This window comes from Desulfovibrio sp. (assembly GCF_009712225.1).
In the GTDB taxonomy this organism is placed as follows: Bacteria; Desulfobacterota; Desulfovibrionia; order Desulfovibrionales; family Desulfovibrionaceae; genus Desulfovibrio.
The window spans coordinates 55,667-100,908 of sequence record NZ_WASP01000012.1 but is presented as its reverse complement, the minus strand read 5'-3'; the positions used below and the strand labels follow the sequence as shown (position 1 = coordinate 100,908).

The following is a 45,242-nucleotide window of genomic DNA, read 5'->3' as shown; positions in this document are numbered from 1 at the left end:
CCATTGGACTCCGGAAATGGGCGCATGGGTTCTAATCAGTGAAAGTTGGTATTAGACGAATCCTTTCCATCGATGGCGGCGGGATCAAGGGCGCCATGCCGATCGCCTTCCTGGCTCGGGACGAGGAAGTGACGGGCCAGCGGATCGTCGATCACTTCGACCTGATCGCCGGGACTTCGACCGGGGGAATCATCGCGATCGGCCTGGGGCTTGGCGTGCCTGCTGCCCGCGTCCTGGATCTCTACCGAAATGAGGGACCGGGTATTTTTGGCGCCCGCACAATCGACGAATCTACAAGCAAGATGGGCCGCATCGCGGGCAGCCTACGGAATTTGATGGGGCGGCACGCCCGCCAAGCCAAGCAGCTTTTCGCGCCGAAACATCAGCCCGACATGCTTCGCTCGGCGTTGCAGGAGGTGCTGGGCGACCGACAACTTGGCGAAAGCCAAACGCGGTTGCTCATACCGGCCTATCTCGCCGATCGGCGGACCGTTTACGTCTTCAAGACAGCGCACCATCCCCGACTTGAGATCGACCATCGTGCGAAGGCCGTCGACGTGGCACTCGCGACGGCCGCCGCGCCAACCTATTTCCCAGCTCATTCTCTGCCATCCGGCGCTCGGATCATCGACGGCGGAATATGGGCGAACAATCCAATGGGAATGGCCATGGTCGAGGCTGTCGGTGTCCTCGAATGGGATCCTCATGCCGTCCGACTGCTCAGTTTGGGCTGCGGCGACGAAGTGGTTGTGGCAGACCCCGAAACCGGGATCGTTCAACTTGGCCGCGGTGCCATCGATCTGCTGATGCAGGGGCAGTCCTTCGGCTCGGTCGGCACCGCAAAGCTTCTCGCCGGGGAGCACAACGTTTACCGCATCAACCCGACGGTACCAAAGGGTCTCTTCTCTTTGGACGACACGACGAAAATCGACCGCTTGACTGGGCTGGGAGCCGAATGCGCCCGAGAAGCCTTGCCACTTCTACGTCGGGAGTTTCTCACGGGTCACCGTGAAGCATTTACCCCCTGTCACGGCGCAAAGATCGCCAGTTGACCACCACCATCATCACATCAAGGACGAATAAATGAAGCTGACCACATTCCTTTGCACCATATGCGGCATCACCGTGGCGGCGCTTGGGCCGGCGAAGGCGGACGGGTTCCGCATCCCCATCGCCGACAATTGCCACGATATCAATGTGATGGCGCCTCTACCGCCTCCCGTCGTGCCGAAATACCCCGTGAACTATGTCGTCTCGCTACGCTATCTCGATCACGACAAGCATGTGGTTGCGGCACCATTTCCCTTTATGGGGAGTGGCTTTATCGCCCGCGGAAACTCCATCACTCGCTCGGACTTTGCCGTGCAAAGCGGTAATACTCTGCAGGCCGTGCCGGTCTGCACCGGCTACGCCGCGACCGTCCTTGTCGATCCGGCCAGCGAGGCTGAGGCCCAGGTTCGCGTGGCAGTTGAGCATGCATACCTTGGAAAGGAGATCATGGAACGGCGGCTGAGTCCGCCGCCGATTACCGCCGTTCCTGTCCCCCAAAGCACCGTGATCGATAAGACGGCGCAGATGAAATCCGGAGACTCGACTACCTACACGGTCGCCGGCGATCCGGAGTTTTCATTTCTGGAGGTTACCTTCACGACATTCAATCCCTGAGAGGTCGGAACAACTCCAGCCAGTCCCAACGTTTTTGCGGCGACCGAGGCAGTCGGGAGCAGGAAAGCCAAGAAAAATACGCATCTACGCCACTTGCAGGAGTTTTTCATGGCGCATAAGCTCCGTGCCGATGTCCATTACTCGATAACAAACACGTAAAGAGAGGGAATCATGGCTAATGTTTATATTGAGGCGCGCCCTAAAGGCCGTCCCGAGGGAACCCGCATTGATGACTTTGTCGTCGAAGACCACGCCGATCATGTCTTGGGGACCTTCAGAACACAGAAAGATGCGATCGACTGGGCAAAGGGAAAAGGCCACGCCCCGCTTACCGCTCGCGTCCGGCACTTGAATGACAAGAAAAAGCCCGATCATTGGCGTGCCGTGTAACCACCCGACGACAAGGCCCTTTTGTCTAATCGTCCCCGTCGCGCCGTGCCACTACCATCATACGGCGCGGCGGGATTCGACATTCAAAACATAGGGTGTTCGAAGGGCCGACACCGAGTTGGTGGTCGCTGACCTGAACCTGATTCATGGGGCAAGAATGGAATTAGGGAGTCAGACCGAGAAAACCGACGACAAAGGCGATGAGTCCGCCAACGAACGGAAACCATGCGATCAAAACCGCGATAACACCGTACCAGCCTCGACGCCTCAACCCATACTCCACGAACCCACCGCTGATCAGCAGCAGCAAACACGAAATGAGCAAATAAAGTGGTTTTGGGATCGTCTCGCCATACTTCTCATATTTATTTACACCGCGTTCTCTGGTTTCCAGGTTTGGGGCTCCCGCGACCAGGAGAAACGCACGCTCCGCGCCTACGTGTTTGTCGACGAGATTTACGTTGACGGTCTGGACACTCCGACGCCCGAGGTGTCGGTCCGAATCAAGAACTTCGGGCAGACTCCCGCCTACGACTTCCAGTCCTGGGGCGACATGAGAGTTTTCGATCAACCGGATCCCTCTTTTCCCCAACCACCAACCGAATTCTCCGGCCGACGGGGTCCCCTTCCTCCCACCAAAGACACGGTGACCTTCGTCCACATGGACCGCCCCCTGACCGACCCGGAGCGGACGCAAATTACGAACGGCAGCGCCGCCCTCTATGTCTATGGCGAGATCAGATACAGGGATGCTTTCGGCGAGTTCCGACACACTTCGTTTCGAGGACTCATCGGTGGCGCCGCCGGCCTGCATGGCCACCGCATTGCTCACGATAAGGACGGCAATGATGCCGACTAGCCTTCCCCAACCATGACCAGTGATCTCCGAAGGTTTCATCGAAACAGCAGCCACGGGGTTGACGGCGTAGCTTTCTGCTTCTCCAGGATCCTCCTGCGCATTTCTCTTTTGCCAACGATGAAGATCGAACGCAGGCAACCAAGAGCCGCCGACAATTCGAAGTGTCCGCGCTGTGGATAAGTGGCCTGCCGCCGCCAGACTCTTGCCGGTCGCTGCGGCAGGCCACTTACCCACAGCACCCCCAGCGTTTCCTGGTTCTGAGGCCGGCTCTCCACCAAATGAGAAGATTTCAGGGGAAAATTGGAAAATTCGCTGGATCATTGGAAGATCCCAGTAGGAACCGTGAGAAAGGTTCGAGGATGTCGTAAATGCGGCCGTCAAATCCGTAGGTGAAAGGGACCATCGCCAATTCGATGATCTCGTCAGAAATTGGGTCGAGACCGGTCGTTTCGATATCAAGGCAAATACCGAGCCACTTCTTCTCTCCATTTGGCGGGGTGATCTGCCGGCGGGGCACCAGCTTTCGTTGCACGCGGTATTCGCCGCTGCTGACCAGGGTGGCTGCCATCGCTTCAAGATCGGCGTTCATTAGGGGGATCTCCTGCCGAAAAATTGAACGTGTGCCACCCTGGCCAGCTCGCGGATCACGGACGATCCGTGGACGGCGCGATCTCGTACTGGATCAGGCTTTCAAGGTCGAGCTTTTCGCCCAGGGCGAACACTCGTCCATTCCATGCGAATTGCCGCCAATACTGATTGCCGACGGCGTAATTACCGCCTTTGGTCAGGACGCGCAGCAACGTCCGTTCGAGCGGATGAGCGAAGGCGCTGGTGTCCTGGAACTCGGGCACACTCTCACCGTCTTTGGTGGTGTGTCCTCCCGCCGGCGGGGCATTGTTCAAAGCAAGGAAATAGCCGCCTTCCCATGCGTTGGTAAAGTGGACGATCTTGTCCAAAACCTCATTGCCCTTCCGCTCCATGTTTGTCGGTTTGTGGATGAAGAACGTGACGTAGAGTTCAGCCGGGTCATAGTACGGCCAGGTCTGGCTTCCAGTCTTTGTCAGGCGGTAGGTTGGATAGAAGCTGTCGCACTGGTCGAAGCAAGAGACGGTCCGTCCCGTCTGCGCGGCATAGTCATCGATCCGGCGACGGACATCTTCACGAACGAATTCGCGCGCTTCTTCGGCCGAGGCCAGGGTCTTGCCGTCAATTGCTCGCGGGAGGTAGACCCGACCAACCACGTTGGCTGGCGATTTTGCGCCCGCGAAGCCGAAGAAGATCTGAGAAGCTGTACTGGCATAAAGGGCGGTGGGCGCGCCAACTCGAGAAACTGGGCTTTGGCCCATAGCTCCTGCGACGCCGGCGCCGACGATGTTCCCGCCGGTCGGAGACAAGCCCCCCGTCGGAGTGTTGCTCAAGCCGCTATAGACCGCTTGGGCACTCTGCATGGGTCCCGGCAGCATATACCGCGCCATATATGTGACGTCGGCCTTGTCCGTAACCGGCATCTCAATCCGTGGGGCGGTTTCGATGGCAACGGGCCGGGCCGGCGGCGGTGCCGATTGGCAGGCTCCCAAGGTGGCGGCGAGAAGAACGATGGGCAGGTAGCGCATTGACTTACTCCCGGAATTTTCTGTCAAAACAATACCCCGTCGTCCGGCGTACGCAATTTTAACGGGGCCGACTTTGAAAAAAGAAAGCCAGGCGATGTGCCTGGCTGAAGAGGGGCTATTCCAGTCGGGGCTGGATAGGGTCGCGCCGAGGGCGATATAGCCCTCGGCCTCAGAGAAAATGACACTCGGGGTCACGCTGCGCCGGCGGTATCGGTCGAAATAGCGACTCCAACCGGAATCATTTGCTCAAAGGTCATCGTACCGATGACCGGCACCTTGAGGCGTTCGCGAATGGAGTCGACCACTATGACTGCATGATGGTTCATGAAACCAAATTTATTCTGACCGAACATAAACTCGAAAAAAACGGTGCCTGCCAGGGAGAGCGTAAAGAGTTGGATGAGCGCTGAATTCGCAAAGGGCGCCAGTCCCTTGTCCTGGACGGTCGCAACGAATTCCGTAAGAGCTGCAGCGAATTCACGAGGCCAGAACACGAACCCGAGGAAGACCAGCCAAAACACGGCGCCGGGGACCAAGTAGACCAGCCAGTTGAAAATCTGACGTGCTATCGCAAAGAGATTACAGACCTGACGGAAGTAGAACCGTCGATCTCGAAACGCTGCGAGCTGAAGCTGGGCATATTCGGCGTCCGAAATCGTGCCGACTTCGACGTCATTGACCAGAATCCGCCACCTCGGGCAATTGGATTCTTCAGCCCTCCGCTTCCAGTCTTTGAGGCTCTTGCGGATCCTGGCCTCCAGGCCGGCAGACAGAAAGCCGGCGAAAAGGACGGAAGTCCAGCCGTTGTACGAGATCAAGAAGAAAAGTCCGTAGAAAATGGAAGTCATCATGAAGACCCGCAGTAGTGGCAGATAGCGTGACAGTTTCTCAAGGGACATTGAGGTCTCCTTCGTTCGATGATGGTGGCGGATGTCAGTGCAGCAGGATCAAGACACGCCGGTTTTGTGGCTCGCGGACGCCATCGGCTGTGGGAACGAGTTGGTGAGTCTTGCCTTCGCCGGCGATTGCAATTTCGGCCGGAGGAATGCCCAATCTGATAAGGGTATTCCGCACCGCTTTGGCGCGTTCCACGGACAAGGCCAAATTATATTGGTCCGTGCCGGCCGAATCGGTGTAGCCCGTCACGGAGATCGTGGTGACGTCGGACGCCAGCGCGCTGACCATGGCCTGTCTTAATGTCTGCTCCGCTGCAGCCGAGATCGTGGCCTTTGCGAAGTCGAAAAATACTTGGAACTTTTGTTCGGCTGCAGGTGGCGCCTGCAGTGATGTCGTCCCAACTGGTGGAGATGAAGGAATTACGCCTTCCGGCGATGGGGTGCTGGACACCTTGACCGCCAAAGGCGGCTCTGTGGAAACGACCTGCTGAATATCTGGCTGGATATAGGCAGCCCCGGCCCGTGGAAGCTGAACCAGGCGTGCCATCGGACGATAGTCGGCGGGCACAAGCATGCCAGTCGGAACATCTGCCAGAATCGGCTGGGGAGTACCCGTTGCGACTTGGTTCATCGGATCGTCGTCGGCACAGCCAACGATGCCTGTAGCCATCATACCAATTAATGCGCCGAAGCAAACCTGCCGAAGTCTGAAGTGCATTTTTAGAAGCGCCCGATTGTTCAGTGTTCTCCCGCAATAAGAGACTTTTTGCCGATCAATATATAGGGGGAATACAACGCGAAAACGTGCAGAATCCGGCGTAGTTGGCAAGGCATCCCCTGGCTATATTTTCCTCCTGGAATGGCGGCTGTCTGCGGGATCTCTCCTCAGCGGGTTCAGTCGAAAAAGCGAGATCAGAGCAGGGATCACATCGGCAATGTGGAGTTGGTGGCCGAGGAAACGAGAAGAAAAGGCTCGTGCGCGAATCGCTGCAGACGATGAAAAACTCGGTGAAATTCCGCGAAGCCCGCCCTTTGCCAAGGGCCTGCCGGCCGCCTCGGTCGATCGGCTGCTGCGCGACCAGACCGATATCCTGCGACTGCTGCGCAGCGATATCGCATTGGGCAACGGAGAATATGAGCGACTGATCATGCCAGTGATCAGGAAATACACGGAATTCGTGCACCTTCTGCCGGCTAGCGAAAATAATCATCACCGTGAAGCGGGTGGCCTACTTCGCCACGGATTCGAGGTTGCGCATTATGCAGCGCGCCGGGCCAATGGTGAAGTGTGGGACGTCGGTATGTACCCCGAACGCCGGCAAGCACGGGGAGTCGCCTGGGTGATTCTCGCCGGCGTCGCTGGGCTACTGCACGATATTGGAAAGGTGAGTTCAGACATCGCAGTGACCACCGAAAGCGGTCACTGCGAATGGAACCCAAACAAACAATCACTACTCGCCTGGGCGCGCGATATCCAGACTGAGCGATATTTTCTGCGCTGGAAGCCATTCCGCAAAGGTCGTCACAAAAGCATGTGGTCTGACCCCACGCACAAGATCATCGAAGGCGATTTTGATACTTGGCTCGGCGAGCAGCCAGAAGACCTGCGTGCCGCTTTTTTCGACGCAGTGTCAGGGGCAGTGGAAGGGAAACTGCTCGATGTCGTTGTCGCCGCCGACATGGCAAGCACAAGTGCCGACATGAAACGTCGGGGTGCGATGATCGATCCTGGCATTGGTGTACCCGTGGAGCGCTACCTGATCCAGGCGGTTCGAGCCCTGATCACCGAAGGCGCACAGCGATGGAACGTTCGAGGATCAGCGCTGTGGCACCTTCGTGTCGACAAGGCGGACGCAGCTTATCTCGTTTGGCCGGCGATGGCCTTTCAGATGATCGCGAAGACTAGGGAAGACAATGTCCCGGGTATTCCCCAAAACCCGGACGTGCTACTCAGCATATTATTGGAGCGCGGGATCATCGTTCCGTCGCCGGATAGCGAGGTGCTGATTCAGTTATTGGTCGACGACATGAAAAAGCCGTTGACCTTCGTGAAACTGGCTGACGTCAGCATTTTAAATAGCCATCCGCCAAGTGTGATTGAGGCTAAGTCACCAGGGAGTGGACAGACAAATCAGCAGCAGCCAGCGCCCGCAAGTCCATCGACGCCGAAGGGTGCTCCGGCAAAACCTGCGCCGAAGGTTGCGCCGCAGAAACCCGCACCGAAGGTGCTGCTGCCAAATAATGTTGTCCCCCTCCGGCCCGGCCAGCCCATCAAAACGCCCGTGCCAGTGAAGGAGGGCAGTTCGCCGAAGGCTGCGGCGGCTCCACCTTCTCAGACGGAGCCTTCGGTTTCCCAATCAAGCGAAGTAGAGAACGCGGCACCCCCCGCCGCCTGTGGCACAGTGGCGGCTGCTGAACCCACCGAAGACAGCGCCGCGGCGGAGAAGGTCTACTTGTGCCCTGGCTGCAACAAAGTGCTCGAAGACGTTGAGAGCGGCCGGTGCGGTAAGTGCGGCAGGGCCTTTGACCCGGCGCTGGTGAAAGAAGAAGAGCAGCCCCAGTCGGCGGTTGGCAGCGATGCCGCAGAACAGGCAGTGACGCCGGAGGCGATGCCTGCAGAGGGCGGTGATGGCGGTGGGTCGGAAGCTCTGGCATCCGATGTGCCGGGATCGGAGGAACAGGTCTGCCAGGAAGACATCGACGATCTGATAATGGCTGACCCCGTGATGACGATGCCGCTTTGGCGTGCGATCAAGGATCCGCAGATCGACGCAAATGAATTTGTGAAGGTGACCGAATCGGGGTGCTTCCTCCGGTATCCGCACTTCCTGAAGGCGGCCTGGCCCGAAGGCAAGGATTACGAAAAAGGCCGTCAAATCATGATTGAAGCCAACTTGATCTCGGCTAGGGAACCGGATGATCAAGGCTGGATTCCGCTGCGGCGAGGCCCGGCCGAGGTACTCGTTCCTCTGATTACCTTCGTCGGGCTCGGCCCTACGGATCGAAGCAAACCAAATAGAGTGGAAGAGGACATCTTGAAGCTGTTTGCCGAAAGAGGCGCCCGTGTCCTGACACTCTCGGCCGCCGAATTCAATCAGTATGCCAAAAACATGGGACTGACCCCCGGTGCCTATACCGAGGCCATGATGAACAGTGAATTTTTCGTTCGCCGTACCCTTCCAAAAGACGGCCATCAATTGGAGTTGATCCGGAATCATGAAGGCTGAATACGAAAACCCTTTCCGTCCGCCCTACGAATTTCTGGCATCGGGTGGCATGGTTGCGTCCGGCTTGGCGATCTTGGCGCTGCTGGAAGAGAATCCGTTGCCGATGGAGATCCGGATTGGTGCCGCAGCGGCACTTTTTCTGACCGCGCTGGTGCGCGGCCGGCAAGGCTGGAAGGTATTCCAAAAGAAGCGGCGTCTTACTCGCGGCAAGCGCTTCCTGAAAGAGGAAACGGAAATCGAATTGGACGACGTCCGCGAGATCGCGAGAAAAAATCCCAAAAAACTGTGGATCGGGAAAGGATTCGAATGGTCCAGCACCCATCGCCAACTGATGAAAGAGGTGCAGGACAATATGGACGAAACCAAGCTCGTTGGCCCGCTTCCCAAGGGCGAACAGAGCAAGTACCGGGAAACCAAGGGCGCGGTCTGGGTTCACGGCCTTGAGGAAGAGAAAAACGAAAAGGACATCTTCATCCCCCTTCCAGATCTCTTCGGCCACCTTCTCATTGTGGGGACCACCCGAGCCGGTAAAAGTGTCTTTTTGAGCTTGGCTATCGCGCAGGCGATCGAGCGCGGCGAATGCGTCATCGTGATCGATCCCAAGGGCGATCCAGATCTCCGGGCAGCCGTGGAGCGCGCCTGCATCGCCGCCGGCCGCGCCGATCAGTTTGTGTGGTTCCATCCTGCCTTCCCGGAAAAGTCAGCTCGCCTGGACCCATTGTGCACCTTTAACCGCGTGACCGAATTGGCATCACGTATTGCCTCCCTAATCCCCAGCAGCCGCAGCGGCGGCGACTCGTTCGTCGCGTTCTCTCAGCGCGCTCTGAATGCCGTGGTGAACGGCCTCTTGCAGGTCGGGACCAAGCCATCACTGATCGAAATCCGGCGAGCCCTCGAAAGCCCGGCAATGCTGGAGGAGCTGACTTGGAAGGCGCTCGATGCCTACTGCGTCTCGGCACTGGAAAGCTACCCGTCCTTGCGCGATGGCGCATACCAGGCCAATGCCAAGTCAAAGGGAGGGAAGAGGTCCAAGTGTGACATCGTCATTGGCCTCTATCGGCAGCATGTGCAGCCCAGCAAGCCAAACACCGACCTCGAAGGCCTGATTTCCCAGAAGGAACATCCGCACGAGCATTTCGGCAAGATGATCGCGGTCCTGCTGCCTATCCTCGATATGCTGACCAGTGGCCCGTTGGCCCAACTGCTGTCACCCGAGTATTTCACGGACGTCGAGCGGGAGATGATCAACATCGGTCAGATCATCGCTCAGAACAAAGTGCTGTACCTTGGGCTCGACTGCCTCTCCGACGCCATGGTGGGGTCCTGCATCGGTGCGATGTTCCTCTCCGACCTCGCCACCATGTCAGGCCAGCGCTACAACTATGGAACCATCGACGACCCGGTAAACCTCTATATCGACGAGGGCGCCGAGGTCGGGAAGCATATTCCCTTCATCCAACTGCTGAATAAATCGGGCGGCGCGAAATTCCGAATAACGATCGCCGTCCAAACCATCGCCGACTTTGCTGCGGCGCTCGGCAACAAAGACATGGCGACCCAGGTTCTCGGCAACGAAAACAGTTGGATTGCGCTCCGGCTGCGGGATGGTGAGACCCAAAAATACCTGGCCGACAACCTTCCGGAGACCACAGTCCAATACGTGATGAACACGCAAGGAAGTTCGTCAAAAGCTGGCAGTACAGAATTTGACGCCAACCTCGGTGAGCGTCTGATGCAGGAGCCTGCGGAGCTTTATCCCTCGGCGATGTTCGGCAAGATGCCAACCTGCGAATTCGTCGGCAACATCTGCGGCCAGGTGGTGAAGGGCCGGATACCCTTCATCAAGCGCGAAGAAATCAAGCAGGCGGCGTAGGAGGGGAATCATGGCGGGAAATGATTCGCGAGGGCAGGGGCTAAACTGGTTCTTCAAGGGTGCCTTCGCCTGTTTCACGGTGCTTATGGTGTTCTGCTTGTTTCAGCCGACGGACATGGCGCAGCAGATATCTGCAGAAAACAATGATCACATCTTGCTAATTGGCGACCAAGCCTACGAACAGATCGAAGCGAAAGGAATGGCTTGGTATAAGGGGGCGATAGAGGACAGCGGCGTGCGCCGGCGCGTTGTAGAGTGGTTTGGCCCCAGCCTGAAGAACCAGTCCTGGAAATTGCGCCTCACGGTGATGTTCAACGCCGTCCAGCAGTTTTTCATTCGATGCGCTTGGATCAGCGCTTGGGCTCCGATTGGTCTCTTGGTTGCGCTTCCTTTCTGGGTCGACGGAATTTGCCGCTGGAAGGCCAGAAAATTCAGCTTCGCTTATGCCTCGCCGCGCGCTCACACCTGGAGCAAGCGAGGCATTTACATGGCGCCGGTTATGCTGCTGACCATCTCGACTTTCCCGACGCATCTTTCGCCGGCGATCATCCCGTTCGTCTTCATCGGACTGGCGTTTTCGCTGAACAATGCGGCAGCCAATATGCAGAAGAAGCTGTAGCACGCGGGGGGGGGTCCCCCGCCAACCGGTGGTGGGGTCACCGGTCCAATGTGGCCGTGGGTATGACCACCGGGCGCGGAGGGACACCAACTTTCCGATGTTCTGCCGGTTCGCGGCCGCAGTCAGCAGTGAGTCCGGATCATTACGCCCATATCGGCGAGTTCTGTGTTGAAGCTGAAGCCCGACAAATACCGCTCCGGCACCGGCAGTGACTTGAGCAAGGTGGTGGTCAGCGACCTGAAACCGTTCTCCAGTCGCGGGGTGCAGATCTCGAACCATTCCGCAGCTTCCGGAGACAACAATAAATCCTCGATTTGATCGAGGTCCAAGGCCTTACCTTGGACGATGGTCAGGTTGTGATCGTAAGGGAGAACACCGGCCGGCACGCGAATTGGGCGCAGGCTCCGAGTGATCCGAGGCACCATCAAGCGAGGCTGTGACAGATCCAGCGCGTGGAAGGACTCCGGCGGCTGCCACTTGGGCGCCTGAAGCCCACGATTCGACATCCTGACCATGGTCAACTCCAGATGCCGACGGATGGCCTCTGGAGGTTCCTCGCCGGGGTAGGTGAGGATTGCGTACCGCGTTGGCGACTGAAGAATGCCATCGACGACATCCGACGTGTCGATAGCCGGCACGAGACGGTCACCAGGCAAAGCGTCCGCAACGATCTTATCGACCACAAAGATGCCTTTACCCCCGAGCCACGGGGCGAGCTGCACGTCGGCCACCGCTTCGAGGGTTGGGCCAGATTTCGATGCATCAAAATCAGGTGCGTCCGGGTAGATGGCAGAGACGCTCAAGCGACGGAGATCGGCATCCGATTTTCTGAGCACAACACTAACCGGATGGATCCTTGGCGGCTGCCCGGCCTTTCGATTTTTCGGTCTATAGAATGCTGTTCGCGGGTCCAAGCGCTCGACATGCGCGAGACCAAAGTCGCGCTGGCCGAGAGCCTCTCGCAGCTTCTGGCTATTCAGATTGAACAACCACCTGTCGGAGGTGACCAGGGCAATTTCACCCCCAACATTCAAGCAGCACGAGCATCGATCGAGGAACGAGTGCAGCAGGTCGGCCTGCGCGTGCCGCGGCACGACAGCCGAATATTCCTCTCTCAGAAGGGCAGGCACGCGAGACCAAATGAGGTAGGGCGGATTTCCCGCGATCACATCGTAGATTGGCATATCCGGCCCCGCGGTGAGAAAATCGGCATTTCGGATCATTTGGCCTGCGCAGTCACGGGCGTCCTCCATGTTCCAACCGTAATCGACCAAAACCTCACCGATCCGGACGCGAGCTGAGTGAGAGGCATGCGGATGAACTTCCCAACCCGTCATCAGTGCAAGAATTCTGCCCGAACAGATTTCGGGCTCCGCCTCCAGCAGGCGAACAAGAGCGCGGCAGAGGAACATCCCATCGCCGCAGCTCGGGTCGACCAAAACCCGATCGCCGAATGGCCAGAGGAGACGGCCAAGAAGATCATCCACGATGTCGCTACAGGTATAGATCGCCGTTGCGGCGTGAAGTTCGTCGATCGCGGTGGCGCGAGGATCAGCGAAGAGATCGATCATCATATCGGGGGCTTCTCCGGGAGCGGGTTGAGCCCCAGAGTAGCTTTGCTCTTTTGATCGAAAATTTTGCCTGGCCGTTACCATGGCTGTTATCCCCTGAGCCTTCTGATTTGAGGAGGAGGGGCTTGCTCGCTTCTATGCGGCTGCTGCCAGGAGAAGACTGTCGGGGATGTCGAAGAAGCCTTGCCGTCCGACACACGGGATCGGCGTAGCCAATGGCTGGGTGTCTGCCATTTCCCATGCCCAGCGCCGCGGTGAGAAGTCGCCGAAGGGACCTGGATCGACCAAATTCTCGGTGAGGTGGCACCGTTTCAAAATGGCTGTACCGACGATGGCGCCCACCGGCATTTGCATTGGGTCAGGATAGCCAATTGCCCGGATTGCGCGGTAAAAATCCTCGTCACCGCCATCCCGAATCCAGCGCAGTTCAGACAAACTTTTAGCGGCGTGGATTGCTATGCGTTGGCCGATTTGTGAGACCGGCTCATACCAACCGTGAGATTGTCCAGGCATCCGACGTCCACGCGTTTCATGGCGCTTAAAAGGAATCCCGGAAACAGGGTTGGGAACCACCAGCAAAGACGCGTGGGGCTGCCAGATAGATAGAGCCTTCATGATTGCAAACCTCTCTTCTTCGGATTTCCTGCAAGGCAGCGTAGCTGGCCAGCATCAACACTTTAAGGCGCAATATCTCGCGCATTTCGACGCAAATTCCATTACAGAACTTGTGTAAGCCACACAACATATGTAAGTTACAAGCGTTGAGCATGTCTCTGCGATGCGTTATGAGGAGGCATGGCGGAAAAACTGACAAATGAGCGGATGCAGTTGAGCCTGGGCTCAAGCTTGCGCAAGGTGATCAACGACTGGCGATTCCAGAACCGGGTCGGCACCGAGAACGAGGCTGTTCGCCGGCTGCTGAAGGCCGGATTGAAAGCCGAAGGAATGTCCTTGCCTACCGAGGGAGATCCGTCGGAGTAGAGCTTCCGCCTGCTGATCGCTGATGAAGGAACGAAAATGAAGCGACAGCCAAGTGGCAAAATCAACAGCGCGAAACCGGCGACCAAAGCCGACGCGCTCTACTTTATCGATCAACTGGCCAAGAAAGATGGTGGCCGGCAGCCGGTGGCACCGCCTGGATCGCCATCAGCGGCAGCTGAAGCGATGGCCGCCCAACTGGGTTGGATCGACAGACCCACAAAAGAATTGATCGTGCTGACGCGTGCCGGCCGGGAAGCGGTAGCAACACGATGAGCGCCGGCCAGCCAGTCTACAACATCCCACGATCGATAGCGGCCTGCATGACAGGCATTGAATGGTCGGACTATAGTGCCAACCATTGGGTCGGATGCTCTGAAATTCCGGCAGCTACCGAAGCAAAGTCAGGCTGCTCCATTTGCTATGCGAAGGCTTTCGCGGCACGTCGTCTGAAGGTTGGGTGGGGTGCCAAACAACCTCGTCGTCCTGTTTCTGGGTTCAGAGGCAGGATGGAGCGATTAAATCGCCTCGCGCAAAAAACGGGGCTGCCCTTCGCTGTGTTTTCGATGTCGCTCGGGGATTGGCTCGATGCGGAGGTTGATCAAACGCTTCGGCTCGATTTCATCGAGGTGGTGGAGTCGACCCCGAACCTCACGTGGCTGCTTCTTACGCACCGTCCGCATCTGATTTCGAAGCTCGCGCCAGCAAGTTGGCGAGCCACTCTTCCGTCGAATATTTGGCCAGGGGTAACTGTCGACCATCGACTGCACACGAGACGATGGGATGAACTTGCGAGCTGGTGGGGCGACACCGGTCGGGCATGGGTGTCGGCGGAGCCGCTCGCCAGCTCGCTGTCCGGAATTTCGTTTGCCGGCGCCGCAGCGATCATCCTGGGCGGCGCGTCGAACACCAACGATCCGGATTGGGCATTGGACCCGGCATGGGTGCAGGAGATGATCGAAGAGCACGCCAGCCGCCTTTTTTTCAAGCAATGGGGCGTATGGCGCGAAGGCCAACACATGAGCAAAAAGCTCGCAGGACGAGAAATCGACGGCGCCAAGTTTGACAGAACGCCGTGGCCGCGCCATCGAGAAATCTTGCGAGAAGCGGCTAAACAGCCCGCAGCGACGGTCGCCTAAGCTGACAGACTTTCGATACCACTGACCATGAAGCGCCGGCGAACCTTTGCAACGAAATTGCTGAGAGCGGGAACACCTTCGGCAATCTGGACATTGTGATAGCCAATGGCGGAAGCCAGGATGATGGTGGCCTTTTTTCGGCGCTGGGCGTCCTGCTGTGTATCGCGGTAGATTTGAAGCAGGGTGTGCCTGTCATCGGCCGTGGTCCGCAGCGCCCGACGAGGCAATTCTGTCGGATCTGGCCATCGGAAATCCGGAGAGAGTAATGATGCCAGGAAAGAATGGATCGGATCGCGCTCCGGATTAAAAGGCACCAATTCATCCGCGAATCGCAAATTCCTGGCGGTCATGAAATCAGAGAGTTCCTCGACGGCCTTATCGCCAAGCCAGAACTCTTTCTGGAGCTGGCTCCTCTGCACAGAGGCTAAATCGGCAAGGGTCTTTATGTTGTGAGCGCTCAACGTGGCGCGCAGTCGATGGCTCAATGGTGCCAGGCTATCTTCAGCCTGCTCGGCCAGACAAAGACCACACCCGGTCAACGCCTGTTTGATCTCCGCGATCGCCTTGGCCCCCAAATTGGGGACATTCTTCAGATCCTTCTCGCTGATCCGGGTTAAATCTTCGAAGGAAGAGATGTTTTCCGCCGCCAGAGAACGGCGGACCTTGTCGGACAATCCGTCAAGAGTGGTATGGGACAATTCCGTATTCGTATTCATCCGACGACGGTGTTGTTGGAGCGACGACGTGAGTTGGTCCAGTGTAATCCCGATCTGGTGACTGATGATCTTGTCGGGCACATCTTCAGTCTTCAGAGCGATATAGCGGGCATAGATCGTGGCGTCCCGTTCGGCTGGGTCATCGGGAAAGTTTGGGGCCTTTGGCGTTACTGAGGCTTCATGGATCGCAAAGGTGAACCCCTTGGCCGCCAGGAAATTCTCGATCTCCTGGACCGAATAGTCACCGAGCCCGGGAATTAGGGCGAGATCGGCCTTGCTCAACGCCGCCAGGGCCTCAGCGGTCTGGATTCCGCTGAGAGTCAGCCGGAGGAGCGAGCGACCGCTCAAGCCCGTGAGGGACGTTCCCTTGATCTCTTTGGATTTATTTGCATATGCGCGGCTGATCGCGACTTGGAGGGCGTCTCGCTTAATGGCCAAAAGGCCAGGGATGGCGTTGTAAGCCACCCCATCACGAGCAAGCTCTTCCGCTTTCTTCGCGATTGCCTCGTCCTTTTGTTCTTGATTCAGAGGCAAGCTAGCCAGTCGACAAAGCCGAAATTCCTGCTGATATTTGTCGACAGTCCGCTCATCAATGCCAACTGAGATGGCAATTTCGCTGATCGAGAAATTTCGTTCGGTTAAGATAATAACACGGGCTCTATTCGCGTTACGCGGATAGTCGTTTTGGTCACCAATATAAGTTTTCAAAAAGCGACGTTCTTGCTGCGTCAGATGAAAGAGCTGCAATTTTGACCTATGCATCAGATCAACCAAATGTCCCGCATGTTCTTATCTTTTAACCGCCGGCGCTTTTTGAACTGACGTAGCCGGTATGTCAAAAGTAATGCCAATTGAGTGGATCCATCAACCGGCAAAAAAAGACAAAAACGGGGACAATTGCGGCGCTTGGACAAGCAACAGAGTCGTCGACGCGCAGGTGCGGAGCAACTCTCTGAAAAGGCCATGTCACTTTCGAAAAATATGCCGGATTTTCGAAAGTGAGGGTGTGCCCCGGTGCGGGCAGGGGCGGGGTTCGGTTGGGAAGGTGGTACGTCCCATCCGGGCCGATTTTCCCCGGCTGAAGTCGTTCGGCGTCGCGAAGGCCAAGATGAAAGCTGGGCCGGCACTCCCGCGACGCCGCCGTCGAGATACCACCACGCATCACTCTTTCCGTGGCTCGGGTGGTGGTCACCATGGGTGTCCCCGCCACCCGGTGGCCACCGGTCCGATAAGGCCGTCTTATCGGCCGCGTGGCCGAGGGTACGACCACCGGGCGCGGGGGACACCCGTCACCATCCGGGTACACCCCCGTCCTCAGGCGCTGCCGATCTTCCTCTCATCACTTCGCGCCCGCCGAACCCGCACCCGCTCGACCCATTCCACTTCCTGGCGGCTGAGCGCCGTTCCCCGCAGCTTTTCTGTGAGATATGACCGCACCCAGTCAATTGCGCCATCAGTGCCTCGCCAGGCGTCCTGATTCCAGCTGAGATACATCTCGGCCTCATCCTCCCCGCCATGGACATACCCCGTGAAGGTCGTGCGGCCGATCGCCTTGCCTGAGGCAAGAAAATCGGCGATTAACCCCAATTTCCTATTATCGCGCCGAATAACTGATTGATAACGCCTTATTTTCTGGGCGCTGGATTTACTGGGTACGTTCCGGTTCGATACCGAGCAGGTGAAAGGCCTTTGCCTGGACGTCCGTGGGTTTGGTGAAGACGGTAAATTCGTACTGTTCGTCGAGGGGTGTCACCACGCGGTTGAGGGCCAGGGTTGCGAGATCGGCCAGTAGGGAGCGGAAGCTGTGGACCGAGAGAGCGTCTGGCGTAACGCCGGTGGTCTCCTTGGCCCGGGCTGACGGTGACCGTTCGGCCTTGGCGACGACGCTGTTGCGCATGGCCTCGGCAGCGTCCTTGTCGTCGTCGTGATAGAGCATGGGCGCCAGCAATTGACGCATGTGCCACTCGACATGGTAGGCGAGCATGCAGAGGAAGACATGCGCCTTGACCCGGCCGGCAAGCCAGTGATGGATTGGACGGACGTGCAGATCGACGGTCTTCAGGCAGCGAAAGGCCCGTTCCACCCGGGACAGACTTTTGTAGGCGCGCACGGTGGCGCTGTCGTCGAGAACCTCGGGGGCCAGATTGGTACGCACGGCATAGAGGCCGTCGAGGGCCGCCTCAGCCTCAATGTCGGCCTGCCGGCGGACGAAGGTGAGGCTGGTCTCGGTGATGGTGACGTCAAAATGCTTACCCATCTTGTGATGATCAAGCACGGCGCCGACCTCGATGCCGATCGCGGCAGCCCCTTGTAGCGGGCTCTTTGGCTTGGCGGTTTTGGCCTGGATGCGCCGGAGATTGCGCTCCGTGGCGGCCAGCAAATCCTCGCGCTTGCGGTGGCGTTCGGCCGCCAGAGCGTGATTCTTGCAAACGACCAGGCGCTCGCCGGGGAACTCGGGCGACGTGATGGCGGCCATGTCGCGGTCATCGAACAACGAGAGTTGGAGCGCTCCTCCGTCCACCAGGCCCTTGATCGCGGGAGCCCGCAAGGCGGTGATCCAATCCAGCCCGGCCGGAGCGATCTCCTCACGGATCCGCGCCTCGGTGATCATGCCACGATCGCCGACCAGGATGACCCTGGTCAGGCCGAAGCGGTCCTTAAGCTTGGTGATCTGGGCGCCCAAGGTCTTGGGATCCGCGGTATGGCCTTCGAACACTTCGACGGCCACCGGGCACCCCTCGGCGTTGCACAACACCCCATAAACGATCTGCAGGGTGCCCCTCTTGCCGTTCCGGCTGTACCCGATCCGGGCGAGATCGCAGCAACGGCCGGTCACATAGCTGGAACTGACGTCGTACAGCACCAGCGTGCCATCCTGAAGATGGCGCTTGGCCAAGGCCGTCTCGATGGCCGGTTGACGCTCGATCAGCCAGTCGAGGGCGGTGTAAAGCTCGTCCTCATCGACCTCACCGAGCCCCATGACCTCGGCCAAGCTCAAGGAGCCGGTTCGGGGATCGAGCGCCTTGGCGGTGGCCAGCTTCGATCCCGGGCTGTGACGACCCGGGCGACGATCATCGCCACGATCAGGTCGCGCAACCGGTGCCCTTTCGGGCCAATCAGCGTATCGAGCTTGATCCTGCGCAAAACCCCGGCGCTGGCTGTTCTTGAGTGCCGGGAAACACATTTCCAGAGACGATAATTGGTGCGCTGAGGCTTCGCCGGTGTGGGCGGCGAGGGTCCAAAACCGATGTCGGTATTACGCCACAATGCAGCAAGAGGTGTCAATCGCGGGTTCATTCTCGCGAGTGGCGTTTGGCCATGTCTGCCCAGGAGACTGGCGTCTCTCGACTCCCTACCAGATTACCGGTCCTGTGGTCGCAGCTTCAAATCAGGCCGTTCAGCGGGTGGCTCTCGAATAGATCGCCGAACTCCAGGTACTCGTCCATCACGGCGTAGGATTTGTGCCGACCGAGCCGCTTCAGCCGCGCCGGCTGGGCATGGTTCTCCATTCCCGTCGTCATAGCTCCCCGCTTCAGGCTGTGGCTGCCAAGGGTCTCCGGATCGATGCCGACGGCTTCGCCGCGACGTTTGACGATCCGCCGCACCGTGCCGCCGTCCATGGCCTCGGTGCCGACCACGAAATGGGCCGGTCCGCCGGGATTGGTTTTCGGCGCTTCCGAGCGCCAGATCCGGCGAAATACCGGCCCTTCGGTGATTCCAGCAGCCTCCTGCCAAGCGCGCAATGCCCGCACCGGGCAAAGAACGGTCTTGCCGAAGGGCAGCGGAACGGTGACCCCTTTGGCCTGCCGGTCGCCCTTGGACAGCGGCAGGAAGAGTTCCAGCCCGCGCTCGCGCGCCGTCAGGTGCTCGGCGCGGATCTTGGCGAGCTCGGCACTGCGGAGCGCCCCGACGAACCCCACCAGGATCAGCGCCCGGTCGCGGAGCCCGGTTAGATCGCTGGGGATCGCGTCGACGATCTCCTGGATGATGGCCACTGTGGCTGCCAGTTTCTTGGCCGGCCGCTCGCCCGCCTCGGCGGCGTCGTGGCGGATACCGGACACCGTCAGCGCCACCACCACCTGGCCGGTCGGCAGCTCGACTCCGGCCAGCCAATGCAGGTAGCGGATGGCCGCTCGCCGAAGATCAATGGTGGCGACCGTTCGCCCCAACTGGCGCTCTTCGGCCAGGAAGGCGGCGACATCCTCCGGCGCCGCCGGCAGCGCCTGGCAGCCTTGGCGCTCGCACCAGGCGCAGAAGGCGCGCACGCCAGCCCGGTAGGCACGCCGGGTATTGGCGGATTTTGCTTTGCGGCCGAACGCCTCGGCCGCCTTGCGGGCGGTGTTCAGCGTGCCATCGTAGGCGGGCACAGCGACGTCGACTGACGCTTCGAACCAACGCTTAACCTCGGCCGGTTTTGCATCAGGTTCCGGCGTAGCGATAGCCGAGGGAAGAGCATTACTCATATTCATTCTGGCTGCGGCACTGGGCGAAAGTAGCGCAGGAGTGCGGCCAGTCTCACCTCGTCTTCTAGCAAACCATCGCGATTGTCGCGCAATTCTTCACGGTCGATCTTTCCCGCACAATCCCTGATCACGGCGCGAATTTGTTCAGGCGAGAGGCCGTCGTCGAGGGCGCCGGTGATAACCAGGGTAATTGCGTCGACTACACGCCCCTTGGGGGTGTTCATCTTTCTCATTACTGCAACAGACAAGTCCATCATCCGATGAATCGGATCGTTACAGGTTGGAGTCGATGTGCCGGTCATTCAGAGATATCCTTGTGAGGGAGTCGAGTTCCCATCTGGCGAGGGCACTCGTGGCGTCGGCCTGCCAGAACGTACGATCGGTTGATACCCAGGCGCGGCACACCAAGAGGCGCACCGGATAGATTCCATTGCCGCCATTGGCAGTGGGCAGTGCACACCGCCGACGGTGCCGACCATCGCGCAGGCGATGACCAGGGTGGTCGTCCGAGTGAGATCTTCGAGGCTGCCCATCGGCGGGAACGGCATCACTCGCAACATCCGCGGATAGCTCTGCCCGCACGATCGTGCCGGTCGACCATTACGGGAGGGCTGTAGCACTTCAGGCAGATGGCAACAAGCGCCGTGATGAAGCGGAGGTGGTGCATGGATTTGGTCCTCCGTGGTGGACGGGCTTTTTGCAAGGCACGAGCCCAAATTCCTGATTTCTGGCATCAGTTTGCATCCCAATCGAAGGGAACGAACCGCGCCTTCGCCAATACCGGTTTTCCGCCGTAGAACCCGACGGTGAACTGATCGTCCTGCCACCCAATATGGAGCGCGCGGATCAATTCGTAGGACCCACCAACCGTATTTTCCCGACGTTCGCTCGTGACGATTTGGCGGAACAGGTCTTCGCTGTAGCCCTTCAAGGTAGTCGAATACATGACCTTTGTTCCGGCGAGCGGTTCGTTTGCGTCATGGTCACAACGCTCCGCGTCGGCCGACACCCAAGCTCGACACGTCAGCGGCCGCACCAGGTAGATAGTACACACGCCGTCGGCGAGCAGCGGGCACATCACACCGCTCGTCTTGCGGTCGAGACCGGTCTTGTCGCCGATGGCACGGCGGGCGTGCCGCACCCGCGTCTTGATCTTTTCGGAGGCGTTGCGCGGGAGGTTCTCGACGAATGCCTTGATGCGCAGGATCTCGCTGGCGGTGACCGCGACCTCGATAAGGCAGCAGGCATGGCAGCCGCGGCCGCAGGCGATGGGATGGACCAAGCCGGCGCCGTCAATGAGTTCATCCGGCAGACTGGCTTTCATCTGGTCGAACTCGGCATGCACGGCGTCAACCATATCAAGATGTTTTTTCCTCATTGCGCGTACAGGGTCCTAACGTTTTCCGGTGGTAAGGAGGAGCAGCGATGTAATGAGAAGCACGACGACCACAACGACGGGGACGACTATGGCAATTAGTGCCGCCGTAAATTGGTTTCAAAACCAAATGGCCGCGCAGAGTTCCGCAATGAGGCCGAGGGGCAGCAGGCCCGTGAGATAGGGCACCGGACTAAACACCACCTCGGCAAGATCGACCCGCGATATTTTTCTGGCCGCAAGGTTCTTGGCGAGCGCGGAGGATCTCATCGCAAGCCGTTACACTTAGGCATCGGAGCACGTAAGGTCCGAACGCAAGGACCAACAGGGCGATAACCTCGAAATTCGAAATGTCGGATCGTTGAAACAGCCAGTTCATAGACCCAGCGGCCCTTTCGTCCCGTGTTGACCGCCGCGCCGGCGGCTTTCATTCTCGATGCTCTTCAATGGACGATATCCGGTGGCTGGTCGACATCCTCTTCGAGTTCGAGATGGTCGCGTGGCCGCTCGCAGGGTTCACCGGCCTCCTCAAATCGCATTTGGCCGCGCAGCACCGCCGCGACTTCATCGTGCGACATGCGCCTCCACCTGGCATCGTCCAAGAGAGGTGACCGGACAATGCGTTTCAAGATCTTCGGAAAATCCGCCATCACCGATCGCTCCGGTCGGTGCGGCGAGGCGACGCAGGGGTGAAGAGCTTAACACCACCGCTGGGCGGTGCGTTGCCCCAGGTGAACTGGCGCAGGGCGACCATCCGGGCGACAACACCGCCAACGGTGCCGACCATCGCGCTGGCGATGACCAGGGTGGTCGCCCGAGTGAGATCGTCGAGGCTGCCCATCGGCGGGAACGGCATCACTCGCAACAGCGACAGGAGGATCGCCCGCGTGTTTTCGCCTGTGGCCGAGTCGGCCAGCAGCGGCAGGGCCAATCTCGGGCCGAATTCAAGCGCCATGCCGAGCGGCACCTGCCAGAGCGAAGTGAAAATCCACCAGCGCCGGCTGAAGAACGGGAGCAGTCCGCCGCCGCCGGCCGACAGGCAGGCCGCGGCGGTGGCCAGGTCCTTCATCCAGGGCAGGGCTCCGCCGGCCCCCGGGGCGGCGACGTCGCCCGCCCAAGCCAGCCACAGGCGTAGACCGCAGGCGAGCACGGCAAGACCCATGAACCAGGACAGCAAGCGAAGCGGTAGGTTGGGAAAGCGCTTCATCATCGGCCCCGGGCAGTTTTGAGGGGGACCACTAGGGGGTGTCGCCGGCAGAGTCCATCGTTTCGCCCGGCGTTCCAAAACTGCGCCGACTCTTCGGTTGCCGACGGAAAAATTGGCGGAATAGTGTCCAGGGTACGATCAGTCATTTCTGCGCGCCCGGACGGCTTTTGCGACCTTGATTCCGAGCCAAAGCAGTCCTTCGGCGAGAACAAAGAACAACACTCCGAGTTTTACCTCGTTGGACTCCGCAACAAATGGGGCCCCGCCCAGCATCACCCATAGAGCCATCACATTCACCACGGCCAGCGCGAATGAGGCCAGCGCTTTGGTCAATAAAGCTGCGATCACTTTATGGTCGAGGTCGCCCCACTCTCGCCGGAACTCGGACATTGCCTTCGCCCATTCCAGATCCTTTGGCCTCTCTTTTCCAGACACCGCCCAGGCCAAGGCGACAGCCCTGTGACGGGCAAACACGGTTCCAATCACTGAAACCGTCATGGCCATAAACCAGGTTGCACCGTTGGCATTCGCGAGAAGCGTGGCCGTTCCCCAGGCTAGGAAAGGATAACCGACTGAGCCGAGCCAACTGATAGGCTTCGGCATCACGATGGCCAGCAAGAGAGATATGACGCTGGCGACCGTGATTACCACGGCTTGCCAGCCAGCCAAATCTCGAATGGCCAAAATCCCAGGCAGGAGCGAAATCCCGCAGGCCACGGCAAATAATAGGGCACAATTGATGCGGCGCAGAAACAGTTTCATCATTGGGCGTTGCCTCACAATGGCCAGCCGTAGAAGGTCGCGAAGGCAAATTCCGATCCCAGCGCCGCGATCGTACTGAACGCCATCGCGCCGACGCCGGTTAGGACGGCACGACGCGATATACCGAACAACGCCGCCAAAGCGCCGAAGGCCAGCATCAGTCCAGGAATTGCGATCCCGCCGACGTACATCCGCAGCAGGCCACCGACCGCCGCCATAAATAGGTCGGCAGGATCCCAGTCGCCGGCCGCCAGCGGGCGGCAGGGGTCGGCAATCCGGCTGCAGCTGCCGGCCGGGAAGTCAGCGAGGACCAGATTGATGGTCTTGGCAGCCGCGTATACCCGATCGCGAACCGCCTTGGCGCCGTCAATGGAGGCGGGCATCGGATAGCGGACAGCCACGAAACCTGGATTGGGGGCATCAATCGGTGCGAAAACCGCCTCGACGGCATCGCCGGACGGTGCCATGCGGAACCCGATTTGCACCGAGGGCGTCCAGACGCTTCCCAAGACCGAAGCAAACACGTGCGAGGGGAGCATGACCACCCTCGCAATGTGCCACCCCGTGACGCCCAGGCCGATCAGCGCCAGCACAATGGCGAATACCCGCAGCCTTCGACCCGCCGGCCGTTCCGTCTCGGGGGCAGCGCTTTGTCCGGCCATCGTTGCGACCTGAGATGCGGTGTCGGTCATGACCTGCTTCCTTTCGGGCAAATGAATGGCGCCATGCTCAGGCGCGAGGGACTTGAGATGTTGGCGTTGTAGGAGGCAGCGGCTCGTCGACCGGCACCGGCACGGCGATCGCTGGCGGGCATTCGTGGACCGGCGGGGCATAGAAAGGCGAGGTGTGGTCTTCCGCCGGCAGGGCGTGCAGGAAGAGCGGGTGCGGGAAACGCTTGAAGGCGACGCCGGTCAGGTAGGCGCCATCGCGTTCGATCAGGAAGCAGCGGTCATCCGTGCCGATCGTCGCGCCCGGTTCGAGGAAACGGATCCCCGGGAGGACCACGACGGCGATCAGCGCCAGCGGGAAAGCCAGCGGCCGCACCAGTTTTCCGACCTTTGCCGCCGCCGGCGTCAGGACGGCGGCGAGGAGGACCAGCCATCCCGGCGGCGTCACCTCCGTTGGGAGGGTGTCGCCGCGCCGCGCCCGAGGCAGATCGCGCACCAGCCCGCGTCCCTGGATGATCGTGGCGACCACCAAGACAATGGCAACAGCCCAGCCAAACCACAGATTTGCCTGGGCGGGGAATGTGCTTCCCTTAAAGACCAGCACCCACAGCCAGAGCCCGGTGCACAGCGTTGTCAGCGCGGCGGTTCGCACACGGCCGAACAAGGCCGGCGGGACGACCCGCGCCGTCAGCCGGCGCGGCCACAGCAGGAAGACGGCGCCGTAGGCCAAGAACCCATAAACCAGGGTGGTGCCCTGCAGCCCGTCCAGCAAGCGGAAGCCGATGTGGAAGTGGACCAGGATGGCCAGTACCCCTAGCAGGCCGACGGCCAACGGGAGGCGGACCGCGACGGGCAGCGGCCGGCGGCTCGCCGGCGCGGCGTCGTGGGAGTCGGTCATGGGTGTGCACCTCCAGTCGTTGCATCGGTCGGACAGTCGCGTCCCGTCGGGCGGTGATACGGGGCGTTCGTTCCGTGTCTGTTCCCCTACTGTGGCCCCAAACGCTACGCCTGACAAGAACAATTATCAGGCGTAGGTCGCTGCCTCGGGCGGGATCAGAAGAGGTTCAAATTATGACAAGCGGTCAGAACATCCGCGGCGGACAGCCCATCATTCTTGAAGAACCCGCCATTCATGGCGTCCTGGTGATCGCCGAACGCCGGATCGTGGACTGGCCAGGCACAGGCCGCACTCATCGCGAGCCGCTCTGTCCGCCACTGGTCGCCCGGTCGGTTGGCTTCCGCTTTATGCTGAGCCACGATATCGGCCGCCGTAACAAAGCCCTTGAGGCTTCCCATCGAAATCGCGCTGTAGGCATCCCAGAACACCGTTTTCTGTTCGGGTTCTCCGGCGTTGGCCGGACCAAAGGCACATGCCACCAGCGCGGTGACCAAGAGTAGCTTCTTCATGGTGTTGTTCTCCAATGTGTACGTGTTGAGCCAATGGGAAACAAAATTTCTGGCCAGTCCTTTTCAAATCGCCCGTAATGGAAAGAAATACCGCGCGATCAAGATCGAGAAGCGAGCCCGATTGTGGTCACCCCCTTCACCCACAGGCGGGACGTTCTTTTCTTGAAAGTCACGGCCCATCCCAATTCTCAGTCGGTCGCCTGGCCCGCCGGCGCGCCAGCAAGAGTTCGTGTTGGCTTTGCGTTTCTTTGAATTTTGCGTCGGCATTCTCTAGAAATTCGCCAAGCCATAACCGAAATTGTGGCGACCCTGCCGCCGGCAACATCGTAACAACGAAAACCAGCGCTCCTACCATGCTGCACGATAATAGGCTCATCCTGCCAAGGATGCGCAGTTCATCCAACACATCGCCCCAGGTTGCTTTCCCCTCCCGCTGGACAATTTCCGTGCAATGCATCCACACAAGGCCAATGAATAATGCGCCGTAGCTACCATAGATAATCACATCATTTTGAACGGTCGTAATATACCCCGCACAATGGAACAACGTCGAAAAAGCGTCACCGAGGAAACACATCAATATCAAGCGGCGCTCCCGGCGTGTCGGGAGACGCAGGGCTCCGCATACAAGGCGCTTTTTATGTCGTGGTTTCATGGCTATAACTCATTTAATCATCGCTTCACAAAAATGACGGCTGCTGCACACAGATGCCCGCCGAGCAGTTCTGCGGGTCGACGCCGCGCGATGTCAATCAGGGGTTGAGATAAGGTTCCCATTCACAAGATCATGCTGCGGGAGGGTGTGGTTGCCGCCTACGTCGACAATCTCGCTTTCCGGCTCCGAGAACAGATATTTGGCCAATAATGACGAAGGAACACTTCGTCGATCACGCCGGAATAGGCGCATATCGCCAATCACCACGAAACAATCCTTGGCGCGGGACACAGCGACGTTCATTCTGTCACGTTCCGTTGAGCAACAGCCACGCCGGCCGCCGGCGTGTTGGCGCCTTCCCCTTCGAGATACAGCATATCGTCGGGCATACAGGCTTTACTTCCCAAGGCTCGCTTGACCCTCTCGGCATAGCTGCCCCGTCTCTTCGCTTGGCCCACTGATCATCCCCTTGATCCAAAGTTTCCTTAGTCGCAACAGCAACTGCGCAATGCGCTGTTAACGAACGAAATACCCGACCCCCAACCCTGCCAAAGCGGCCAACAATAACCATGACCAACCAAACTGTACTTTTTGCGACATGTCCTTGAACCGGTCCTCGACGGACTTCGCACGTCCTTCGGTTTCGGTGAGCTTCGTTTCCGCGATGGCAGCGCGCTCGCGCATTTCGTCCGCGGTCTTCTGAGCGATAGAAGTCCGGCGAGCCGCAGCAGCGGCTTCCTCGTTTTCCCGGATCCGTGAAAGCACGTGGTGCCCGGCGTCGGACGGCGTGATCGCAGCATGGTCCACAAACAACTCGGCCAAGGTGCGATCCCCTTCGTGGCCGAGCCCAATGACCCGATAGCCGGGATACAGGGAGAGCGCCTCGATAACGGCCAGATTGTCAAAAACGCTGAATTCCTTGGTGTCCCCGCCTCCTCGGACGAGAGCGAGGACATCGCTGCGTGTCTCGCGAATGACGTTGGCCATGGCAACCGGATCACCCATGCGGACATCCACCTGGTCGACCATGACAGACGCCTCATCCCGGCTGAGAACCTGTGCCATATCGATCCCGCCCTTGGCGCGTGAACCCGACGGACCGATGATCGTGACCGAGATCGGAGTCGTCGAAGGGAACGACCGTCGGCCATTGGAAAGCTGTTTCAATGCGGCCAATGTCGATCTCTCGACTTCCTGCTCCTCCGGAGCGCTTACGGTCGCAAGATCAATTATGGTCAATCGAAATCGCGCGACATCCCGGAAACAGTTCGCGTCAGCGCGGCCGACCACCCTGACGTGATGGCCTTCACGAACGTCATGCCCAGCAACAAGGTCGGCGGGAACATTGCAGAGAACGGCTGCACCGGTACGAGGATCGGACAGAGGAACGTCGTAATGCCAGCTTCCTTTCTTTGCGCCGAGATCGCCGATGTCGCCCTCCAACTGAATTAGCCACTCCAATTCCTTTGTCCGGCGAACAACGTTCGCGGCGATCTGAGCGAACGTCTCGTTCAACGCGGCCACGGTGAGGATCCTCATGGCAACCGGCTCACCGGATGTTGGCATCACCTGCCCTGCGGCAGTCGAAGAACGAGACATTGGCTGCTCCAAGCCTTAACGGATGGCGAGCGGACCTGAAACGCCAAGGCTATCAGATGGATATCGTGGAAGAACTGCCGAATAAGGCACAAAAGCAGCACTAATCCAGGTCCCTCGACCGAGCGATCATGTGCTCTTTAGGCGCCGCTCCCTTCGCCGAAACGATGGCCGTATCTTGGGTTACAACTGCCGAACCGGATTTTCGAAACCGCGACAACATATCGGTCGACAGTTCGGCAAAACTCTTCGGTCGCACGCGATCAACCGGCGAACCAACATAAAGGAAGCGACCTTCCGAGCGGAGCGCGATCATACGATCATCGTGGGACCGCCAGGCCTCAATGCCCTTCAAGAAGTCCTCCTGGGTGGACAGAGCCCGGCGGAAAACACTGATCTGTTGGATAGATGCTGCCAGATCAGCAGGCTCCACATGGCCTTTCAGCAGCAGGTCAACGCCTAGAATGACGGAACCGGGCAGAAGCGAGGCCTCCGGCGCGCGACCACCAGATGCGCAGCAGGCTGCGTGAAGAACCATGCCGGCCAGGAACGTGACGATCCCGACGATATCGTCGGCTTTCGGCGGATAGACCAAGTCGGCCCCATCGCTGCCAGGATATTCACCCTCCGCATCCAGCAGAACCATGCCGAGAGCTGCGGCATCGAATACATCCAAGGCTGGGATCAGTTGGTGCAAGGCCCGGCCACGCCACTTCAGCGCCTCGATAGCGCGGTCGCGCTCATCAACCAGGTCCGGGTCATCCTCTGTCTGGTCTTCAACGCGTAATGGCAACGCCCAGTCGACGACCTTCTGGCTATACGCGGAAAAGGCGCTGGGAGTCGTCAGGGAGCGGATGCTCGCCAACAACCGGTCGACATCGGCCGTCAGGGCGACGGAGGCGTCGCGCACCATTGCGGCCATCTTATCTCGAGCGAGCAAAAAGAAGACGCACGCGGCCGGCAAGATCACCTCGTTGGAATTCCGCCGTTCCAATAAAGCGGACCCGGGCTTGACGTCCCACGGCGAGCGCAAGCACGTTGGGATGTCATCCGGCCCAAGCCAGGACTGAACCCGCAGGTAGACCTGTTCGCGTTCGACGAACGTTGCCCCTTTCAATACGGGCCGACCGTCGACCAGCCCATAACGGATTTCTCCGTCAAGCCGCGCGAGGTCGCGCTTTTTTGATGGCCGCCCATCCGAGGACTTCCTGCCGAGCGTGCCGACGTCGCGTGCCAGGTCGTAGCCCCTCCCCCAGTGCAACCGGAAAACGTGCCGGCCAGCTCCTCTGATCTGGTGCGCCGGTAGTGGTACCGTATCGCCACAAAGCAGCGCCGCAACTGCCTCGAAGATTGAATCGTCGGACGGATCGAAAATGACTGGGATGATTCCACCCAACGTCTTGTTGAACAGCACCCGGCCAAGGCACCGGCTGCCGCCGTTGAACAGCCAAACGATCTCGAAGCCGTCCGGGAGGATTTCAGACTCCTTCACCGCCTGACTGACGGGAAGGCACGCGGCAGGGAACAATTCCGTCGTGTAGAAGGCTTCCTCAGCTTTCCCTGTCGATAAGCTGCCATAAGCAACTTCCTGGCTGAGATCATCGACAAACGACGCCGGGAGATGGCGCATCAGGTGATCCAGCCTATTCCAAAGAAACATCCGGCGATCCGCCAGGACGGCGAATCGGAACCCTGGGATATTGGCATCAAGGAGTTGCGGGGTTTTGGGATTCCAATACGGATTGACGTACTGGTGGAACTCATCGAGCACAAGCAGTCGTCCATCATGTCGCCAATTGGCCATAACACGCTCTGTCGCCGCCTCAGCAGTCAGCGCATCGATATCGAGCGATTGCAGGTGAAGCTGAACTGCGAATTCTTGCGCCGTCCCCAAAGGCAAGTGATGCCGACGGGACAGCCGCCAGGCCACAGCATCAACGACGTCAGCGCGGGTCAATCCCTCCGCGCCTGGCGCAGAGATGTCAGCTTCGGCATTGGACTGGAGGTCGTGAAGATCCCGATAGCCCAGTAAACCGGCAAGAGTGTTCTGCGCCTGCATAAGGGAAAGTGTGCCCGCAGGCCACCGCTTCGCCAGGATTCGGGAGATCTTGGTCAGCCGACCTTGCTGCAGGTCGGAGACAGAAATGGGAATACGCATGGTCTATCCTTCCGATCGCGCAACTCAGAAATACGGGTGCTGGCTTGCCGCTGGTTGCGCCACCAAAAGAATAGGGTTGCGTCCAACAGACTTGGTTCAAAACGATCTCTCGGCACAGCCTTTACCTTTGCTGCCAGCGGTACGAACGAGATCAATCCGCGAAATACAGGCTACGCCAGCTGAAGATTTTGTCAATTATTCGGGCTGGAAATTCTTTTGAGCCGCAAGAGAGCCAGTGGATCGCCAGCGTAGATTGACGAGCCCTCAATCCTTGAAGAGATATCCACGCGGCTGCCGCGAAGCTGTCGGGGCGCAGGTGGCAGAATAGTGGGATGCTGACTGACACCGACCGTATCGCCCTAATGGGCTGGGAAAACCTGGCGCCCAACGGCACGCCTCGCTATCGGACGGCGTTCGCCGACGGATGGAGGGCGATGGTCGCGCAGATCGGCATCGAGTGGGAATGGCGTCTCATGGGGGCCGACGGTGAGGTCGTGGCGGTCGGCGAGGTCACTGGGGCCGAACCAGCCATCGTTGCCGTCACAGGGACGTCGGTCTGCGACCGGCCCCTGGGACGATGATCGGGCGCACCTCCTGGACGAGGCTGAGGTCACGCCAGCGCGCGACGATGCGGTCCTGCATCTCCTGCGGCAAAGGCAGATCGCGCATGGCTGCCGGCCAGAGGTCCAAGGCGGCTTCAACCGTCTTCTTGGCTTCTCGGGCCAGCAAGTCGGGCGACACCTTGACCAGCCCGGCCGCCCGCTCGAAGCGACGCAAAGTGATTCGGGCGGCGTCCTTTGTGCCGCCGAAGGCCAGCGCCATCGTCCTGTCGCCGTACAAAAATGTCGGCACGATATCGTAAGCCGGGGTCAGTTCCGGTTGGCCGCCTGCGGGATGGATGAGTGACCAGTTCTTGAGATGGGCATCGCCGTTACCGATCATGATGTTGGCCACCGTGCGCCGGACGGCTTCGAGAAGCATACCGCTCCAGTCGCCCGTGAAGCGGCGCGCCATGTTGTAAACCGTTTCCTCGTTGGCCATCGTGTATTTGCGGTCGCCGATGGCGCCCAGGATCTGAGCGTAGTCCTCGGTGTGGATACGGCGTCCGCCGGGTGCGCGATCGAACCGACGGACCGCCAGAGCGCGCGTCCCGCCCTGCAAATATTCGGCTGGGATGCCCTGGATATTGGCGATATCGACCGGAAATGCCTCGGCGGCACGGATACCGACGACGCGCGCCAGTGCCAGCCCGGCATGCTCCGCTTCCACCAGCGCCGGATGCCGTTCTGATGGCAGCTTGAGAATGATGTCGCCGTGCTGGTCACGCCCCGGCGCCGTCACGCCACGGTCGGTCGCCACGACGGTGAATTTCAACTGGATTCCAGCCAGGGAGAACTTTACGCCACCGGGTGGAACCGGGAGCGTTTTCCTTGCTCCCTTTCCGGCCGCAACCTGCGGCCCGCCAGCTTGCCCGGCCTCAAGGCGCGCCACGCCGGCGCCCGGCAGGTCGCCGCCCAAGCGTGCCAGGACGTCGAAGTCGTCAAAGGCGCCCGTGCCGAACTCGGCCTCGACCAGATCGCGCAGCGCGCCCTCGGGCAGGAGGCCCGAGAAGTAGGGCGGCAGCAGGCCGTTGCGCATGACCTTGTCCTCGCGCGCCACCAGGCGGCGGATCGTGTCGTCCTCGTCAGCGCCGCGCCAGGCCATGCTCAGGACGGGACGTGCCGGCCCCAGGGCGAGGTAATTGTCGTCCGCTGTGAATGTGATGGTGCCCCCGGCGTCGCGCACCAGCGAGCCGACACGGACCTCTTCGTCAGGCGTCGGGGCTAGGTAGATGCCGAGGACCGCCGCACGCTCAATGATCAGGCGCTTCATCGTCGCCATCCTCCGGATCCGGGATAAACACTTCGTCGAAGACGCTGCGCGGCATGGTCGCATGCGACAAAGTCGGAGTGCGCTGCCCCAGCAACATCAGGACGTCAGCCATGCGATCCTCGGGGACGTACAGCAGGCGCAGCCCCATTACTTCGCCGACCTGGATCAGCGCGTCCAGGGTACTGTTCGTCCGGCCCTTTTCCATCTCGGTCACACGGGACGGCTGCCGCCCAGTGCGCGCCGCAACGTCCTTGACCGTCCATTTCTTCTCCTTGCGCCTCGCCGCCAACTGGGCGCCAATGCGTTTGCGCTCGCTTTCTGATTCCGACATGGCGGAACTCCAGCCTCCAAGTGCGATTTAGCGGAACAACTCGCTGACGCCAGCATATAGTGCCATAACGGAATTGCAATGGGCGATTCCGATTTAACGGAATATGTTCGTGGAGAAATGCCACTCAGCCAAGGCGGCTTGGGTCTTGGCAGCGTTGCGGTATCCGCCGAACCGCTGGCGGAGGGGCTCTGTCCGCCGGCCGCGGGGCAAGGGCGCGATAAGTAGTACTTCCGAGCGTGTGGGAAGGGGTGTCCCCCCAGGGCGGCGACGGAGCCGACGATTGCCGTGATCGCCTGATCGCCGACGGCGACGCCAACCGCCTGGGGGGATTTCTCGTCGGCATCCGCAATGCCGCCCCTGCAACGGCTAAAAGCCCATGAATGGCGGCGGCGGCGCCTGGTCTTCACGTTCGCGGCGCTGTCGGGCGTCTTCATCACGCCGCCAACGGTCGTGATCTGCGCGTCGGCGCTGTTCCTCCGCTTCCCGTTGGCGACGTCGACGATCTTCTTCATCGCGGCGCCGACGCTCTTCTTCCTCCCGCAGACGGCGCTGACGATCCTCTTCGTTCCGGCGGCGGCGATCTTCCTCGTCACGACGGCGGCGATCTTCCTCGTCACGACGGCGACGGTCTTCCTCATCGCGCAGACGTCGCCGACGGTCCTCTTCATCACGGCGTCGACGTTCATCCTCTTCCCGACGTCGCCTTTCCTCATCTGGCGTAAACCACATTTTAATTTCCTCGTAAGTGCATAAGGGAATTCAAAGGCAATCGGCCGACGACCAAGCCGATCAACGCGGATACCCCGTCGCCCCGCCTTGGTAAGTGCGAGTTACTGGGCTGCAGCGCTGGTCCCAGGCTTGAGCGCATCACAAAAAGCCAACCCGTTTCTCCTCCATGGCTGTCATCAGGCAGCATCCACCGGTCTTAGCCGACCGTGCGACGAGCGACGCGGGCCAGCATCTCCCGTCCCCTAGCCGCTTCTGCCGCAATATCAATGCCGTCCTCCGCGGCTTCAGCGAGCACCTCTGCATAAGACAAGGATAGAATGTCTTCGACGAAAGCATCGGTTATGTTGTTGAGGCACTGCCGATCGGTGATCGGCGTCAGCGCTTCTTTTGCGTCGTCAACGGCCCGGGCAAGTACAGACCCGCTGGGCTCGGCGCCGGAGTTGAGTTCGACCGCTTCAATCAACTGTTCGAGCGCGGTCCGAACCTTTCTATCGCCAGCATCACGGAAGCGCTGCAGTCGAACAGCGACAACATCGACCATGGCATCACGCGGACCATCACGACCAATCAAGTCGACGATCGTGTTGGCGACTGCCACCGCCAGGTGGGACGTGCGGAGCGGAAAAACATACGCGACGTTGATCTCCCCGTTCTCGGTATCCCAAGCGCCGACCCGCACGTAGCCGTCCTCGTCTTCATCGGGTAACTCGAGGGCGGCAATCACTTCGGGGGCGTCGTGATGCATGAGGCTGAGGGGAAGATCATCTTCGTCGTAAAGACTGAGACGAAGATCAAAGCCGTAGGCGGCAGCAATGCGCCGCAGATCGTCGTCGGTCAACTGACCGCCAATTTCAAACATGGCCGGGCCGACGGTGCCATTCGGCGAGACTACAGGAGCGAGGCACGGATACTTTCTGAATTCGAACATGGTAGCTTCCTTACCCGCACCTACCCAGGGGTCAGCGCCGCGATTTGCGCCGGCGACAACGCGGCCATCTGGGCGGGCGACAGAACGCTTATATTTGATGGCGAGAGCAAGGGGATGATGGTGGGCAGAAAAACCTGCATCTGCGCAGGCGTCAAACTCATAATCATCGAGTTCGTAAGAGACATCTGCGACTCACTCCATTCCCTCGTGCCGATTCGCCCGCGCAGAATTCACCCGACAAAAAAGGGCATCGCGGCGATGCCCTTTTTGCCGAACGAGAAAATTACTGGGCCGCTGCTGTTTCAAGCACCTGACCGGTGACCGGCTCGGAGCGCCGTGCGGAACGTTCGCTGCGACCGGCACGAGCGGGCGTCGGCACCGGCGCCGCCGGCTCACCCGGCAGAGGAGCGGTGTCTTCTTCGCCCAGCAAAGAGGTATCAACCCCTTCGGTCTTCTCGGCGATTTTCCGCAGCGTGCGAGACATCTGGATGACCTTGATGCTGAGCGACGCGATCTGGCCGGTGAGTTGATTGATCTCGGCCAGCATTTCCGAACTGGTGATTTGTTCGGACATATAGAGCGCGGCCAGAGCTGCCGCGGTGTCATCGACATGCTGGATGGCGGTCAGGTATTTCATCGCCATCGGCGTGGTGGCACGGTATTCGGCTTCGTGAGGGTGGGTTACCTTGGTCAAAAGAGCTTTGGCATCTTTGACCCGGGCGAGGGCCTTCTCACGCGCAGCATGAGCCGCTTCCAGCAACTCGGCCGCTTCTTTTTTCAAGTCGGCCGCCAGCCCGTCCACAAGGTTCTGGTCCTTGCCGATCAGGCGCAAGACGACGTCGACATTGTGAAAGCCATCGACCGTGCGCTTATAGAAAAACTTCTCGCCCATATTCTGGGTAAATGCCGTTTGCAGTTTGAGCAAAACAGGCAGGTAGTTCATCGAATACATGCTGGTGTTTTTGGCAGCGCGATCCAACCGACCTTCGATGGCCTCGCGCGACCGTTTCGGCCGGCGGTTGTTACCCGGCGACCGCGCCGGAATGGGAGATTGAGCCATAGAACCAAACCCTCATAGTGCAGTGAAGATTGGTTGATGCTACAGGAAGCGAAAAATCGGGGGACCGGCCTATATCGAGCAGAATCGGGAGTAATTGCGCTGGTTGGCCACAGGTTGCCCGCTTGACCGGGCAACAAAGGATCTGTACGCTGGTCTCACTTTCGCCTGTACGCATTCGTGCGTTGTGTTCAGCTTTGTCTGATCCGGGCAAAAGGCAGTTTTCGGACTGCAAGCGCGCCACAAGCCCTCTCCCTTTGCGGAGACAAGCGCTCTAAGCCAGGCTTTCATCACTGGAGACACGTGCTCCATCATTCGGGCGGAATTGCGCCCAATCATCAATCAAGACAGTTCAATCCACGCGAAGCCAGTTCACGGTGGATCTGCACGTCTGCATCAAGGAAACCATCATGGCTAGAAGCAAAAATTGCGTCAGTTTGATTGGCAATCTCGGCGTAGATCCGAAGATTCACACCTTCGGCAACGGTGACAAGGTTGCGACCTTCACTCTTGCAACTTCGGAGGACTGGAAGGACCGCGAGAGCGGCGAAACCAAATCTTCCACCGAGTGGCACAACATCTCGGTCCAAGGCCCCGCTGCGGACTTTTGCGAAAAGTACCTTCGCAAGGGATCGATGATCGATATCGAGGGCATGCTCAAGACGAGGAAGTACAACGACACCCAGGGAATCGAGCGATCGATCACCGAGGTCGTCGTCACCAGGAGCCCGAAGCATACCATCATCCCCTGCGACGGTGGTCGGCAGGCCCCTGCGGAAACATCGACGTCTGATCGCGGTTCCGCTCAAAGGAATAACCGTCACACGCCGCCAGCCGCAGGTGGTTACGATCCCGGCATTCTCGATGGGGACATCCCCTTCTAGGAGCGGCCTCATACAATCCCGCGATGAAGCGAGCGATATCACCCCCGTGATGTCGCTTTTTTTGTTTCAGGAGCATCATCATGGTGGCAGCCATTGCCAATATTGGGCCTTCGCAGCAAGACGCTGCGGAAGTCTTTGAAAAACTGATTGCCAACGGCGATCTGTCAAAGCTTACACCGAAGGAACGCTTGAAGTTCTATCTCGGTGTCTGCGAATCCCTGGGGCTCAACTCTATAACGCGCCCCTTCGAATACATAAAGCTCGACGGTCGGCTGACCTTGTACGCCCGAAAGGATTGTACGGATCAGCTGCGCGCTCTGCGGAATGTATCGATTGTCCAGCTCGAACGTTCCGAATTGGACACGGTCCTGCTGGTCACTGCCCATGCGACCATGCCAAATGGGCGCCAGGACAGTGATATCGGCGTCGTTCCTCGCATCTATCCCACGCACTACTGGGAATACGATGAAGGACAGCAACAGCGGGTCAAGCGGACTCACCCCGAGGCCGGTCAGCCACTCAAGGAAACGGATCTTTCCAACGCCATCATGAAGGCCACCACCAAAGCGAAGCGTCGCGTGACGCTCTCGATTTGTGGGCTCGGCTTCCTGATGGACGAAACCGAAGTCGACGATGTCGATGGCGCCATTAAGGTGTCGGAAAACGAGGTCGACAAGGTGATCAATCCAGTTCGGTCAATCAAGATCGAGGACGCTCGTAACCGAGAGATCGTGTTATGTCCGATTGATCCTGATCTGATCGATTCCGCGCTTCGTGGCAGGGTCGAAGAAGTCATCGTCCGCGCCCGTGAAAAGCAGGCCTGGAATCCAGCCAATCAATACATCAAGAGTACCCTTCTACCGGGTATTACAGATTCAGCACTTCGAGAAAACGTTCGCCAATATTCCGAATGGTTGTTGGACAAAGGTCTGATCGAAGCTGCCCAATCAGAAGATGGAGGAAATCCATGAGGATCATCGACGTTGCCCAGGGCAGCCAGGAATGGCTGGCTTGGCGAAGAGAGGGCATCACCGGCACGGACATGCCCGCGCTGATGAAACAATCGGCCTATCTCACCCCGCTAATGGTGTGGCGAGAAAAGGTGGGGCTCATGCTTCCGGAAGATCTGTCCCGCGATCCGAATGTCCTTCGGGGCAAGAGGTGCGAACCGGCAAATCGTCGGCTGGCTGAAAGCCTGCTGGGAGGGGAATTCCTGCTCCCCTACTGCATCGAAGACGAGGAAGATCCGCTGTTTCGGTTTTCTTCGGACGGGATCACCGACGGTGGGATCATGGTGGAAATCAAGGCCCCAGGCGAAAAGGTGTTCCGCGAGATTCAGGAACAAGGTGTCAAACATCCGGCCGTCCAGTCTGGCGGTGTTCAACTTCAATACGGCATGTCGGTCGGCAAATTGTCGAAGGGCATGCTGCTGATGTGTCTCAACGATGAGGAGGGCAACGTCCTCGCCCATCTCGTGCTCTGGCGTGAGGCTAAGCCGAACGTCTGGGAAAACATGCGACGCATCGGCCGGGAATTCCACCAGCTTGTTCTGTCTCAAACTCCTCCAGAGCTTGATCCGGAAAAGGATGTGGTCTACCCGACCAATTACGAACAACAGCTGGAATGGGGCGAGAAGGCGCAAGCTTATATCGCCGCGGAAGCCAAGCTGAACCGTTTGGTCAAGCTCGTAGATGCCAGGAAGCAGCGGTTGAAGGACGCGCAAGCAAACCTCGAAGCGCTGATGGGCAACTACAGCAAGTTGGCTTGTCCGGTGGAAGACCGGGAAGTCGCTCTGACCAGGTGGGGTAAACGTGGCTCAATCGATTACAAGCAACTGATTGAAGACCACCACGGTCCCATCGATCCGAGCTTGGCCGATATGTATCGAAAGCAAAGCGGGTACGTGGACTATAAGGCAATGGCCGATGACCTGTTTGGAGCCATCGACCAGACCGTCCTCCAATCCTATCGCAAGGCCGTAACGTCGCAGATCAAAACGACGGTGCGCAATTCACGGTATCAGCTCCCCCTGCCTTCGGCCGCGGCTGCCTGAGACCTCTCAATATTTCATCGCAATCCCTCAGGGGAGGGTCACTTTCCCCTGGTGGGGATCAGTGCGCCTTCTCCGCATCTCGGAGAACAACATGTTCAAATTGACTCCCAAGTCGTACAGCATCACCGACACCTTCGGCGTTGACGCCGGCAAGGCACAAGTCATGGGCTTTGAGCACGGGCATCCGTGCGTTCCGCGTCTCGACGAGCATTTCATCTTCGATTTGGATTTCATTCGCACCATGGTCTACGTCCTGCGCACGCAGGGTGTCGGCATGTGGGCGCTGGGTCCGACGGGAGCAGGGAAAAGCCAAGGCTTCGCTCAAATCGCAGCCCGCCTGGGCATCCCCCTGATTGCGCCGCCGATCGGCGACAACACCGAGTTCACCGATCTGTTGGGCGGGATGTATCCCTCTCCGCAAGGTGGCTTCGTGTGGCGTGATGGCCCATTCACCACGGCCTGCCGCAACGGATATCTATTCGTCGCGGAAGAACTGAACACCAAGGCTCCGGAATTCCAAATGGCGTTCGTGCCGATCCTCGACCACGGGGTTCTGCACATTCCCGTGACGGACGAACGGATCCAGGTCCATCCGAACTTTCGCATGCTCGTCACCGGCAACGCCGGCGTCAGCGGCGACCAGACTGGATTGTATCGTGGCGTTCAGACCGGCAACCTGGCGTTTGGTGATCGCTTCATTTTTGCGAAGGTGAGCTATCTGACGCCGGAACAAGAAAGCGGAGTCCTGACCCGCGCTAATCCTGGGCTTCCCGAAGAACTTCGGGGGTACATGATTCAGACGGCCAATGAAGTCCGAAAGCTGTTTCTCGGTGAGGATGGTTTCGGCGGCGGCAGCCTCAGCACGGTGATTTCGACCCGCAAGCTTCGGCAGTGGGCAAATCTCACCGCGGCTTATGCCAAAGTCGACGCCAACATGAAGAAAGCCTACTTTCCGAAGAAGGCGCTCGAAGTGACTCTGACCTGCAGCATCCCTGCAGCCGAAGCCCAGACCATCAACGATCTCGGCCAGGCCGCCTTCGGCCCCGACTGGCAGTAAAGCAGCGGCATAAGTCGCCTGCCCTCAACATCCTCAACATCAAAGAGCAAGCAAAGACCGCCCGTTCAGCGGGTGATGGTCGGCGCTTGCGTGGAGAAATTCCATGAGCACCAACATTCTCGAAAACATCGACGTGTTCGCCGTCGAGGTGAACATCTGGTCAGGCGAGGTTGTTCTTCGTAAGACCGATTTCAATCTTGGTATCGGTGGCGAACTGCCGCCGCCCAAGTTGGCTTCTTTGGGCACCAAGCGTCTGATCGCTCGTGAGCCGCTCCAGAGACTGCACAAAATCCGCAGCCAAGTTGACGACCTGCTGCGGGTCAATTCGATCAATCTGCTGAAAGCCCGGGGCGTGTTCCACAAAGACACCGCCAGGCTGAAAGAGCAGATCGACAAGCTGAGGGACGAATTCGTCGAGCATCGCGACACGGAACTGATCCCCAACGTTTCGCAATTGCAGCGTGCCTGGCGGAGACAGTTCCCCGAATACGAAGACAAACTGGCGGAACGTGAATTTTCGCCGGAAGAGGTTCGTAAACGGTGCGATTTCCAGTGCACCATCCATCAAATCCGGGAATCGGCCCGTGAAGAAGGATCCTTGGGCGAGCGCGTGAAAACGCTCGACGAAGACCTTCTGATCGATATCGCCGACGAGGCGGAGAAGCTTCTCGATTACATCCTGAAGCAGGGAAACCTCACTCGGAAATTTGCGAACCCGCTGAAACGGCTTCGGCTGAAACTGGCGAAATTTGCCTTCTTCAACGAAGCGATGATCCAGCCGATCGTCGCCGCGATGGACAAGGTGATCGACAAGATCATGTTGGCCAAGAGAATGACCGACGCCCTTCAGGCGGAAGTCGTCGCCTTGGTTCAGATGCTCGCCGATCCAGACCGCATGCGTAAGCACGGCGGCCAACTTGCCAGCGTCATCAGTTCGCAACAGATCATCACCAACGTCCCCTCCCCTGCCCCACAGCCCGCTCCGGCTGTCGTGCAGTCGGAGATCGTCATCACGTCGCCGGCGGAGGAACCTCCGTTGGTCGAGGAATTGCCCGAAGACCTCGTCGAAGATCCGCCTGCGGATCAAGAGGAGGAAGCCTTCTTCGCCGAGGTAACCGAGCAAGAAATTGCATTGGCCACCGTGCAAGAGGAATGCCTCGGGTTCTGATCATCCTTTGATGGAGACGGTGCGGCGAAGACTGCACCGGCCCCTGATATCGGGAGACCATCATGAATTTCATTTCCCTCGTTTGGACCGCGATGGCCTTCGCCGCTTCGTGCGGTATCAAGGTCATATTCGGCCACGCGCCAAAAACTGACGGCGAAACCATCTATCTTCTTTCGCCGGAGGCATTACCGCGGGAGGTGTCGCTGGGCTTTATCGCACATGAAGGTGCGCATAAGCGCTTCACCGAATTCGAGATCTTCTTGGTCGAGGAACTCCGCAAGAAATTCCTTAATGCGCTTGAGGATGTGAGGATTGAAACCCTCATATGCCGAGTGTATCGGGGATGCCGAGACTGGCTTTCGAAGGTGGTGGACTACGCCATTCAAGAAGGTTGGTTCGCGGTGCCAGATACGGACAATGGCCCTGCCCTTCTGCACGACTTCGTCCTGTTTCATGGACGGTGCCGTTACATGGGGCAAGCTCAGCTGAAACCACTGGTCGACCAGACCCGTGAAAAGCTGGTCGCGGTCGTCGGTCCGGACATAGTCGAAACCGCCGAACGGATCATGTCGGGCATCCCGATGCTGAAAAGCACCGCCGAATGTCTCGCCATGGCCGACAGGCTGTTGAAGTTGGTCCAGCAGGACAACCAGCAAAGCTCCGATCAAGCCCAGCAGGGCAAGGGAGGAAACTCGCAGCAGCAGGATCAAGGCGGCCAGTCAGGCAGCCAAGGTCCATCACAGCAACAGAACCAGGGTGATCCCGCTGGTGGGGATGGCCAAGGCGCAACGCCTGGGCAGGATCCGCAGCAGGCGGACGCTGGTGGTGACCCGAATATCTCGCCGCCCCCTAATCAGGGCGACCAGGGACAGGGCCAGCCGAGCAACCCGGCCACCGGAAGCGGCAGCCAGGGACAAAGTTCGCAGACTGACCCCGCTACCGGAAACGGCAACCCGGGGGCAAACGGTCAGCAACAGCATCCGGTTCATCAAGTGTCCAACGGCGACGATCAGGCTTCCTCGTCCAGTCAGGGACAAACCTGGGTGGGCGGCCAACCCGATCTGTCGAAGATGGCGCCAGACCTCAGCGATATGTTGAGCGCGAAGATGAAAGAGCGACCGACCTATCGGTCTCCCGATATCATCCTCCCGCCGACCGTCACGAATGCCAAGGCGACCAGCGGTCAATCCGTTGTGCCCGAGGCAAGAAAGAACTCGACTGCGATTCGAGCCCATTTGCAGCGCTTGCTTGAAGCCCATAGGCGACAGCCGGCGACTCGCAAAATGGTCGGCCGCCGGGTCAGTCGACGCCATCTTCCGATGGCTCAGATAGACCCACGGGTTTTCACAAGAAAGCAGACCGTAACGGGGTACAACACCAGGCTTCTTCTTCTTGTCGACCAGACCGGAAGCATGAGGAAAGGCCGCATATCGATGGCCATGCAAACCACCGCCTCTTTGGCGCTGGCCTGCGAACCCATCGAGGGCATCACGATCGAGGCAGCTGGTTTCGCCGAAGACAACGGCGTAAATCGGATTGCTCCACTTCTAAGCAGCAACGAACGTATGTCGGCACCGCATGTGCAGGCACGATTCAACACCACGGTCTACGGGTACACGCCGACCGCCGAAGCTTTACTTTGGGGGGCGGCTCAACTGGCCAACGCCCGGGAAGAACGCAAGGTAATCCTCCTCATCACGGACGGAGAGCCAAGCAATCTCACCACGACGAAAGAGGCTCTCGCCTTCATCAGCGCGAACCAACCTGACGTCGAGGTAATGGGCATTGGGATCGAGACTGCGGACATCCAGCAATGGCTGCCAAAGTCTGAAGTGCTCAAAGACATCAGCGATCTGCGCTCCACGGTCTTTTCCTTGGCTGCCCGGGTCTTCACCGCCTGACCATCAACATCTTTTGAGACAGCCCTCTGGGGGAGCGTTCCCTCAAGGGGGGACTCTCTCCGCAGCGGCGCTGTGGGAGAAAGTCAATGTCTCAAACACTGCGGAAGGCAGGCATCGTCGTCCATACAGACGCTGCCTATGACCAGAACAAACGCATCGCCGCCTGGGGAGCTTTCCTCGAGAGCGGAATGAAGAATCAGAAGGCTCGCGGCGTAAAGCCGTCCACGGCCCGAGATTCGTCCTCGGCCGAGCTGTTCGCAGCCGTCCAGGGAATCAACATGGCGCTCAAGCTGCCGGTCAACTGCATCCTGCTTTACACGGATAGCAAATATGTCCAGGCGGCGCTCATCGAGCGACAAGTCAAGCCTGAACGCGGGGAAGATGCGGCAGTCCTTTCGGGAATTCTGTCCGCGATCGACGCCCGGCAGATCACGTTCACCGTCCGGCACGTCCGTGCCCACACGGACAATCAATCTAAACCAGCCCTCCGGAATAGGTGGTGCGACGCAGCAGCGCGCACGGCCCTCGCCGAAGCTCTGATCTAAGAGGTGATCATCATGTTGCAACAGCTGTCTGTGGTCGTTGACCAAGTCATCGAAAACATGGAAGTCGGCGGCCGTGACCTGTTTGGGGCACCGGTTGCTTCAACAAAACTCAGCGTCGTCGGCGGAGCCGATCGCGCGGCCGACGGGTACTGGGTCAAGGGGGAGATCGCCCCTCCGTATCCAGATCACGAAAGCCGGACTGCGTTCAAGAACGAGGAAGCGACACAGCTACGCTACGGCGTGCTCAAGCAAACCTTGCAAGATATGCTGGATCCAGACACCGAGGACACGCAGTTACTCGACTGCCTGGACTGGGTTCTGCAGAACGACACGGGGGATCTAACCTTTGGCCAATGCTGTGCAGCAGCAACCAAGGTGCTTGGATCGCCGGTTTATCCGGACTTTCTCCGGCAATGGATCCTTTCCAAAATTCGCGACCGGATCCTGGATTTGAAGCGGAAAGCCAGAAATGGCGAATTCGTTTCTTATTTCCGGGGACAGGGTCAGCCGAAGGAAATCATCTGGGTAAAGGGCGAGAAGCCCCCGGCCCAACCCAACAAAAGCCGTCTTATCGTGATCGAGGACAAAGAACTTCAGCGCTACCGCCAAGGTGTGCTGAAGGTAACCCTCGAAATCATGAGAGACGAACAGACCTGCGACGAGGAGTTCTTGGACTGCCTGTCCTGGTTGCTTGAAGACGACGAGGGAGGTTTCTCTTTCAACGACTGCGCCATAGCAATGAGCGTCGACGGAGAGAGGTGCGACCCGGAATTTCTTCGATGGAGGATCCTCCGCGATATGCGGCCCCGCATCGAAGATTTGAAGAAAAAGGCCAAGGAAGGAGCCTTCGAACATTTCTTCCGCTTTTTGTAACCCAGGGTGTCGGCCGAACGGTCAAACCCTCCGACAAGGGAGGTCGGTATGAGTGACGAACGATACAACGCCGACCTGGTGCGACAACAAGCGCAAGGTCAATGGGACCGCATCATTGCGTACCTAGCTCCAGAAATGGGGCCGGCGATCGCCGCCAAAGGTCGGGGAGTTTCTTGCCCCGAACATGGCGGAAAAAGCAAAGAAGCTTTCCGGGTCTTCGGACCTCGCTCCAAAAAGGGCGGATTCGCGGAAACCGGCGGCTGTGTCTGCAATACGTGCGGAACCTTCGGAAACGGGTTTCTCACCCTTCAATGGCGCCTTCGGAAACCGGGAAAATCCGGGTTCATAGAAGTCGTTGCGCAGGTCGCGCACTTCCTGGGGATGTCTCCTGAGGAACAGGCTCGCCGGCGTCCGCATCAGCCCGCCCTGGTCATACCGACCGGGCCGACCGCTGAAGAAATCGCAGCTGTCGAAAAAGGGCGCGAAAAATTGGCGAAAAAGTGGGACACCGCTTTGCCGCTGGATCATGAGGATGCAGCCATTGCAAGGGACTATTTCAAGTTCCGCGGTTTGGCCGTGCCCTCGTCAATGAACGATGTCCGGTTTGTTCCGTCCGAGCCCTATTACGGCAAAGATCCTGACAATCCGGATAAGAGCAAGTTCATCGGCCGCTTTCCGGCCCTTCTCGCAAAGGTCAGGAACCGTGCCGGCAGAACGTACAAGCTCCATCGTCTCTACATGGAAGCCGACGGGTCTAAATTCTCCCAAGGCGACCGTAAGAAGATGACCCACGATAGCGCGGATCTGCTGGATGAGGGACTTCATATCGAGGTCTTCCGTTCACCAGGCGGTTATCTGGGGCTCACAGAAGGTATCGAGAATTCCGTAGCGGTTCGCTTGGGAAGTGGAATGCCATGCTGGGCGACTTGGTCCAGCTCGGTCATGCCGGCTTTCCCTGTGCCGAAAGGACTTCGACACCTGTTCATTTGGGCTGACAGAGACACGGCCGGGTTGAAGAATGCGATCAAGCTCAAAGAGCGCCTCGCAGTCGAAAACCCCATGCTTTCCGTCACGATCCTCCTGCCACCCCAAGGGATGGACTGGAACGACGTGTACGAAAAGCTCGGAACGGCGGGGTTTCGTACTCCCGAAGTTTGGCAAGCACCTTCTATCGAAGTTGCAGCCTAATCAGACGTTGATCTGGACCGTTCGGTCCAACATCCCGTCGATCAACCACCTGGGGTATTGGGCTTAACCAAGACCCAGGGAATCACCGGATCGTGCCCGAACCGGCCCGCGCTGCTGCGTGGCCACGCTTCTGGCTGCCTTCCGTCAACCACAACCGACATCGGTCAGACCTTCCCCCGCGCGGGGAAGGCTGGCCTCCGTCGACTTCAAACACGCCTCGGGCTCCACGGTGGAGCGCGACGGGCATCGCGGACAATGACGCTCCCCGCAATCAGTTCGAGTGAGCGTCTCGATCAAGAGGCTTTAGAAATGACTGCAGTCACGAAAACCGAAATCATCAACTCGACCGCGATCACCACGGTCGGTAGCCAACTTCAACCCGTGTCCCTGTGGACCTGGGAGAACAAGCATCGCTTGGTGGAATTCGACACCATCATCGATCAGTCCATCGAGGACTCCTGGAACCGCGTCGCCACGGCGTTGGCAGCCCCGGAAAAGGATCCGACTTATTGGGCGGGCGAGATGTACAAGGCAATGGAGGACTTCAAGTTCTCTCCGGCCGGTCGTATTGCCTCGAACGCAGGTGTCGCTCGCAAGGCGACGATGTTCAATTGCTTCGTGATGGGCGACATTCCGGACGATATGTCCGGGATTTTCGATTCCCTGAAGGAAGCGGCCTTGACCATGCAGATGGGCGGCGGGATCGGTTACGATTTTTCCACCCTTCGCCCCAAGGGGTCTCCAGTGCGGGGAGTCGGCGCGGACGCTTCAGGCCCGCTCTCGTTCATGGATGTGTGGGATTCGATGTGCCGTACCATG

The 45,242-nt window shown here is 59.1% G+C and carries 50 protein-coding genes (1 of these 50 cut by a window edge); 22 read left to right on the top strand and 28 right to left on the bottom strand.

Annotated elements, in window-relative coordinates:
* Nucleotides 1-38 precede the first annotated feature (38 nt).
* The 3 genes from F8N36_RS14415 to F8N36_RS14405 all read left to right on the top strand — a co-directional run bounded on the left by F8N36_RS14415 (nucleotide 39) and on the right by F8N36_RS14405 (nucleotide 2,055).
* The gene (locus F8N36_RS14415) at nucleotides 39-1,052 is read left to right on the top strand and encodes a CBASS cGAMP-activated phospholipase (protein WP_291333564.1); all 1,014 of its coding nucleotides are present in this window, start codon (nucleotides 39-41) and stop codon (nucleotides 1,050-1,052) included.
* Nucleotides 1,053-1,083: 31 nt separating this feature from the next.
* The gene (locus tag F8N36_RS14410; protein WP_291333563.1) at nucleotides 1,084-1,665 is read left to right on the top strand and encodes a hypothetical protein; all 582 of its coding nucleotides are present in this window, start codon (nucleotides 1,084-1,086) and stop codon (nucleotides 1,663-1,665) included.
* Nucleotides 1,666-1,836: 171 nt separating this feature from the next.
* A complete protein-coding gene (locus F8N36_RS14405; RefSeq protein WP_291333562.1) occupies nucleotides 1,837-2,055 on the top strand; it encodes a hypothetical protein in 219 nt (72 codons plus the stop codon).
* Between the two features lie 163 nt (nucleotides 2,056-2,218).
* Here the strand turns inward: F8N36_RS14405 and F8N36_RS14400 are convergent, their stop codons facing one another.
* The 5 genes from F8N36_RS14400 to F8N36_RS14380 all read right to left on the bottom strand — a co-directional run bounded on the left by F8N36_RS14400 (nucleotide 2,219) and on the right by F8N36_RS14380 (nucleotide 6,252).
* Nucleotides 2,219-3,235, bottom strand: coding sequence for a hypothetical protein (locus F8N36_RS14400; RefSeq protein WP_291333561.1), 1,017 nt, complete (start codon nucleotides 3,233-3,235; stop codon nucleotides 2,219-2,221).
* Nucleotides 3,204-3,503: an exonuclease domain-containing protein gene (locus tag F8N36_RS14395; protein ID WP_291333560.1), complete on the bottom strand. Its 300-nt coding sequence runs from the start codon at nucleotides 3,501-3,503 to the stop codon at nucleotides 3,204-3,206. Before F8N36_RS14395 ends, F8N36_RS14400 begins: the two co-directional genes overlap by 32 nt.
* Nucleotides 3,504-3,558: 55 nt before the next feature.
* Nucleotides 3,559-4,527 (bottom strand): hypothetical protein, encoded by a 969-nt coding sequence (locus tag F8N36_RS14390; RefSeq protein ID WP_291333559.1) that lies wholly within the window; start codon nucleotides 4,525-4,527, stop codon nucleotides 3,559-3,561.
* A gap of 191 nt (nucleotides 4,528-4,718) precedes the next feature.
* On the bottom strand, nucleotides 4,719-5,426 hold the full coding sequence (locus tag F8N36_RS14385; RefSeq protein WP_291333558.1) for a hypothetical protein: 708 nt from the start codon (nucleotides 5,424-5,426) through the stop codon (nucleotides 4,719-4,721).
* Nucleotides 5,427-5,460: 34 nt separating this feature from the next.
* Complete coding sequence (locus F8N36_RS14380) at nucleotides 5,461-6,252, bottom strand: OmpA family protein (protein ID WP_291333556.1); 792 nt, start codon at nucleotides 6,250-6,252, stop codon at nucleotides 5,461-5,463.
* A 106-nt stretch (nucleotides 6,253-6,358) separates the two neighbouring features.
* Here F8N36_RS14380 and mobH point away from each other — a divergent pair, with 106 nt between their 5' ends.
* From mobH to F8N36_RS14365, 3 genes are read left to right on the top strand one after another with little or no spacing between them, the layout of a single operon-like run.
* Entirely contained in the window at nucleotides 6,359-8,650 is a 2,292-nt protein-coding gene (gene mobH, locus F8N36_RS14375; protein WP_291333554.1) for a MobH family relaxase, read from the top strand.
* On the top strand, nucleotides 8,640-10,523 hold the full coding sequence (traD, locus tag F8N36_RS14370) for a conjugative transfer system coupling protein TraD (RefSeq protein ID WP_291333552.1): 1,884 nt from the start codon (nucleotides 8,640-8,642) through the stop codon (nucleotides 10,521-10,523). Before mobH ends, traD begins: the two co-directional genes overlap by 11 nt.
* Nucleotides 10,524-10,533: 10 nt before the next feature.
* Nucleotides 10,534-11,142, top strand: a complete 609-nt coding sequence (locus F8N36_RS14365; RefSeq protein WP_291333550.1) for a DUF4400 domain-containing protein — start codon at nucleotides 10,534-10,536, stop codon at nucleotides 11,140-11,142.
* Between the two features lie 122 nt (nucleotides 11,143-11,264).
* Here F8N36_RS14365 and F8N36_RS14360 read toward each other — a convergent pair whose 3' ends face one another.
* The gene (locus F8N36_RS14360; RefSeq protein ID WP_291333548.1) at nucleotides 11,265-12,716 is read right to left on the bottom strand and encodes an N-6 DNA methylase; all 1,452 of its coding nucleotides are present in this window, start codon (nucleotides 12,714-12,716) and stop codon (nucleotides 11,265-11,267) included.
* Nucleotides 12,717-12,848: 132 nt separating this feature from the next.
* On the bottom strand, nucleotides 12,849-13,328 hold the full coding sequence (locus F8N36_RS14355) for a hypothetical protein (protein WP_291333546.1): 480 nt from the start codon (nucleotides 13,326-13,328) through the stop codon (nucleotides 12,849-12,851).
* 180 nt (nucleotides 13,329-13,508) lie between these two features.
* Between F8N36_RS14355 and F8N36_RS14350 the strand changes: the two genes are divergently transcribed.
* From F8N36_RS14350 to F8N36_RS14340, 3 genes are read left to right on the top strand one after another with little or no spacing between them, the layout of a single operon-like run.
* The gene (locus F8N36_RS14350) at nucleotides 13,509-13,694 is read left to right on the top strand and encodes a hypothetical protein (protein ID WP_291333545.1); all 186 of its coding nucleotides are present in this window, start codon (nucleotides 13,509-13,511) and stop codon (nucleotides 13,692-13,694) included.
* 36 nt (nucleotides 13,695-13,730) lie between these two features.
* A complete protein-coding gene (locus tag F8N36_RS14345; protein WP_291333543.1) occupies nucleotides 13,731-13,967 on the top strand; it encodes a hypothetical protein in 237 nt (78 codons plus the stop codon).
* The gene (locus F8N36_RS14340; RefSeq protein ID WP_366247058.1) at nucleotides 13,964-14,830 is read left to right on the top strand and encodes a DUF5131 family protein; all 867 of its coding nucleotides are present in this window, start codon (nucleotides 13,964-13,966) and stop codon (nucleotides 14,828-14,830) included. Before F8N36_RS14345 ends, F8N36_RS14340 begins: the two co-directional genes overlap by 4 nt.
* Here the strand turns inward: F8N36_RS14340 and F8N36_RS14335 are convergent.
* The 16 genes from F8N36_RS14335 to F8N36_RS14260 all read right to left on the bottom strand — a co-directional run bounded on the left by F8N36_RS14335 (nucleotide 14,827) and on the right by F8N36_RS14260 (nucleotide 29,837).
* A complete protein-coding gene (locus F8N36_RS14335) occupies nucleotides 14,827-16,320 on the bottom strand; it encodes a DNA-directed RNA polymerase subunit alpha C-terminal domain-containing protein (protein ID WP_291333541.1) in 1,494 nt (497 codons plus the stop codon). The two genes, F8N36_RS14340 and F8N36_RS14335, sit on opposite strands and share 4 nt — an antisense overlap.
* A 540-nt stretch (nucleotides 16,321-16,860) precedes the next feature.
* Nucleotides 16,861-17,133, bottom strand: a complete 273-nt coding sequence (locus F8N36_RS14330; RefSeq protein ID WP_291333540.1) for a hypothetical protein — start codon at nucleotides 17,131-17,133, stop codon at nucleotides 16,861-16,863.
* A gap of 58 nt (nucleotides 17,134-17,191) precedes the next feature.
* Nucleotides 17,192-18,526: an IS1634 family transposase gene (locus tag F8N36_RS14325; RefSeq protein WP_291333539.1), complete on the bottom strand. Its 1,335-nt coding sequence runs from the start codon at nucleotides 18,524-18,526 to the stop codon at nucleotides 17,192-17,194.
* Nucleotides 18,527-18,929: 403 nt separating this feature from the next.
* The gene (locus F8N36_RS14320; protein ID WP_291333538.1) at nucleotides 18,930-20,015 is read right to left on the bottom strand and encodes a site-specific integrase; all 1,086 of its coding nucleotides are present in this window, start codon (nucleotides 20,013-20,015) and stop codon (nucleotides 18,930-18,932) included.
* Nucleotides 20,012-20,311, bottom strand: coding sequence for a hypothetical protein (locus F8N36_RS14315; RefSeq protein WP_291333537.1), 300 nt, complete (start codon nucleotides 20,309-20,311; stop codon nucleotides 20,012-20,014). Before F8N36_RS14315 ends, F8N36_RS14320 begins: the two co-directional genes overlap by 4 nt.
* Before the next feature lie 431 nt (nucleotides 20,312-20,742).
* Nucleotides 20,743-21,387 (bottom strand): YkgJ family cysteine cluster protein, encoded by a 645-nt coding sequence (locus F8N36_RS14310; protein ID WP_291333536.1) that lies wholly within the window; start codon nucleotides 21,385-21,387, stop codon nucleotides 20,743-20,745.
* Between the two features lie 117 nt (nucleotides 21,388-21,504).
* Nucleotides 21,505-21,654: a hypothetical protein gene (locus tag F8N36_RS14305; RefSeq protein WP_291333535.1), complete on the bottom strand. Its 150-nt coding sequence runs from the start codon at nucleotides 21,652-21,654 to the stop codon at nucleotides 21,505-21,507.
* 173 nt (nucleotides 21,655-21,827) lie between these two features.
* The gene (locus F8N36_RS14300; protein ID WP_291333534.1) at nucleotides 21,828-21,962 is read right to left on the bottom strand and encodes a hypothetical protein; all 135 of its coding nucleotides are present in this window, start codon (nucleotides 21,960-21,962) and stop codon (nucleotides 21,828-21,830) included.
* A gap of 71 nt (nucleotides 21,963-22,033) precedes the next feature.
* The gene (locus F8N36_RS14295) at nucleotides 22,034-22,591 is read right to left on the bottom strand and encodes a hypothetical protein (protein WP_291333533.1); all 558 of its coding nucleotides are present in this window, start codon (nucleotides 22,589-22,591) and stop codon (nucleotides 22,034-22,036) included.
* A gap of 138 nt (nucleotides 22,592-22,729) precedes the next feature.
* A complete protein-coding gene (locus F8N36_RS14290; protein WP_291333532.1) occupies nucleotides 22,730-23,356 on the bottom strand; it encodes a hypothetical protein in 627 nt (208 codons plus the stop codon).
* An 11-nt stretch (nucleotides 23,357-23,367) separates the two neighbouring features.
* Complete coding sequence (locus F8N36_RS14285) at nucleotides 23,368-24,045, bottom strand: hypothetical protein (protein WP_291333531.1); 678 nt, start codon at nucleotides 24,043-24,045, stop codon at nucleotides 23,368-23,370.
* A 37-nt stretch (nucleotides 24,046-24,082) separates the two neighbouring features.
* Complete coding sequence (locus F8N36_RS14280) at nucleotides 24,083-24,919, bottom strand: hypothetical protein (RefSeq protein ID WP_291333530.1); 837 nt, start codon at nucleotides 24,917-24,919, stop codon at nucleotides 24,083-24,085.
* Between the two features lie 155 nt (nucleotides 24,920-25,074).
* Nucleotides 25,075-25,428: a hypothetical protein gene (locus F8N36_RS14275; protein ID WP_291333529.1), complete on the bottom strand. Its 354-nt coding sequence runs from the start codon at nucleotides 25,426-25,428 to the stop codon at nucleotides 25,075-25,077.
* A 169-nt stretch (nucleotides 25,429-25,597) separates the two neighbouring features.
* On the bottom strand, nucleotides 25,598-26,083 hold the full coding sequence (locus F8N36_RS14270; protein WP_291333528.1) for a hypothetical protein: 486 nt from the start codon (nucleotides 26,081-26,083) through the stop codon (nucleotides 25,598-25,600).
* A gap of 516 nt (nucleotides 26,084-26,599) precedes the next feature.
* Complete coding sequence (locus F8N36_RS14265) at nucleotides 26,600-27,682, bottom strand: exodeoxyribonuclease VII large subunit (protein ID WP_291333525.1); 1,083 nt, start codon at nucleotides 27,680-27,682, stop codon at nucleotides 26,600-26,602.
* 100 nt (nucleotides 27,683-27,782) lie between these two features.
* Complete coding sequence (locus F8N36_RS14260; RefSeq protein WP_291333523.1) at nucleotides 27,783-29,837, bottom strand: hypothetical protein; 2,055 nt, start codon at nucleotides 29,835-29,837, stop codon at nucleotides 27,783-27,785.
* Here F8N36_RS14260 and F8N36_RS14255 point away from each other — a divergent pair.
* Together F8N36_RS14255 and F8N36_RS14250 are read left to right on the top strand one after the other, a co-directional pair.
* A complete protein-coding gene (locus tag F8N36_RS14255) occupies nucleotides 29,836-30,057 on the top strand; it encodes a hypothetical protein (protein WP_291333521.1) in 222 nt (73 codons plus the stop codon). The two genes, F8N36_RS14260 and F8N36_RS14255, sit on opposite strands and share 2 nt — an antisense overlap.
* A 112-nt stretch (nucleotides 30,058-30,169) precedes the next feature.
* Nucleotides 30,170-30,418, top strand: coding sequence for a hypothetical protein (locus tag F8N36_RS14250; protein ID WP_291333519.1), 249 nt, complete (start codon nucleotides 30,170-30,172; stop codon nucleotides 30,416-30,418).
* Here the strand turns inward: F8N36_RS14250 and F8N36_RS14245 are convergent.
* Together F8N36_RS14245 and F8N36_RS14240 are read right to left on the bottom strand one after the other, a co-directional pair.
* Complete coding sequence (locus tag F8N36_RS14245) at nucleotides 30,378-31,709, bottom strand: HipA domain-containing protein (protein WP_291333517.1); 1,332 nt, start codon at nucleotides 31,707-31,709, stop codon at nucleotides 30,378-30,380. The two genes, F8N36_RS14250 and F8N36_RS14245, sit on opposite strands and share 41 nt — an antisense overlap.
* Nucleotides 31,690-32,040 (bottom strand): helix-turn-helix domain-containing protein, encoded by a 351-nt coding sequence (locus tag F8N36_RS14240; RefSeq protein ID WP_291333515.1) that lies wholly within the window; start codon nucleotides 32,038-32,040, stop codon nucleotides 31,690-31,692. Before F8N36_RS14240 ends, F8N36_RS14245 begins: the two co-directional genes overlap by 20 nt.
* A 348-nt stretch (nucleotides 32,041-32,388) precedes the next feature.
* Between F8N36_RS14240 and F8N36_RS14235 the strand changes: the two genes are divergently transcribed.
* Nucleotides 32,389-32,793 (top strand): hypothetical protein, encoded by a 405-nt coding sequence (locus tag F8N36_RS14235; RefSeq protein ID WP_291333513.1) that lies wholly within the window; start codon nucleotides 32,389-32,391, stop codon nucleotides 32,791-32,793.
* A 172-nt stretch (nucleotides 32,794-32,965) separates the two neighbouring features.
* Here the strand turns inward: F8N36_RS14235 and F8N36_RS14230 are convergent, their stop codons facing one another.
* From F8N36_RS14230 to F8N36_RS14225, 3 genes are all read right to left on the bottom strand, one after another.
* On the bottom strand, nucleotides 32,966-33,697 hold the full coding sequence (locus tag F8N36_RS14230) for a hypothetical protein (protein WP_291333512.1): 732 nt from the start codon (nucleotides 33,695-33,697) through the stop codon (nucleotides 32,966-32,968).
* 20 nt (nucleotides 33,698-33,717) lie between these two features.
* Entirely contained in the window at nucleotides 33,718-33,837 is a 120-nt protein-coding gene (locus F8N36_RS16365) for a hypothetical protein (RefSeq protein WP_366247059.1), read from the bottom strand.
* 143 nt (nucleotides 33,838-33,980) lie between these two features.
* Nucleotides 33,981-34,757 carry a hypothetical protein gene (locus tag F8N36_RS14225; protein ID WP_291333510.1) on the bottom strand — a complete coding sequence of 259 codons (777 nt, stop codon included), beginning with the start codon at nucleotides 34,755-34,757 and terminating at the stop codon, nucleotides 33,981-33,983.
* 407 nt (nucleotides 34,758-35,164) lie between these two features.
* Between F8N36_RS14225 and ssb the strand changes: the two genes are divergently transcribed.
* The 10 genes from ssb to F8N36_RS14175 all read left to right on the top strand — a co-directional run.
* Nucleotides 35,165-35,638 (top strand): single-stranded DNA-binding protein, encoded by a 474-nt coding sequence (gene ssb, locus F8N36_RS14220; RefSeq protein ID WP_291333508.1) that lies wholly within the window; start codon nucleotides 35,165-35,167, stop codon nucleotides 35,636-35,638.
* Between the two features lie 80 nt (nucleotides 35,639-35,718).
* On the top strand, nucleotides 35,719-36,609 hold the full coding sequence (locus tag F8N36_RS14215) for a hypothetical protein (protein WP_291333506.1): 891 nt from the start codon (nucleotides 35,719-35,721) through the stop codon (nucleotides 36,607-36,609).
* Nucleotides 36,606-37,691, top strand: coding sequence for a lambda-exonuclease family protein (locus F8N36_RS14210; RefSeq protein ID WP_291333504.1), 1,086 nt, complete (start codon nucleotides 36,606-36,608; stop codon nucleotides 37,689-37,691). The genes F8N36_RS14215 and F8N36_RS14210 overlap by 4 nt, the downstream gene beginning before the upstream one ends.
* Nucleotides 37,692-37,782: 91 nt before the next feature.
* A complete protein-coding gene (locus F8N36_RS14205) occupies nucleotides 37,783-38,748 on the top strand; it encodes an AAA family ATPase (protein ID WP_291333502.1) in 966 nt (321 codons plus the stop codon).
* A 103-nt stretch (nucleotides 38,749-38,851) separates the two neighbouring features.
* Nucleotides 38,852-39,916 (top strand): DUF3150 domain-containing protein, encoded by a 1,065-nt coding sequence (locus F8N36_RS14200; RefSeq protein ID WP_291333501.1) that lies wholly within the window; start codon nucleotides 38,852-38,854, stop codon nucleotides 39,914-39,916.
* Between the two features lie 62 nt (nucleotides 39,917-39,978).
* Nucleotides 39,979-41,817, top strand: coding sequence for a VWA domain-containing protein (locus tag F8N36_RS14195; RefSeq protein WP_291333499.1), 1,839 nt, complete (start codon nucleotides 39,979-39,981; stop codon nucleotides 41,815-41,817).
* A gap of 86 nt (nucleotides 41,818-41,903) precedes the next feature.
* Nucleotides 41,904-42,362, top strand: coding sequence for an RNase H family protein (locus F8N36_RS14190; protein WP_291333498.1), 459 nt, complete (start codon nucleotides 41,904-41,906; stop codon nucleotides 42,360-42,362).
* Nucleotides 42,363-42,374: 12 nt separating this feature from the next.
* Nucleotides 42,375-43,235: a hypothetical protein gene (locus F8N36_RS14185; RefSeq protein ID WP_291333496.1), complete on the top strand. Its 861-nt coding sequence runs from the start codon at nucleotides 42,375-42,377 to the stop codon at nucleotides 43,233-43,235.
* Between the two features lie 48 nt (nucleotides 43,236-43,283).
* Nucleotides 43,284-44,423, top strand: coding sequence for a toprim domain-containing protein (locus F8N36_RS14180; RefSeq protein ID WP_291333494.1), 1,140 nt, complete (start codon nucleotides 43,284-43,286; stop codon nucleotides 44,421-44,423).
* Nucleotides 44,424-44,732: 309 nt separating this feature from the next.
* On the top strand, nucleotides 44,733-45,242 hold the 5' portion of the coding sequence (locus F8N36_RS14175; RefSeq protein WP_291333492.1) for an adenosylcobalamin-dependent ribonucleoside-diphosphate reductase. It continues 1,833 nt past the right edge of the window; the window shows 510 of its 2,343 coding nt (coding positions 1-510); it begins with the start codon at nucleotides 44,733-44,735; its stop codon lies off the right edge, out of view.

Excerpts from the sequence above, each read along its gene's own strand:
- F8N36_RS14215 (WP_291333506.1), top strand. The coding sequence starts at position 35,719 with ATGGTGGCAGCCATTGCCAATATTGGGCCTTCGCAGCAAGACGCTGCG.
- F8N36_RS14405 (WP_291333562.1), top strand. The coding sequence starts at position 1,837 with ATGGCTAATGTTTATATTGAGGCGCGCCCTAAAGGCCGTCCCGAGGGA.
- F8N36_RS14310 (WP_291333536.1), bottom strand. The coding sequence starts at position 21,387 with ATGAGGAAAAAACATCTTGATATGGTTGACGCCGTGCATGCCGAGTTC.
- F8N36_RS14205 (WP_291333502.1), top strand. The coding sequence starts at position 37,783 with ATGTTCAAATTGACTCCCAAGTCGTACAGCATCACCGACACCTTCGGC.
- F8N36_RS14355 (WP_291333546.1), bottom strand. The coding sequence starts at position 13,328 with ATGAAGGCTCTATCTATCTGGCAGCCCCACGCGTCTTTGCTGGTGGTT.
- F8N36_RS14225 (WP_291333510.1), bottom strand. The coding sequence starts at position 34,757 with ATGGCTCAATCTCCCATTCCGGCGCGGTCGCCGGGTAACAACCGCCGG.
- F8N36_RS14245 (WP_291333517.1), bottom strand. The coding sequence starts at position 31,709 with ATGAAGCGCCTGATCATTGAGCGTGCGGCGGTCCTCGGCATCTACCTA.
- F8N36_RS14410 (WP_291333563.1), top strand. The coding sequence starts at position 1,084 with ATGAAGCTGACCACATTCCTTTGCACCATATGCGGCATCACCGTGGCG.
- F8N36_RS14185 (WP_291333496.1), top strand. The coding sequence starts at position 42,375 with ATGTTGCAACAGCTGTCTGTGGTCGTTGACCAAGTCATCGAAAACATG.
- F8N36_RS14315 (WP_291333537.1), bottom strand. The coding sequence starts at position 20,311 with ATGACCGGCACATCGACTCCAACCTGTAACGATCCGATTCATCGGATG.
- mobH (WP_291333554.1), top strand. The coding sequence starts at position 6,359 with ATGTGGAGTTGGTGGCCGAGGAAACGAGAAGAAAAGGCTCGTGCGCGA.
- F8N36_RS14270 (WP_291333528.1), bottom strand. The coding sequence starts at position 26,083 with ATGAAACCACGACATAAAAAGCGCCTTGTATGCGGAGCCCTGCGTCTC.
- F8N36_RS14290 (WP_291333532.1), bottom strand. The coding sequence starts at position 23,356 with ATGATGAAACTGTTTCTGCGCCGCATCAATTGTGCCCTATTATTTGCC.
- F8N36_RS14265 (WP_291333525.1), bottom strand. The coding sequence starts at position 27,682 with ATGTCTCGTTCTTCGACTGCCGCAGGGCAGGTGATGCCAACATCCGGT.
- F8N36_RS14400 (WP_291333561.1), bottom strand. The coding sequence starts at position 3,235 with ATGATCCAGCGAATTTTCCAATTTTCCCCTGAAATCTTCTCATTTGGT.
- F8N36_RS16365 (WP_366247059.1), bottom strand. The coding sequence starts at position 33,837 with ATGCAGGTTTTTCTGCCCACCATCATCCCCTTGCTCTCGCCATCAAAT.
- F8N36_RS14325 (WP_291333539.1), bottom strand. The coding sequence starts at position 18,526 with ATGGGGCTCGGTGAGGTCGATGAGGACGAGCTTTACACCGCCCTCGAC.
- F8N36_RS14295 (WP_291333533.1), bottom strand. The coding sequence starts at position 22,591 with ATGAAGCGCTTTCCCAACCTACCGCTTCGCTTGCTGTCCTGGTTCATG.
- F8N36_RS14285 (WP_291333531.1), bottom strand. The coding sequence starts at position 24,045 with ATGACCGACACCGCATCTCAGGTCGCAACGATGGCCGGACAAAGCGCT.
- F8N36_RS14255 (WP_291333521.1), top strand. The coding sequence starts at position 29,836 with ATGGTCTATCCTTCCGATCGCGCAACTCAGAAATACGGGTGCTGGCTT.
- F8N36_RS14240 (WP_291333515.1), bottom strand. The coding sequence starts at position 32,040 with ATGTCGGAATCAGAAAGCGAGCGCAAACGCATTGGCGCCCAGTTGGCG.
- traD (WP_291333552.1), top strand. The coding sequence starts at position 8,640 with ATGAAGGCTGAATACGAAAACCCTTTCCGTCCGCCCTACGAATTTCTG.
- F8N36_RS14360 (WP_291333548.1), bottom strand. The coding sequence starts at position 12,716 with ATGATGATCGATCTCTTCGCTGATCCTCGCGCCACCGCGATCGACGAA.
- F8N36_RS14305 (WP_291333535.1), bottom strand. The coding sequence starts at position 21,654 with ATGAGATCCTCCGCGCTCGCCAAGAACCTTGCGGCCAGAAAAATATCG.
- F8N36_RS14385 (WP_291333558.1), bottom strand. The coding sequence starts at position 5,426 with ATGTCCCTTGAGAAACTGTCACGCTATCTGCCACTACTGCGGGTCTTC.
- F8N36_RS14350 (WP_291333545.1), top strand. The coding sequence starts at position 13,509 with ATGGCGGAAAAACTGACAAATGAGCGGATGCAGTTGAGCCTGGGCTCA.
- F8N36_RS14275 (WP_291333529.1), bottom strand. The coding sequence starts at position 25,428 with ATGAAGAAGCTACTCTTGGTCACCGCGCTGGTGGCATGTGCCTTTGGT.
- F8N36_RS14280 (WP_291333530.1), bottom strand. The coding sequence starts at position 24,919 with ATGACCGACTCCCACGACGCCGCGCCGGCGAGCCGCCGGCCGCTGCCC.
- ssb (WP_291333508.1), top strand. The coding sequence starts at position 35,165 with ATGGCTAGAAGCAAAAATTGCGTCAGTTTGATTGGCAATCTCGGCGTA.
- F8N36_RS14300 (WP_291333534.1), bottom strand. The coding sequence starts at position 21,962 with ATGTCGCACGATGAAGTCGCGGCGGTGCTGCGCGGCCAAATGCGATTT.
- F8N36_RS14250 (WP_291333519.1), top strand. The coding sequence starts at position 30,170 with ATGCTGACTGACACCGACCGTATCGCCCTAATGGGCTGGGAAAACCTG.
- F8N36_RS14260 (WP_291333523.1), bottom strand. The coding sequence starts at position 29,837 with ATGCGTATTCCCATTTCTGTCTCCGACCTGCAGCAAGGTCGGCTGACC.
- F8N36_RS14390 (WP_291333559.1), bottom strand. The coding sequence starts at position 4,527 with ATGCGCTACCTGCCCATCGTTCTTCTCGCCGCCACCTTGGGAGCCTGC.
- F8N36_RS14235 (WP_291333513.1), top strand. The coding sequence starts at position 32,389 with ATGCCGCCCCTGCAACGGCTAAAAGCCCATGAATGGCGGCGGCGGCGC.
- F8N36_RS14320 (WP_291333538.1), bottom strand. The coding sequence starts at position 20,015 with ATGAATATGAGTAATGCTCTTCCCTCGGCTATCGCTACGCCGGAACCT.
- F8N36_RS14340 (WP_366247058.1), top strand. The coding sequence starts at position 13,964 with ATGAGCGCCGGCCAGCCAGTCTACAACATCCCACGATCGATAGCGGCC.
- F8N36_RS14190 (WP_291333498.1), top strand. The coding sequence starts at position 41,904 with ATGTCTCAAACACTGCGGAAGGCAGGCATCGTCGTCCATACAGACGCT.
- F8N36_RS14210 (WP_291333504.1), top strand. The coding sequence starts at position 36,606 with ATGAGGATCATCGACGTTGCCCAGGGCAGCCAGGAATGGCTGGCTTGG.
- F8N36_RS14365 (WP_291333550.1), top strand. The coding sequence starts at position 10,534 with ATGGCGGGAAATGATTCGCGAGGGCAGGGGCTAAACTGGTTCTTCAAG.
- F8N36_RS14230 (WP_291333512.1), bottom strand. The coding sequence starts at position 33,697 with ATGTTCGAATTCAGAAAGTATCCGTGCCTCGCTCCTGTAGTCTCGCCG.
- F8N36_RS14195 (WP_291333499.1), top strand. The coding sequence starts at position 39,979 with ATGAATTTCATTTCCCTCGTTTGGACCGCGATGGCCTTCGCCGCTTCG.
- F8N36_RS14345 (WP_291333543.1), top strand. The coding sequence starts at position 13,731 with ATGAAGCGACAGCCAAGTGGCAAAATCAACAGCGCGAAACCGGCGACC.
- F8N36_RS14200 (WP_291333501.1), top strand. The coding sequence starts at position 38,852 with ATGAGCACCAACATTCTCGAAAACATCGACGTGTTCGCCGTCGAGGTG.
- F8N36_RS14180 (WP_291333494.1), top strand. The coding sequence starts at position 43,284 with ATGAGTGACGAACGATACAACGCCGACCTGGTGCGACAACAAGCGCAA.
- F8N36_RS14395 (WP_291333560.1), bottom strand. The coding sequence starts at position 3,503 with ATGAACGCCGATCTTGAAGCGATGGCAGCCACCCTGGTCAGCAGCGGC.